Origin of the sequence: Pseudofrankia inefficax (assembly GCF_000166135.1) — a bacterium.
In the GTDB taxonomy this organism is placed as follows: Bacteria; Actinomycetota; Actinomycetes; order Frankiales; family Frankiaceae; genus Pseudofrankia; species Pseudofrankia inefficax.
Window position 1 is genome coordinate 57,445 of sequence record NC_014666.1, and the last position, 57,671, is coordinate 115,115.

General features: G+C 72.9%; 46 protein-coding genes and 1 tRNA gene (2 of these 47 only partly in view). 26 read left to right on the plus strand and 21 right to left on the minus strand.

Features of this window, described 5'->3' with window-relative positions:
* From FRAEUI1C_RS00255 to FRAEUI1C_RS00275, 5 genes are all read left to right on the plus strand, one after another.
* Positions 1-662: the 3' portion of an SDR family oxidoreductase gene (locus FRAEUI1C_RS00255; RefSeq protein WP_013421261.1), read on the plus strand. Its footprint begins 265 nt before the window's first position; only the last 662 of its 927 coding nucleotides appear in the window; its start codon lies off the left edge, out of view; it ends in the stop codon at positions 660-662.
* A 118-nt stretch (positions 663-780) separates the two neighbouring features.
* Positions 781-2,106 carry a non-hydrolyzing UDP-N-acetylglucosamine 2-epimerase gene (gene wecB, locus FRAEUI1C_RS00260; RefSeq protein WP_013421263.1) on the plus strand — a complete coding sequence of 442 codons (1,326 nt, stop codon included), beginning with the start codon at positions 781-783 and terminating at the stop codon, positions 2,104-2,106.
* 79 nt (positions 2,107-2,185) lie between these two features.
* The gene (locus FRAEUI1C_RS00265; RefSeq protein WP_041258614.1) at positions 2,186-3,028 is read left to right on the plus strand and encodes a protein phosphatase 2C domain-containing protein; all 843 of its coding nucleotides are present in this window, start codon (positions 2,186-2,188) and stop codon (positions 3,026-3,028) included.
* 154 nt (positions 3,029-3,182) lie between these two features.
* Entirely contained in the window at positions 3,183-3,989 is an 807-nt protein-coding gene (locus tag FRAEUI1C_RS35765; RefSeq protein ID WP_013421265.1) for a DUF4232 domain-containing protein, read from the plus strand.
* A 129-nt stretch (positions 3,990-4,118) separates the two neighbouring features.
* The gene (locus FRAEUI1C_RS00275; protein ID WP_013421266.1) at positions 4,119-4,733 is read left to right on the plus strand and encodes a hypothetical protein; all 615 of its coding nucleotides are present in this window, start codon (positions 4,119-4,121) and stop codon (positions 4,731-4,733) included.
* A gap of 186 nt (positions 4,734-4,919) precedes the next feature.
* Here FRAEUI1C_RS00275 and FRAEUI1C_RS00280 read toward each other — a convergent pair whose 3' ends face one another.
* Complete coding sequence (locus FRAEUI1C_RS00280) at positions 4,920-6,062, minus strand: glycerate kinase (protein ID WP_013421267.1); 1,143 nt, start codon at positions 6,060-6,062, stop codon at positions 4,920-4,922.
* Between the two features lie 66 nt (positions 6,063-6,128).
* The gene (gene add / locus FRAEUI1C_RS00285) at positions 6,129-7,118 is read right to left on the minus strand and encodes an adenosine deaminase (RefSeq protein ID WP_013421268.1); all 990 of its coding nucleotides are present in this window, start codon (positions 7,116-7,118) and stop codon (positions 6,129-6,131) included.
* 309 nt (positions 7,119-7,427) lie between these two features.
* Between add and FRAEUI1C_RS00290 the strand changes: the two genes are divergently transcribed.
* The 3 genes from FRAEUI1C_RS00290 (at position 7,428) to FRAEUI1C_RS00300 (ending at position 9,575) form a co-directional block, all read left to right on the plus strand.
* Positions 7,428-8,417 (plus strand): SPFH domain-containing protein, encoded by a 990-nt coding sequence (locus FRAEUI1C_RS00290; RefSeq protein ID WP_013421269.1) that lies wholly within the window; start codon positions 7,428-7,430, stop codon positions 8,415-8,417.
* An 8-nt stretch (positions 8,418-8,425) separates the two neighbouring features.
* Positions 8,426-8,773, plus strand: coding sequence for a type II toxin-antitoxin system antitoxin (locus tag FRAEUI1C_RS40635; RefSeq protein ID WP_013421270.1), 348 nt, complete (start codon positions 8,426-8,428; stop codon positions 8,771-8,773).
* Between the two features lie 97 nt (positions 8,774-8,870).
* On the plus strand, positions 8,871-9,575 hold the full coding sequence (locus FRAEUI1C_RS00300) for a GOLPH3/VPS74 family protein (RefSeq protein WP_013421271.1): 705 nt from the start codon (positions 8,871-8,873) through the stop codon (positions 9,573-9,575).
* Between the two features lie 33 nt (positions 9,576-9,608).
* Here FRAEUI1C_RS00300 and FRAEUI1C_RS00305 read toward each other — a convergent pair whose 3' ends face one another.
* Complete coding sequence (locus FRAEUI1C_RS00305) at positions 9,609-10,886, minus strand: MFS transporter (RefSeq protein WP_013421272.1); 1,278 nt, start codon at positions 10,884-10,886, stop codon at positions 9,609-9,611.
* A gap of 106 nt (positions 10,887-10,992) precedes the next feature.
* Here FRAEUI1C_RS00305 and FRAEUI1C_RS00310 point away from each other — a divergent pair, with 106 nt between their 5' ends.
* On the plus strand, positions 10,993-11,637 hold the full coding sequence (locus FRAEUI1C_RS00310; protein WP_041258617.1) for a LuxR C-terminal-related transcriptional regulator: 645 nt from the start codon (positions 10,993-10,995) through the stop codon (positions 11,635-11,637).
* Positions 11,638-11,659: 22 nt separating this feature from the next.
* Here the strand turns inward: FRAEUI1C_RS00310 and FRAEUI1C_RS00315 are convergent, their stop codons facing one another.
* On the minus strand, positions 11,660-12,361 hold the full coding sequence (locus FRAEUI1C_RS00315; protein WP_013421274.1) for a class I SAM-dependent methyltransferase: 702 nt from the start codon (positions 12,359-12,361) through the stop codon (positions 11,660-11,662).
* Positions 12,362-12,856: 495 nt separating this feature from the next.
* Positions 12,857-13,672: a peptidoglycan recognition protein family protein gene (locus FRAEUI1C_RS00320; RefSeq protein ID WP_013421275.1), complete on the minus strand. Its 816-nt coding sequence runs from the start codon at positions 13,670-13,672 to the stop codon at positions 12,857-12,859.
* Positions 13,673-14,114: 442 nt separating this feature from the next.
* Here FRAEUI1C_RS00320 and FRAEUI1C_RS00325 point away from each other — a divergent pair, with 442 nt between their 5' ends.
* The 3 genes from FRAEUI1C_RS00325 to ahcY all read left to right on the plus strand — a co-directional run bounded on the left by FRAEUI1C_RS00325 (position 14,115) and on the right by ahcY (position 19,713).
* A complete protein-coding gene (locus tag FRAEUI1C_RS00325) occupies positions 14,115-15,206 on the plus strand; it encodes a GNAT family N-acetyltransferase (RefSeq protein ID WP_083819307.1) in 1,092 nt (363 codons plus the stop codon).
* Between the two features lie 195 nt (positions 15,207-15,401).
* Entirely contained in the window at positions 15,402-17,939 is a 2,538-nt protein-coding gene (locus tag FRAEUI1C_RS00330; protein ID WP_013421277.1) for an efflux RND transporter permease subunit, read from the plus strand.
* A 337-nt stretch (positions 17,940-18,276) separates the two neighbouring features.
* The gene (gene ahcY, locus FRAEUI1C_RS00335) at positions 18,277-19,713 is read left to right on the plus strand and encodes an adenosylhomocysteinase (RefSeq protein ID WP_013421278.1); all 1,437 of its coding nucleotides are present in this window, start codon (positions 18,277-18,279) and stop codon (positions 19,711-19,713) included.
* 406 nt (positions 19,714-20,119) lie between these two features.
* Here ahcY and FRAEUI1C_RS00340 read toward each other — a convergent pair whose 3' ends face one another.
* Complete coding sequence (locus tag FRAEUI1C_RS00340; protein ID WP_013421279.1) at positions 20,120-20,317, minus strand: DUF1918 domain-containing protein; 198 nt, start codon at positions 20,315-20,317, stop codon at positions 20,120-20,122.
* Positions 20,318-20,606: 289 nt separating this feature from the next.
* Complete coding sequence (locus FRAEUI1C_RS00345; RefSeq protein ID WP_013421280.1) at positions 20,607-21,827, minus strand: acetyl-CoA C-acetyltransferase; 1,221 nt, start codon at positions 21,825-21,827, stop codon at positions 20,607-20,609.
* 296 nt (positions 21,828-22,123) lie between these two features.
* Between FRAEUI1C_RS00345 and FRAEUI1C_RS00350 the strand changes: the two genes are divergently transcribed.
* The gene (locus FRAEUI1C_RS00350) at positions 22,124-24,133 is read left to right on the plus strand and encodes a C2 family cysteine protease (RefSeq protein WP_013421281.1); all 2,010 of its coding nucleotides are present in this window, start codon (positions 22,124-22,126) and stop codon (positions 24,131-24,133) included.
* A gap of 240 nt (positions 24,134-24,373) precedes the next feature.
* Here the strand turns inward: FRAEUI1C_RS00350 and FRAEUI1C_RS00355 are convergent, their stop codons facing one another.
* Positions 24,374-25,159 carry an alpha-ketoglutarate-dependent dioxygenase AlkB gene (locus tag FRAEUI1C_RS00355; RefSeq protein ID WP_013421282.1) on the minus strand — a complete coding sequence of 262 codons (786 nt, stop codon included), beginning with the start codon at positions 25,157-25,159 and terminating at the stop codon, positions 24,374-24,376.
* A gap of 607 nt (positions 25,160-25,766) precedes the next feature.
* Between FRAEUI1C_RS00355 and FRAEUI1C_RS00360 the strand changes: the two genes are divergently transcribed.
* Together FRAEUI1C_RS00360 and FRAEUI1C_RS00365 are read left to right on the plus strand one after the other, a co-directional pair.
* On the plus strand, positions 25,767-27,455 hold the full coding sequence (locus FRAEUI1C_RS00360) for a hypothetical protein (RefSeq protein WP_013421283.1): 1,689 nt from the start codon (positions 25,767-25,769) through the stop codon (positions 27,453-27,455).
* Positions 27,456-27,580: 125 nt separating this feature from the next.
* Positions 27,581-29,503, plus strand: coding sequence for an FAD-dependent oxidoreductase (locus tag FRAEUI1C_RS00365; protein ID WP_013421284.1), 1,923 nt, complete (start codon positions 27,581-27,583; stop codon positions 29,501-29,503).
* Between the two features lie 93 nt (positions 29,504-29,596).
* On the opposite strand, the gene FRAEUI1C_RS35770 is transcribed toward FRAEUI1C_RS00365, so the two are convergent.
* On the minus strand, positions 29,597-30,958 hold the full coding sequence (locus tag FRAEUI1C_RS35770) for a hypothetical protein (protein ID WP_157734762.1): 1,362 nt from the start codon (positions 30,956-30,958) through the stop codon (positions 29,597-29,599).
* A gap of 531 nt (positions 30,959-31,489) precedes the next feature.
* Here FRAEUI1C_RS35770 and FRAEUI1C_RS00375 point away from each other — a divergent pair.
* Together FRAEUI1C_RS00375 and FRAEUI1C_RS37940 are read left to right on the plus strand one after the other, a co-directional pair.
* Positions 31,490-32,017 (plus strand): peptidylprolyl isomerase, encoded by a 528-nt coding sequence (locus FRAEUI1C_RS00375; protein ID WP_013421286.1) that lies wholly within the window; start codon positions 31,490-31,492, stop codon positions 32,015-32,017.
* A 243-nt stretch (positions 32,018-32,260) separates the two neighbouring features.
* Positions 32,261-33,433, plus strand: coding sequence for a rhomboid family intramembrane serine protease (locus FRAEUI1C_RS37940; RefSeq protein WP_013421287.1), 1,173 nt, complete (start codon positions 32,261-32,263; stop codon positions 33,431-33,433).
* Positions 33,434-33,539: 106 nt separating this feature from the next.
* Here the strand turns inward: FRAEUI1C_RS37940 and FRAEUI1C_RS35775 are convergent, their stop codons facing one another.
* Entirely contained in the window at positions 33,540-34,661 is a 1,122-nt protein-coding gene (locus FRAEUI1C_RS35775; RefSeq protein ID WP_013421288.1) for an SAM-dependent methyltransferase, read from the minus strand.
* A gap of 675 nt (positions 34,662-35,336) precedes the next feature.
* Here FRAEUI1C_RS35775 and FRAEUI1C_RS00390 point away from each other — a divergent pair.
* The gene (locus FRAEUI1C_RS00390) at positions 35,337-37,241 is read left to right on the plus strand and encodes a glycoside hydrolase family 15 protein (protein ID WP_013421289.1); all 1,905 of its coding nucleotides are present in this window, start codon (positions 35,337-35,339) and stop codon (positions 37,239-37,241) included.
* 59 nt (positions 37,242-37,300) lie between these two features.
* Positions 37,301-37,672, plus strand: a complete 372-nt coding sequence (locus FRAEUI1C_RS00395) for a hypothetical protein (RefSeq protein WP_013421290.1) — start codon at positions 37,301-37,303, stop codon at positions 37,670-37,672.
* A gap of 133 nt (positions 37,673-37,805) precedes the next feature.
* Here FRAEUI1C_RS00395 and FRAEUI1C_RS00400 read toward each other — a convergent pair whose 3' ends face one another.
* On the minus strand, positions 37,806-38,069 hold the full coding sequence (locus FRAEUI1C_RS00400) for a cell division protein CrgA (protein ID WP_013421291.1): 264 nt from the start codon (positions 38,067-38,069) through the stop codon (positions 37,806-37,808).
* Between the two features lie 168 nt (positions 38,070-38,237).
* Between FRAEUI1C_RS00400 and FRAEUI1C_RS00405 the strand changes: the two genes are divergently transcribed.
* Positions 38,238-39,068 carry a DUF881 domain-containing protein gene (locus tag FRAEUI1C_RS00405; RefSeq protein ID WP_198318684.1) on the plus strand — a complete coding sequence of 277 codons (831 nt, stop codon included), beginning with the start codon at positions 38,238-38,240 and terminating at the stop codon, positions 39,066-39,068.
* 33 nt (positions 39,069-39,101) lie between these two features.
* On the opposite strand, the gene FRAEUI1C_RS00410 is transcribed toward FRAEUI1C_RS00405, so the two are convergent.
* From FRAEUI1C_RS00410 to FRAEUI1C_RS35780, 8 genes are read right to left on the minus strand one after another with little or no spacing between them, the layout of a single operon-like run.
* Complete coding sequence (locus FRAEUI1C_RS00410; RefSeq protein ID WP_013421293.1) at positions 39,102-39,752, minus strand: aminodeoxychorismate/anthranilate synthase component II; 651 nt, start codon at positions 39,750-39,752, stop codon at positions 39,102-39,104.
* Between the two features lie 23 nt (positions 39,753-39,775).
* Positions 39,776-41,791, minus strand: a complete 2,016-nt coding sequence (pknB, locus tag FRAEUI1C_RS00415; RefSeq protein ID WP_269724385.1) for a Stk1 family PASTA domain-containing Ser/Thr kinase — start codon at positions 41,789-41,791, stop codon at positions 39,776-39,778.
* 1 nt (position 41,792) lies between these two features.
* A complete protein-coding gene (locus tag FRAEUI1C_RS00420; protein ID WP_013421295.1) occupies positions 41,793-43,607 on the minus strand; it encodes a serine/threonine-protein kinase in 1,815 nt (604 codons plus the stop codon).
* On the minus strand, positions 43,604-45,067 hold the full coding sequence (locus FRAEUI1C_RS00425) for a peptidoglycan D,D-transpeptidase FtsI family protein (RefSeq protein WP_013421296.1): 1,464 nt from the start codon (positions 45,065-45,067) through the stop codon (positions 43,604-43,606). The genes FRAEUI1C_RS00420 and FRAEUI1C_RS00425 overlap by 4 nt, the downstream gene beginning before the upstream one ends.
* Entirely contained in the window at positions 45,064-46,551 is a 1,488-nt protein-coding gene (locus FRAEUI1C_RS00430) for an FtsW/RodA/SpoVE family cell cycle protein (protein WP_013421297.1), read from the minus strand. Before FRAEUI1C_RS00430 ends, FRAEUI1C_RS00425 begins: the two co-directional genes overlap by 4 nt.
* Positions 46,548-47,906: a PP2C family protein-serine/threonine phosphatase gene (locus tag FRAEUI1C_RS00435; protein WP_013421298.1), complete on the minus strand. Its 1,359-nt coding sequence runs from the start codon at positions 47,904-47,906 to the stop codon at positions 46,548-46,550. Before FRAEUI1C_RS00435 ends, FRAEUI1C_RS00430 begins: the two co-directional genes overlap by 4 nt.
* Positions 47,903-48,463: an FHA domain-containing protein FhaB/FipA gene (locus FRAEUI1C_RS00440; RefSeq protein ID WP_013421299.1), complete on the minus strand. Its 561-nt coding sequence runs from the start codon at positions 48,461-48,463 to the stop codon at positions 47,903-47,905. The genes FRAEUI1C_RS00435 and FRAEUI1C_RS00440 overlap by 4 nt, the downstream gene beginning before the upstream one ends.
* A 6-nt stretch (positions 48,464-48,469) precedes the next feature.
* Positions 48,470-50,302, minus strand: a complete 1,833-nt coding sequence (locus FRAEUI1C_RS35780; protein ID WP_013421300.1) for an FhaA domain-containing protein — start codon at positions 50,300-50,302, stop codon at positions 48,470-48,472.
* Between the two features lie 427 nt (positions 50,303-50,729).
* Here FRAEUI1C_RS35780 and FRAEUI1C_RS00450 point away from each other — a divergent pair.
* Positions 50,730-50,812: transfer RNA gene (locus FRAEUI1C_RS00450), tRNA-Leu, on the plus strand.
* 178 nt (positions 50,813-50,990) lie between these two features.
* On the opposite strand, the gene FRAEUI1C_RS00455 is transcribed toward FRAEUI1C_RS00450, so the two are convergent.
* On the minus strand, positions 50,991-51,737 hold the full coding sequence (locus FRAEUI1C_RS00455; RefSeq protein WP_013421301.1) for an HNH endonuclease family protein: 747 nt from the start codon (positions 51,735-51,737) through the stop codon (positions 50,991-50,993).
* Between the two features lie 264 nt (positions 51,738-52,001).
* Here FRAEUI1C_RS00455 and FRAEUI1C_RS00460 point away from each other — a divergent pair, with 264 nt between their 5' ends.
* Positions 52,002-52,664 (plus strand): TetR/AcrR family transcriptional regulator, encoded by a 663-nt coding sequence (locus tag FRAEUI1C_RS00460; protein WP_013421302.1) that lies wholly within the window; start codon positions 52,002-52,004, stop codon positions 52,662-52,664.
* Between the two features lie 76 nt (positions 52,665-52,740).
* A complete protein-coding gene (locus FRAEUI1C_RS00465) occupies positions 52,741-53,091 on the plus strand; it encodes a rhodanese-like domain-containing protein (RefSeq protein WP_041258624.1) in 351 nt (116 codons plus the stop codon).
* Positions 53,092-53,128: 37 nt separating this feature from the next.
* Here the strand turns inward: FRAEUI1C_RS00465 and FRAEUI1C_RS00470 are convergent, their stop codons facing one another.
* The gene (locus FRAEUI1C_RS00470) at positions 53,129-54,007 is read right to left on the minus strand and encodes an Fpg/Nei family DNA glycosylase (RefSeq protein WP_013421304.1); all 879 of its coding nucleotides are present in this window, start codon (positions 54,005-54,007) and stop codon (positions 53,129-53,131) included.
* 72 nt (positions 54,008-54,079) lie between these two features.
* Between FRAEUI1C_RS00470 and FRAEUI1C_RS00475 the strand changes: the two genes are divergently transcribed.
* From FRAEUI1C_RS00475 to larE, 3 genes are all read left to right on the plus strand, one after another.
* Positions 54,080-54,283: a hypothetical protein gene (locus FRAEUI1C_RS00475; RefSeq protein ID WP_013421305.1), complete on the plus strand. Its 204-nt coding sequence runs from the start codon at positions 54,080-54,082 to the stop codon at positions 54,281-54,283.
* A gap of 209 nt (positions 54,284-54,492) precedes the next feature.
* Positions 54,493-56,262, plus strand: a complete 1,770-nt coding sequence (locus tag FRAEUI1C_RS00480; RefSeq protein ID WP_013421306.1) for a serine/threonine-protein kinase — start codon at positions 54,493-54,495, stop codon at positions 56,260-56,262.
* Between the two features lie 93 nt (positions 56,263-56,355).
* Positions 56,356-57,671, plus strand: partial view of an ATP-dependent sacrificial sulfur transferase LarE gene (larE, locus tag FRAEUI1C_RS00485; protein ID WP_013421307.1) — the 5' portion only. It continues 100 nt past the right edge of the window; only the first 1,316 of its 1,416 coding nucleotides appear in the window; it begins with the start codon at positions 56,356-56,358; its stop codon lies off the right edge, out of view.

Below are 57,671 nucleotides of genomic sequence, written 5' to 3' on the forward strand. Positions count from 1 at the left end.
CCGAGGGCAGGACGGCGCTGCCCGCTGTCGAGATCAACACCGTGTTCCCGCACCGGCTGGCCCGGCTGTGCCGGATCGCGGGAGTCCGGATGGTGCACGTCAGCTCCGACTGCGTGTTCTCCGGCCGGCGCGGCCGGTACACCGAGGACGACCAGCCGGACCCGGTCGACGTGTACGGCATGTCCAAGCTGCTCGGGGAGATCCGCGAGGCGCCGGTGGTGACCCTGCGGACGTCGATCATCGGCCTCGAGCCGGCCGGCCGAGGGTCGGGCCTGGTGGAGTGGTTCCTCGCCCAGACCGGCCAGGTCTCCGGCTACCGGAGGGCCATCTACACCGGGCTCACCACGATGGAGTTCGCCCGCGTCGTCGACCGGCTGCTGACCAAGCACGAGGACCTCACCGGGCTGTGGCACGTCGCGACGGCCGAGGCGATCACGAAGCACGAGCTGCTGACCCGGCTCGCCGACCGGCTGCGCCGCGCCGGCGGTTCCCGCGCGGTTGCCGAGGTCGTCGCCGCGGAGGGGCCGGCCTGCGACCGGAGCCTGCTGGCCGACCGGTTCGCCGAGGCGACCGGATACACCGCGCCCGGTTGGGACGCGATGCTCGACGAGCTCGTCGAGCGGATCACGCTGCGAGACGACGGAGGTCGCCGTGATGGCTGACAACGGGTTGGACGGCGCCGCGCGGGTCGGCGAGGAGCCGGGTGGGTCCGGGATGCTCACCGGCCGGCGGGCGCCGACGACCGGCGGCCACCTTGACCTGCTGCGATAAGGAGCCGGTATGCAATCGACCTACCAGTGGCCGGCGCGAGTAGCGCCTACCCGGGTCAAGGTGATGGTCATCGTCGGGACCAGACCGGAGGTCATCAAGCTCAGCCGGGTGATCGCCGCGCTGGAGCGGCACGTCGACGTCCGACTGGTCCACTCCGGGCAGAACCACGCCTACGAGCTGGGCCAGATCTTCTTCGACGAGCTGGGCATCCGCCCGCCCGACCACCACCTGGACGCGGTGCTGCCCGGCGCGACGGCGGCGGACACGATCGGCCAGGTGATCGCCAGGGTGGACCGGGTGCTGGCGGCCGAACGCCCCGACGCCGTGCTGCTCTACGGCGACACCAACACCTGCCTGGCGGTGATCCCGGCCAAGCGGCGGCACATCCCGGTGTTCCACATGGAGGCCGGAAACCGCTGCTTCGACGACCGGGTCCCGGAGGAGATCAACCGCAGGCTCGTCGACCACCTCAGTGACGTGAACCTGCCGCTCACGGAGCACGCGCGCCGCCATCTGCTGGCCGAGGGCCTGCCCGCGAACCGGGTGTTCGTGACCGGGTCGCCGATGAAAGAGGTCCTCACCCAGCACTGGGCCCAGATCGAGGGCTCCACGGTCCTTGCCGACCTGGGGCTGACGGTGGGGCGTTTCCTGGTGGTCAGCGCGCATCGCGAGGAGAACGTCGACCATCCCGACCTGCTGCGCGCGCTGCTGGCCACTCTGACGGTGCTGGCCGACCGATTCGACATGCCGGTCGTCGTCTCGACGCACCCGCGGACCCGGGCCCGGCTTGACGAGTTGGGCGCCGACGCGTTCGCGGCCCCCGGCGGCCCCTCGGCGGTCGCCGACCTTGACCCGCGGGTGCGCTTCCTACGGCCGTTCGGGCTGGCGGACTACGTCGCGCTGCAGCGGGGGGCGCACTGCGTGATCTCCGACAGCGGCACGCTCACCGAGGAGGCCGCCCTGCTCGGCTTCCCGGCCGTCATGATCCGAGAGTCGCACGAGCGGCCGGAGGGCTTCGACCACGGTGTGCTGGTGTCCAGCGTGCTGCGGCCGGACCGGGTCCTCGCCGCGGTCGCCGCGGTGACCGACCAGCCGACGGGACAGCGCGGCGGCGGGCAGACCCAGCTCGGCCCGTCCGGGCTTGCGGCTGGTAACTCGGGCCGTGGGCTGCCGCCCGACTACGACGTCGACGACGTCTCCACGCGGGTCCTGCGGATCATCCTGAGCTATGTCGACCAGGTGAACCGGACCGTCTGGCATCGCTCGCCGGCCCCGGTGGCCGTGCCGGCGCCGCGCGCCGCGCTGGAACCCGACGTGGCCCTCACCTCCGGGTGACCGCCGCCGGAGCGTCATGACGGCCCGATCGACCGCCCGACGGCCCGCTGACTCGGCCCCGAAAGGGCCCGCTGTCCGGGTGGCCGGCGATGCCGTGCGGACCGCGCTGCTGCTCGGTCCGGACCATCCGGGTCTGGGTGAGGTCGCCCTCGGCGGGCTGTCCGTCGAGGGCGACGGCGCTCCGACGATGCTCGGTGCCGCGCTGTCGGCTGGCTGGCGGCCGAAGGCGGTGCCGGCGGTCGAGCCGAACGAGGACGGGGCGCTGCTCGCCGTCGGGCCGGCCGGCGCGCTGCTGGCCGTGGCCGACGGCCACAACGGCTCGGCCGCCTCGACCGCCGCGCTGCGGGCCCTCGCGGCGCGGGCCCCGGTGCTGCTCGCGCACCGGACCGGCGACGAGGCAGAGCTCGCGGCCGCCTTCGCCGCTGCGGCGCACGGCGCCGTCGCCCGCCCACCGGCCCCTGGCGGTTCCGAGGCGGGCGCCGAGGGCGAGCCGCGGCCGGCGCGGACGGCGCTGAGCCTGGTCGTCGTGACCGCGGCGGCCTTCGCCGCGGTCGGCTACGGCGACACGACGGCGGCCGTCGTCCGGCGCGGCCGGCTGCACCTGCTGGACGAGCCGAGCGAGTTTCTCGGGCCCACCTCCCCGGCGGATCCACTCGCCGGTCACCCGGTGACCCGCCGTCGCCGCGGGCCCGGTGACCTGCTTGTCGTCGTCTCTGACGGTGTCACCGACTACCTGGGCCGCGCCTTCGGCGCCGCCATCGAGGCGGCCTCGCGGGCCGGCGCCGACGGCGGCCAGCCGGACGCTGCCCGCGCCACCGCCCGATCGCTCATCGCCAGGGCCGGCGCCGCCGGAGCCGGCGACAACCTCACCGCCGCCGTGTTGCTCGCGGCGCGGCCGCGGCGCACCTTCGGCTGGTTCTGACGCCGCGTGGGCACACTAAGTGACATCTCAATAGCGGTGTGTCGCGCTTTCCGGTTCGATGGCGGGTGGATACGGTCTTCTGCGTCATCGTGGCCTTGCGCTGCGTCGGAGGTGCGGCGCGAGGTCAGCCGAACGCCATGTCAAGGAGCCCAAGATGCGGACGGATCGGGTCTGGGCCCCGCCAGCGCACTGGCGGTCGTGCACGGCCGTGGCGCTCGCCGCGTTCGGCCTGGCCGCGGCCGCCGGGTGCGGGTCGCCGGCGACCGAAGCCGGAACGGCCACCGTCACGGCGAGCCGGTCCGACTACCGGCCCGTGGCCCCCCTTCCCGCCCGCGTCCTCCCGGCGACCCTTTCGACCGCTGCCGTCGCTTCCGACGCCGTCGCCACTGAGGCCGCCATTCCCGTCGCCGCCTCGGACGAGGCCGCCGCCGGGGCCCCCAGCGACACAGCGACCGCGGCGGCGGCCGCGTCGCCGTCCGTGGCTCAGACGACCGATCTGTCGCCCCCGGCGGCCGTCGTCGCCGCGGCGCCGGTCTGTCCGCCACGCGGTCTCACCGGCGCGCTCCGCCACACCGAGGGAACCGCCGGCCACGTCTACAACGACCTGGTCCTGCGCAACAAGGGCTCGGTCGCCTGCCGGCTGACCGGCTACCCCGACGTCCGGTTCGTCGACGCGGACGGCGCGGTCTTCGGCGCACCGGCGGACGACACAGACGACGGTCCGGCAACGGCGGTGCTGCTCCCGGCCGGGGGTACCGCGACCGCCATGCTGCGGATCACCCAGGCAGGCATCCAGCGCGGCTGTACCGCCGCGAGCCAGACGAGGCTCGCCGCGGCCCTGCGCGTCACGCCGCCGGATGGCGGAGCCGTGACGTTGTCGGTGCCCCTGTCCGGCGGGATCACGGCCTGCGTGTCGTCCAGCGTCCGCCAGCTCCTCATCGGGCCACTGACCTCGACCTGACCATCGTCCCGCCTGGTGCCTCGGCCGGGACATCGGGCGGCCTATCGAGCCGCGACACGGCCGTGACCTGAGCCAACAGTCGCCCCGTTCCGCACCGTGGCGAGACCTAGGGCCCGGTCGTCAGCGACCATGGTGGATGTGGGGCCGCCCAGTCGCGAAGAGCCGGACCCGACCGGTTCCGAGCCGGCCGGGCCTGGCATCCAGTCCGCCATGGTCGCGCTCATCCAGGACACCCGTGGCGACGGGTCGGCGGTGGTCCGGTACATCCAGTGCGACAACTGCGAGGGGCCGACTCCCCACCACGCCGAGGTGCAGATCTTCTCGGCCACCTCGCGGAACCCGACGTTCGTGGCCTCCCCGCCCGAGGTCGTCTGTGGCGTCTGCGGTTCGGTCCATCCCCGGGTCGTGGGCGACGAGCCGGCCTGTGACACCAGGATCACCTGCGTCGCCCGCCGCGTGCCCCGCCTCCCGTTGGACCGCCTCGGGCTGGACCGCCTCCGGCTGGACCGCTTGCCGCTGGGCCGGCTACGCGACCGCGCCGGCCTGGACCGGCTGCCATTCGGCCGCGTCCTGCCCGACGCGGTCCGCCAGCTCCGGTGGCCTGGCGCCTGCGCCCACCGCTTCCTGGTACCGGCGGCGGCGCCCACCGTCATCTGCCCCCGCTGCTCGAGCACCCAGGCCGGCCCCCCGTACCGCCTCCGCGCCCCCTACCCCGACCAGGAACCCGACCCCAGGAACGCCTGAAGGCGCCCAGCCCCTTGGCAGGCAGCCTCGGCCCCCGTGTCGCCGGAGCCTCCCGCCGCCTTGATCGCCGTTTTCGCCCTCCGGTGGCTATGAAACAGACCCGGCGGCGACCACCAGAGGGCCGAAACGGCGATCAAGGGGACTATGGGAACCGTCGCGTGATGAGTTCGCGGCGGGCCTTTGGCTCTACGGGCGGTCGCCGAGCTGGTTGGTGGTGGCGGTGGCGAGGCGGGTGGCGGCCCTGGTGAGCCAATGTTCGGGTTCGGCTACCGCCGGGGCGACGCCGCCCGCGAGGGTAGCCAGGGCCAGCGCGGTGCGGACCCCGGAGGGGGCGGGTGCGCCTAGCTGGCCGGCGACCAGGAGGACCGGTACGGGGCCGGACGCGCCGGGCCGGGCGGCGGCCAGGCCCAGGACACCGCCGACCACCTTCCCGGTCAGGGAGGTCGCGTCGAAGCGGCCCTCGCCGGTGATGACGAGGTCTGCCTCGGCCAGCGCGTCCGGCAGGCCGGCGTGCTCGGCGACCGTGGCCGCGCCCGGAACCAGCCGAGCGCCCCAGGCGGCGGCCAGACCATAGCCCGTGCCACCCGCCGCTCCCGCTCCCGGCGCGTCGGGAGCGCCGCCGAGCAGGGCGGCCAGCCGGCGCAGGCCCTCGTCGAGTGCCGGGACGTCGGCCTCGGTGGCGCCCTTCTGCGGGCCGAAGACGGCCGCGGCGCCGCGCGGCCCGCACAGCGGCGCGTCGACGTCGGTCAGGCAGAGCACTCCGTCGGGCGGCGGCTTGCGCAGGCCGCCCAGGTCGACGCCCGCCAGGCGGACGAGGGAGCCTCCGCCGGGTGGCAGCGCGGCGCCGGTGGCGTCGAGGAACCGGGCACCCAGCGCCGCGAGCGCGCCGGTGCCGCCGTCGGTCGAGGCGGAGCCGCCGAGGGTGACGATGATCTGGCGGATCCCGGGGTCGTCGAGGGCGGCGGCGAGGAGCTGGCCGAGGCCGACGGTGTGCGCGGCGCGCGCGTCCCGCCGGTCTCCCATCAGCGGCAGCCCGCTGCCCCGGGCCAGCTCGACCACGGCGGTCCCGTCCGGCAGGGCCAGCCATTCGGCGTCGACCAGCTGGCCGCGCGGGCCCGTCACGGTGGCCGGTCGGCGGCGCGCTCCTGGTACGGCGGCGGCGAAGACGTCGAGCGTGCCCTCGCCGCCGTCCGCGATCGGCAGCCGCACGACCTCGTCCGTCGGCCGGACCGAGAGCCAGCCCTCGGCCAGGGCCGCCGCGACCCGGTCGGCCGCCAGCGATCCCTTGAACGAGTCCGGCGCGATGACGACCTTCAGCCTGTCCGCCACCCCGCCATCATGGCGTGGCCCGGCCGGCCAGAGTCGATCGGCGTCAGGGTTGATCGGCTCCCGCGGTCACCCGGCCGGAGCCGCGAGCCAGGCGTCGATGCCGGCCAGGGCCGTTGCCTGGACCTCGGCCGGAGCGGCTCCGCCGGTGACGGAGCTGCGGGCGCACGTGGCGAGCAGCTCGTCGTCGAGGCCGAAGGCGTCTCGGCACAGCTCGTACTCCCGCAGGATGCTCGGCCCGAACAGCAGCGGGTCGTCCGCGTTGATCGAGCAGCGCACGCCGGCGGCCAGCAGCTCCGGCAGCGGGTGTTCGGCCAGCGACGGGACCACGGAGAGCTGCAGGTTCGAGGTCGGGCAGACGTCCAGCACCGTGCCGCGGGCGGCGAGCACCTCGACCAGCGCCGGGTCCTCGACGGCACGGATGCCGTGCTGCAGCCGGTCGGCGAGCAGCACGTCGATCGCGCCGCGGACCGAGGCCGGGCCGTCGAGCTCGCCGGCGTGCGGGGTGGAGAGCAGGCCGGCGTCCTTGGCGTAACGGAACGCGTCGGCGAACGGCTCAGGCGGGTAGCCGTTCTCGTCGTTGTGCAGGCCGAGCGCGACGACGCCCGCGTCCCGGTTGCGGACGGCGAGCTTCGCGACCTCCACGGCCTGTGCCGGCGTGTCGAAGACCCGGTCGACGGCGGCCATCCAGCGGACGGTGACGCCGTGGCGCTCGGCGGCCAGCGCGGAGCGGGCCAGCACGGTTTCCCAGGCGGCCTCGGCGGTCCCGAAGACGTCCAGGTACGGGTACGGGTAGAAGCTCGGCTCCAGGTAGACGACGCCCTCCTGCGCGGCGTCCTCGACGACCTCGTCGACCAGTCGCTCGAAGTCGGCGACCTCGCGGAACATCGGCAGGATTCCGCCGATCACGACGCCGAAGCCGCCGAACTCGGTGAACCCGGTTGTGGGCGGCGTCGGTACGCCGTTGCGCGCGGCGAGGTCCGCCAGCGTCGACGGGCGCATCCCGAGCTCGAAGTGCAGGTGCAGGTGCCCCTTGGGCAGCGCACGCAGGTCACGCATCGCAGTTCACTCCTCACTGGGCCCGCCGCCCTCACTGGGCCCGCCGCGCCGGCCGGGACGCCGCTCCCGGGGTCGCCAGTTCGGGCGGCGCCCGTTCGGCGCCGCCGCGCGGCGGTCTGCCTGCGACGACGGTACGGACGAACCCGACGTCCAGGAAGATCGTCCGTCGGGATTTACCGCCGTGACACACGAGCGGCCGGACCGGCGGTTGGCTCGGGCCCGAAAAAGTGATATCACTTTGATAGTGGCGCGGCCGGACTTGCCGGCGGGGCGGTCCCCGCGCCAGCGAGATCGAAGGAGATGGCCGCTATGAGCAGCGGTGACGCGCCGCGGGAGCCTGAAGGCCCGGTCGGCGCGCAGGTCCGTCCCGAGCTGGATCCCCGAGAGACGATCGACATGCCGGCCCCGCGGGTGGGTGAGCGGGTGATCACCGGGATCTCCGGCGCCGTGGGGTTCTTCGGAACCCTCGGCGCGCTGCTGGTGGCCGCCGGGCTGATCGTGCTGGCCGGCGTGCTGTTCGCGCACGGCGTGGGAGTCGGCGGCACCGTGGCGCTCGTGGTCGGGATCCTGCTCTTCCTCGCGAGCCTGATCTGTTTCGGCGGGCTGACGGCCGTCGCCCCGGGCCAGGCGCGGGTCGTGACCTTCTACGGCCGCTACGTGGGGACGATCCGCCACACCGGCCTGCGCTGGGTGAACCCGCTGACGAGTCGGCGGCGGGTCTCGACCCGGATCCGGAACCACGAGACCGGCGTCGCGAAGGTCAACGACGCCGACGGCAACCCGATCGAGATCTCCGCGGTGGTGGTCTGGCAGGTCGCGGACACCGCGCAGGCGGTCTTCGAGGTGGACGACTTCATCGAGTTCGTCGCGATCCAGACCGAGACCGCCGTGCGGCACGTCGCGACGCGTTACCCGTACGACGCGCACGAGACGGGGCAGATGTCCCTGCGCGAGAACGCCGACGAGATCACGGCCATGCTCTCGGTGGAGATCGCCGCGCGGGTCGCCTCGGCCGGGGTCCACGTCATCGAGTCGAGGATCACCCGGCTGGCGTATGCCCCAGAGATCGCCCAGGCCATGCTGCGCCGCCAGCAGGCGAACGCGGTCGTCGCGGCCCGGGCCCGGATCGTCGAGGGCGCCGTCGGCATGGTGGAGGCGGCGCTGGCTCGACTGGAAAGCCGGGACGTCGTCGAGCTGGACGAGGAGCGGAAGGCGACGATGGTCAGCAACCTGCTGGTGGTCCTGTGTAGCGAGCAGTCGACCCAGCCGGTCGTGAACGCCGGGTCGCTCTACCACTAGTCCGGCCCATGACGGAACGTAAGAAGATCCTGCTGCGGCTTGATCCGGCGGTGCACGACGCACTGGCCCGGTGGGCCGGCGACGAGCTGCGCAGCACGAACGCCCAGATCGAGTTCCTGCTGCGCGGCGCGCTGGCCTCCGCCGGCCGGCTCCCGTCCGCCGTCGGACGGATGCCGCGGCGCGGCCGCCCGCCCGCCGCCGAGGCCGACGGCGCACGGGAACCCGACCCAGTCCTCGCACCCGACCCAGTCCTCGGAGCTGACGACACCGAGGCGCCGGACGAGATCACGGACGAGGCGCCCGACGACGGCGCCGGCGAGACCCCGCCCGGCCGCGAGCCCACGCCGGATGCCTGAGGGTGGCCCGTCGCGTCCGTGGCGCACATCCGAACCCGAACCCCTGAACGGCCGGACCATCCCGTGGCCCGGACCTCGTGTCCGAGAGGAGCAGGCCGTGGAGCTGCCCGACTCACTGCCGGCCCAGCTGTACCTGCTGACCTACAACCCCGAGAGCGAACGGATGGCCGGCCGGCACAGGTCCGGCTACCTGGGCCCCGGCCTGCGCGCGGCCGCCGTGCTGGAGCTGGAACGGCGCGGGCGGGTCGCCGTGGCCGACGGAAAGGTCGTGCCGGTCGCCCCTGAGCGGCGCCCGGCGGTGGCGGCCGGGCCCGGCGTGGCCATGCTTCCCGACGATCCGATCCTGACGCGGGTGCTCGACCAGATCGAGGGCTCGGGGCGCCATCGGTCCCTGCGGCACTGGATCGCGAAGGACAACCGGGTCACGACCCGGTGCGCCCGCGACTACCTGGAGGCGGGTCGCTGGCTACGCGTCGACCGGTACCGGGTGATCGGGCTGATCCCGCGCACGAGCGTGACCGTGCGCGACACCAGGCTGGTCCGGAAGCTGATCGGCGACGTGCGTCAGACGTTGGTAGGCGCGGCGCCGGCCGCCCGGGTCGCCGACCGCGACCGCCAGCTCGCCGCCCTCGGCGTGCTCGCCGAGATGGGCGTCCTGTTCTCCAGGCGGGAGCGGCGCGCCCACCGGGACCGGGCGCGCGAGCTCGTGGCGGACCTCGGGCCGGTCGGCGAGGCGCTGCGCAAGGTCGTCCGTGACCAGAAGGCCGACGCGGCCGCCGCTGCCGCCACCAGCGGAGGCTGAGACGAGCCTTCGTCTGACGGGTCGACGCGCACGTCAGACGGCCTCGCCGACGGCGGCGGCAGCGGCAGCGGCGGGCGAGGCGTCGCCGCCGGGCGGGGCGTCGAGCCAGCGGGTCCGCAGCACCGGGACCCCGGCCAGCAGGACGACGGCGAGCAGGGCGAAGGCGGCGGCCGGATGGTGCAGCAGGCCCTGGACCGCGAGCGACACCACGACGCCGCCCGCGTTGCCGGCGAGCCAGACCAGGGCGGCGAGGGTCGCCACGTCGCCACCCGGGCGGTTCTCGGCGACCTCCAGCAGGATCGGCAGGTCGGCGAGCAGCAGCAGCCCCATCAGGCAGACCGCGACCGCGGCCGTCGTCACGCCGGGAGCGACGGCCAGCACGGCGCAGCCGACCACCGTCACCCCGACCGACAGCCGGATCACCTCCGTGCGCCGACCGCGCCGGGCGGCCCAGGCCGGCAGTACGGCGGAGCCGGCCGTGCCGGCGGCCACCATCCCGATCAGGAGCGCCCCGGCCACGCCGGTGGAGACTCCGGCCGGCTTGAGCAGGGCCTGCAGCCAGGTCGTCAGCGCGATGAACACGCCGAAGCCAAGCGTGACGATCGTGACCAGCCGGCGGACGACCTCGTCGGCCCACAGCCGCCGGACCGCGCCGCGCGCGGCCGCCTCGCCGGGGACGAGCTCGCCGTCCCCGGCAACGGCGCCGGCGCCGGCGGCGGCGGCGAACGGTCCCGGGCGGCGCAACGCGAACAGCACGGCCACCGTCGCGACCACGGTGAGCGCGGCCTGGACGGCGAGCAGCGCCGTCATCCGGCTGGCGCCGACCGCGGCACCGAGCACGAACGCGGCGATCATGCCGACGAACAGGGAGGCCGAGCCGAGCGCGATCCCCGCGGCCCGGTGCCGGTGGGCGAGGTAGCCGCCGGCCAGCGCCGTGACCGCGTTCAGCACCAGCGGCTGGGCGACGGCGACCAGCAACTGGCCGGCGATCGCGACGCCGAACCCGCCGCCGGCCAGCCGGACGAGGCCACCGGCCGCGGTGAGCACAGCGCCGACAGCCAGCCATGTCCGCATCGACCGGTCGAGCAGCCGGCCGGCGGGAATCCCCAGCACGACGTACAGCAGCGGGAACACGTTCGCCAGCCAGCCGATCGCGCCCTCGGAGACGCCGTAGTGCTGGGCCGCGTCGGTGGTGATCGGCGCGAACGTCAGCCAGAGCAGCTGGGTGCAGGCGGCGATCGCCGCGTAGCTCGCCAGCGCTCCCCACCGGCTTGCCGACCCGTCGCCGCCCGTGGCCTGCTGGTTCGTCAACGCGCCTCCCGCACCGCCGTCGTGGCTGCCAGGATGGCTGGCTCGGTCGAAAGCGGTCAATCTGGCCTGATCGACGGCCGGATGGGCGGGGTGACAGGCTAGGCGGGTGCGTGTGGTGCTTGCTGAGGATCTGGCTCTGCTGCGGGATGGACTGATCAGGCTGCTGACGGCCTTCGACTTCGAGGTGGTCGAGTCCGTCGACAACGGGCCGGCGCTGCTGCGCGCGCTGGTCACCCACCGGCCGGACGTCGCCGTCGTGGACGTCCGGCTGCCGCCGACGTTCACCGACGAGGGCCTGCTGGCCGCGATCGAGGCCCGCGGCCAGGTCCCGGGGCTGCCGGTACTGGTCCTGTCCCAGGACGTCCAGCCGGTCTATGCCCGCGAGCTGCTCTCGAGCCCCGGCGGCGGGGTCGGCTACCTGCTCAAGGACCGGGTCGGCGACGTCGGCCAGTTCGTGGACTCGGTGCGCCGGGTCGCGGCTGGCGGATCCGCGATGGACCCGGAGGTCGTGGCCGAGCTACTGACCAGGCGATCCCGGGACCAGCCGCTGCAGGCGCTGACGGCCCGCGAGCGCGAGGTGCTCGGGCTGATGGCCGAGGGACGGTCGAACGCGGCCATCGCCGGCCGGCTGTTCATCACCGAGAAGGCGGTCGGCAAGCACACGAACAACATCTTCGCGAAGCTGAGCCTGCCGCCTTCCGCGGACGACAACCGCCGGGTTCTCGCGGTCTTGGCCTACCTGAACTCCTAGGCCTGGTCAGGCGTAGGCCTGGTCAGGCGCCCTCCGCCAGGACCAGCAGGGAGGAGCCGCCGAGCACCCGGGCCGCCAGGTCGGGGTTCAGCCGGTGGGCGACCTGGCGGGGCACCCGGGCGACCCGGCGCCGGCCCGAGACGGCGAGCTCGACGCCACCGCGGGTGTAGGCCTCGTCGATCACCCGGTAGCCGGCGTCCGCCAGCGTGGCGAGCGCGGTCTCGCGGCTGAAGTAGTGCAGGTGGCCGACGCCGCGGCGCGCGCCCAGCAGTGGCTTCGCCCGCAGCACCGTCTGCACCGACATGTCCAGCGGTATGTGGAAGACGAAGACACCCGCGCGGTCGCGGAAGCTTCGCAGGAATCCGAGATAGTCCTCGACGTGCTCAAAGACGTCGACCATCATCAGCAGGTCGAAATACTCGTCCGACGCACGTGCGTCGCCAGTGACGAGCTCGACACCCTCGCCGGTGTCCTCATTGAGCCCTAGCGGCGCCGCCGCGATGTCGAAACCGACCATCCGGGGTGTTCCAGGAAGATGGTGCGACAACTCGCGCAGCACCCTTCCGGTGCCGCAGCCGACATCGCAGACGGAGTTTGGGCGCAGGTTGTTCCGCTCCAGTATCCGGGCAATCTGGAGTGCTTTCCAGGCACCGTCGCCGTCGTGCCGGCCCGGGTTCAGGCCCAGATATTCCCCCGACGTGTAGAGGTCCTTCGTACCAGTCACGTGATGCTCCATCCACGATCGGGGCCGGTCACGGCCCGACGGCGAGATCGGGAGTCGGCCGCTCGCCCGTGATTGCTCCACCGGCGTCGGCCCAGAATTTAGTGTCCCTTCTGCCCGCTGTCACCGACCGTGGCCCGAGGTCGCCATGGTTGTGCAGATCAATGCCGCCAGCCGGCCCGGGCAGAACGAGGCGCGCGCCCCGCTGGCAAATGGAAAACGAACTCTGGTGAGGACTTACCGGTGGAAAAAAGAAGGCGGACAGTCCGATTGGTGACCCATGGGCCGACCCGCCGGGAAATCAACGTCACCGGTGCCCGCGGAACGGCGTTCAAAATGCTGGCCCGTGATCACGTCGAGCGCGGCCTGACCGGGTATCGGTCAGAAGGACTCGAATTTCACCGGCCGCCGCGGCGCGCCGGGCGCACGGCAGCCCGCCGAGTGCGCCGCGTCCGGTTCGGCGTCGGAGGTGCCGTGTGCCCGCCAGGCGTCGATGCCTCAGACCGAGCGGTTCATGCCGGTGAGGATGTAGCCGATCTTCAGCCAGGTCTGCCGGCCGACGACGCCGTCGACCCCGATCGGGCCGTAGTACGGCGAGTTCAGCCGCTGCAGCGAACCGACCCGGGCGAGGGTCGCCGGGCCGAAGCTGCCGTCCGGGACGAGCCGGTTCGGGTCGCCGGTCGGAGCCTCGTGGCCGAAGATGATGTTCAGCGCGTTCTGCAGCGTGACGACGGCCGAGCCCTTGCTGCCGCTGCGCAGCGTCGGCATGTTGACGTAGCGCTGCTGGGCCTGGGACGGGTTGGGCGTGGGCGGCGGGGTGCCGTTCAGCGCCAGCGCGGCCGAGAGGACGTCCTGGCGCCGGTTGGCGCGGATGTCGCCGGGGCAGGAATGGCCGCCCCAGGCTGTGCCGCCCATCCGGTGCGTCCCGATGCCGTACCCGTCGACGCTGTCGGTGATCTCGGCTTTCCAGCCGAACTCGGTCATGCCCCAGGCGTAGAACTCGGCGAGCCGCTGGACCTGGATCGGCGAGTAGTCCTCGGTGTCGAAGCCCTCGCACTCCACCGAGATCCAGTACGGGTTGCCGGCCGCCTCGGCCCAGGCCTTGTCGGCGAGGTCGACGTACTGTTCCCAGCCGCCGCCCTTGGACAGCCACAGATGGCTGGAGACCTGGGTGCTCGGGGTGTTGAACATGCCGTAGAGCGAGCCGTTGCCCTGCTGGACGTGCGGGATGAGGCCCCGCGTTGGCTCGATCATGGTGCCGGACGTGTTGACGACGGGGCGCCAGGTGGCCGACGGATAACGGGTGGCGGCCATGTCACCGCCCCCGACGGCCGGTCCGGGCCGTCAACCCGAGGCTGCCGGCGCCCGCGTCGTGCGCGCGGAAGTTGCCCATTATGTCCATTTCTGACCCCTGTTTTGCCGGAGAGCCTCCGCCATTCACGCGGTCCCAGGTGACCTCGGGCCGCGTCCGGGGTGGCGGCGGGAGAGGCTCATTTCTGCCGCCTTGCCGGGCCGGTCAGGAGACGATGCTGTCGCCGGCCTTGCCAGAAAAGCGCGTCTTGCGACTCTCATTCTCTGTGTCCTCTGTCACGCCGGGTCATCGGGCCCGGATGAACCGCGTGTCGGGGCCGTCGGTGAGGCGGCCCTGAAGTGCCGGTCCGGCAGGGTTGGGGCGGCCGGAGCGCGGCGGGCGCGGGGCACGGCAGGCCGGTCAGGCGCCGTCCCGACCGGCCGTCCGCTTTCTAGACTCCGGCCCATGGTTGTGTCGGCTCGTCCAGGTCCGCGTACCGAGAGCGGCGGGGGCGACGACGGCGGAGCGCCGCGCGTCGTCGTGCTGCCCGGCCCGCCCCCAGCGGCGGCGCGGGCGCTGCGGACGGCCGTCTTCGTCGAGGAGCAGGGCGTCCCGGCCGAGCTTGAGCACGACGCGGCGGACCTCGCCGCCGACCACGCCGTCGTCTGGGATGAGGCCGGCGAGGCGCTCGCGACCGCCCGCCTGCTGGACCCGGCCGCCATTCCCGATCTCGACCTGGGTCCGGCGCCGGTCGGGCCGGTGCCGGACGGTCCGGTCGCCAACCGCTTCGGCGAGTCCGTCGGGGTCATCGGGCGGGTCGCGGTCCGGCCGGACGCGCGTGGTCGTGGGCTGGCCAGGGCGGTGACGATCGCGCTGGAGCGCCGCGCGGCCGAGCGTGGCCTCACCGGCATCCGCCTGCACGCGCAGGCGGCCGTGGCCGGGCTCTACCTCGGCCTCGGCTACGAGACCTTCGGGCCGCCCGACCGGACCGCCGGCATCGATCACGTCTGGATGCGCCGGTCGATCCTGCCGGGGCTGCGGCCGGTCCGGGACGACGACGGGCCGGCGGTGCAGCGGCTGATCGGCGCGGTCTGGGCCGAGTACCCGGGCTGCGTCCTCGATGTCGACGGCGAGGAGCCGTGGATGCGTGCCCCGGCGACGGCGTACACCGGAGACCTGGATCCCGCCCGCTACCGCGGCCGCATGTGGGTCGTCGAGGACAGGGCCGTCGAGGACGAGGACGCCGGGCGGCCTGGCGTGCTCGCCGCCAGCGTCGCGGTGCGCGAGACCGCGCCCGGCCGGGTCGAGCTGAAGTCGCTCTACGTCGCGGCGAGCGCCCGGCGGCGCGGGCTCGGTCAGGCCCTCGTCTTCCTGGTGGAGCGGGAGGCTCGGCGCCGGGACGCCCAGGTGGTCGAGCTGTGGTCCGACACCCGCTTCTCGGACGCGCACCGGCTCTACGAGCGGTTGGGTTACCGCGGCGCCGGGCGGACCCGCGACCTCCATGATCTCTCCAACACGACCGAGATCCACTTCACCAAGGATCTACTGAGCGAGTAAGAGTGATTGCCGAGCGTGACGTTTCTCGCGCCTTGAAGATTTGTTGCGGCCGCTGTCCCGGGAGGACTGCGCATCTGCGTGAGACTTGGGCTATACAGCTTGGGACCTGTTACCTAACTCACCAGTAACCAGCCGGGCAGCCACCGCCGCCCCACCGAACCCCGCTGCCCACCGAACCCCGCCGGGAGTCTGCTCGTGTCCACACCCCCAGGTCCCTCCGAGTCGCGTGATCCCACGCCCGGCGGTCGGTCCGGAGCCTTCTGGACGTCGGCCGCCCGGCTGGCGGGTCAGCGCGGTGGCATCGTCGCGGTCATCGCGCTCGTGCTGACGGTGGGGCTGGGCTTCGGCATCTCCCAGCTGAAGTTCAGTACGGACCAGAGCAACTACCTGAACTCGAACTCGCAGGTGGCGAAGGACAACCACGCCTACCAGTCGCTGTTCGGCGGCGAGTCGATGATCACGGACTTCACGGTCGACCCGGGCAAGAACCTCACCGACCTGTTCACCCCGAACAACCTCAAGGCGTTCGCGGCGGTCACCAAGGAGCTTGAGGCCGACAAGCGGATCGTTGCCGTCGTCACCCCGGTCACCGCGCTGCAGTTCACCCACAACCTGGTCAGCAGCCCGGACGGCAACCCGATCAACAGCCCGGCCGCCAAGATGCTGCTGTCCGCGCAGCAGCGCGACACGGACCCGACGTCGCAGGCGACCCGACTCCAGGACGCGATCAAGACCCTGGGCCGGGTCAACGCGATCCCGCCAGCGCAGCAGACGATCGGCTCCCCGGCCTGGGACAACTTCCTGCTCTACGACAACAGCGGCAAGGTCCGCGAGGCGTTGGTGCCGTTCTTCCCGAACCGCACCAACGCGCAGATGGTGGTCCGCCTGGAGGGCAACGCCTCGATCAAGGACGAGGGCGCGGCGGCGAGCCTGGTCCAGGAGGCGATGGCCAAGCAGCACTTCGAGAACGCGCACGTCGTCACGACCGGTGCGTCGGTGTTGCTCAAGGACATCAACGACTACCTGCGCGGCGGCTTCCTGACCCTCGGCGCCATCGCCCTGGCTCTCATGGTCGGCCTGCTGCTGGTCGCGTTCGCGGTGCGCTGGCGGCTGCTGCCGCTCGGGGTCGTCGTGGTCGGCCTGATCTGGGCATTCGGCCTCGCCGGCTACCTCGGCATCCATCTGAACGTCGTCACGATCGCCGGCCTACCGGTGCTGCTCGGCGTCGGCATCGACTTCGCGGTCCAGCTACACAGCCGGGTCGAGGAGGAGGCACAGCTCGATCGGGCCGACAATCCGGTCGCGGCGACGCTGCGCAACCTGATGCCCGCGCTGCTGCTGGCCACCGTGGCGGCCGTGGTCGCGTTCCTCGCGCTGGAGTTCAACGCCACGCCGATGATCCGTGACTTCGGCGTGCTGCTGGCCATCGGCCTGCCGGTCATCGTGCTCGCGACCGTGCTGCTGACGTCCGCGACGCTGGCGTGGCGGGAGGACAAGCGGCCCACCCAGCCGAAGGACTACACCCGCGGACCGCTCGGGCGGGCGACCGTCACGCTCGGGTCGCTGCCGCGCGTCGCCGCGCTCCCGCTGGTCGTGATCGCGATCGCGGTCTTCGTCGGCGGGGCGTTCGTCGAGGGCGGTCAGAAGATCCAGACCGACCCGCAGAAGTGGGTCAACCAGAACAGCCAGGTCATCAAGGATCTCGACTACCTGGGCGACCACGCCGGCACCACCAGCGAGCTGGGCGTCTACATCCAGGCGGACAACCTCTTCGACGACAAGACCGCCGCGTTCGTGAACACCGTCGCTCGTGATCAGATCGCGAAGCACCCCGACGTCCTGACCAACGCCTCCAGCCTCGTCACGACCGTCGGCTACCTGCTCGACGTTCCGGGCGCGAAGATGGTGCCGCCGACCGGCGACGACGTGCGGGCCGCCTACGCGGTCGCTCCGGCCGCGATCCGCAGCAGCACGGTCAACCTCAGTTCGCCGGGCGGGACCGCCGGCGCGATGAACCTGATCTTCCAGACCGGCCCGAGCTCGCTGGTGCAGCGCGCCGTGGTCGTGAAGGACATCCGCGCGACCGTGCAGCCGCCGGCCGGGGTGCGGGCCACGCCGTCGGGCCTCGCCGTCGTCGGCACCAGCCTGCTGGACAACATCGGGCACAACCGGGCGCTGCTCACCTACTACGCGCTGATCGGCGTCTTCCTGGTCCTGCTGCTGCGGTACCTGAGCCTCGCGAAGGCGCTGCTGTCGGTGGTTCCGGTACTGATCGCGGTCGGGCTGACGTCGCTGATCGCGCGGGGGTCGGGCCTGGAGCTGTCCCCGCTGACGGCCGTGAGCGGTCCGCTGGTCATCGCGCTGTGCACCGAGTTCACCACCCTGATCGTCCAGCGGCATCTGGAGGAACGGGCGCTCGGCCTGGCGCCGCGGGCCGCCGTCGACGAGGCGGCGGCGCGTACCGGTCGGGCCTTCCTCGTGTCGGCCGCTGCGGCCGTCGTCGGCATCCTGGTGCTGGCGTTCAGTCCGCTGCCGCTGCTGCGCGACTTCGGCCTGATCGTCGCGCTCAACGTCGCGGTCGCGCTGCTCTCGGCGCTGGTCGTGCTTCCGCCGCTGCTGGTGTGGGCGGACGAGCGCGGCTGGGTGTACCGCCCGCAGGGCGGGGCCGGTGACGCGGCAGCCGGCCGGTCCGCCTCCCCGGCGGACACGCCGACCGGCAGCAGCGTGGCGTAGCGACGCCCGCGCCCGAAGGCGGGTCGGTGGCCGCGGTGAAGGCGCGGACCGGGCGCCGACCGGGCGTCGGCTCCACCGGTTCCTGACCAGTTCGCGTCAAGTTTCACCGCGGCCTCAGACACGGAAGGCCCTGCTAGAGCGGGGAAAATCGCGGCCGGCGGCCGGTCCCGACTATGGGGCCGGTCGCCGCCGCGCGCTGCCGAGTGCCGTACCGTGACGCCATACGGCACGGGCTATGAATCCCTCGCTCGGGCCTCGGGCTGTGGTCACAAAGGTCTTCATTCGGACCAGGGTCAAAAAGGTCTCAGGAGCGCGCGCGGAGCGCCGAAGGAGAGAGATGAGCTTCGACTTCAAGGTCGCTGACCTTGCGCTGGCCGAGTTCGGTCGCAAGGAGATCCGGCTGGCCGAGCACGAGATGCCGGGCCTGATGGCGACCCGTGCCGAGTATGCCGCGAGCCAGCCGCTGAAGGGCGCGCGGATCATGGGCTCGCTGCACATGACGATCCAGACCGCCGTGCTGATCGAGACCCTCGTCGCGCTCGGCGCCGACGTCCGCTGGGTCTCCTGCAACATCTTCTCGACGCAGGACCACGCCGCCGCCGCGGTGGTCGTCGGCCCGAACGGCACCAAGGACGACCCGCAGGGCGTCCCGGTCTTCGCCTGGAAGGGCGAGACGCTGGAGGAGTACTGGTGGTGCACGGACCAGGCGCTGGCCTGGCCGGACGGCGGCGCGCCGAACATGATCCTCGACGACGGTGGTGACGCGACCCTCCTCGTCCACAAGGGCGCCGAGTTCGAGAAGGCGGGCGCCGTCCCGGCGACCGACGCGTCGGACTCCGAGGAGTACGCGATCGTCCTGGAGACCCTGCGCACCACGATCGCGGCGAAGCCGGGCCGGTGGACCGCGGCCGCCGAGTCGATCAAGGGTGTCACCGAGGAGACCACCACCGGTGTGCACCGGCTGTACGAGATGCACAAGGGCGGCAACCTGCTCTTCCCGGCGATCAACGTCAACGACTCGGTCACCAAGAGCAAGTTCGACAACAAGTACGGCTGCCGCCACTCGGTGATCGACGGTCTGAACCGGGCCACCGACGTGCTGATCGGCGGCAAGGTCGCGGTCGTCTGCGGCTACGGCGACGTCGGCAAGGGCTGCGCGGACGCGCTGCGCGGCCAGGGCGCCCGCGTCATCGTCACCGAGATCGACCCGATCTGCGCCCTGCAGGCGGCGATGGACGGTTTCCAGGTCACCACGCTGGAGGACGTCGTCGGGATCGCCGACATCTTCGTGACGACCACCGGCAACTTCAACATCATCACGGCCGACCACATGGGCGCGATGAAGCACCAGGCGATCGTCTCGAACATCGGCCACTTCGACAACGAGATCGACATGGCCGGCCTCGCTCGCGTCTCCGGCATCGAGAAGATCAACATCAAGCCGCAGGTCGACGAGTGGGTCTTCCCGGACGGCCACTCGATCCTGGTGCTGGCCGAGGGCCGCCTGATGAACCTCGGCTGCGCCACCGGCCACCCGAGCTTCGTCATGTCGAACAGCTTCACCAACCAGGTGATCGCCCAGATCGAGCTGTTCACCAAGACCGACGAGTACCCGACCGGCGTCTACACGCTGCCGAAGCACCTCGACGAGAAGGTCGCCCGCCTGCACCTCGACGCGCTCGGGGTCAAGCTCACCACCCTCTCCAAGGCGCAGGCCGAGTACATCGGCGTCGCCGTCGAGGGCCCGTACAAGGCGGACCACTACCGCTACTGAGTCGACCAGACGCCGGTCGGTGTCGCTCACGCAGAACGGGTAACGACGAGGGCCGCTCCCGCGGGAGCGGCCCTCGCCGTTTTCGCCTACCCCCGGCCACGGCCACCGCTTCACCTGATCGTCGAGGCCAGGCGCACTCGCCGCGCACCAGATCCCCTGCGCATCCGATGATCAATGAGGCCTTGATCGCTAGATGCGCAGGCAGGGTGGCGTCGGCTGCCCCGATTTGCTGTCTTTATTCCTGCGCAGTTATCGATCAAGGTGCGGCGGCTTGGCTAGCTAGCCGGCTGATCGGCGTCTGCGCAGGGGAAGCGATGCCTGATCTTGGTGCGGTGGATCCCCGCGTTCCGCCGGTGCGGTGGATCTTCGCGTCCGCGGTGCGGTCCGGCGGTTCTTGCTGGGCGGGTTAGGTGTGCTGCTTGGCGAATATCTCGAGGACGGAGTCGGCGCTCGGGAAGCAGAGGCCTTCGTGGCCGTCGTCCCAGCGGATCAGGTAGGGCGGTCCGTCCGGCTTGCCGCGTACCTCCAGCACCACACCGTGTCGCTCTGCCTGGCCTACCGTCCGGCTGCGGACGCAGACCCGGTCTCCTGCGGTCGCATGCATCGCTGCCCCCTCAGCTGATCACCCATCGTCGATAGCTGGTCGTCCCTGGGTAACCTGTCCCCTCCTCCTGCCCGCTAACCCCAGTCCACGGGCGGCGATCCGCGTGCGGGGAGGGCCCGCCGCCAGGGCAGGGCCGGCGCCTAGCGCCGCATCTGACGGGGCGGCCAGGTCCGAGACCAGCAAGATCGGGGTTTTCGCCCTCGCGCGGCCGCAACCGTCGCGATTTTGTGACCATTTGAGGGCGAAAACGGCGATCATGCGGGAGGGGTGACCTCGCCGGGGCCGGCGGCTAGCTGAGGCGCTCGACCAGCATGGCCATGCCCTGGCCGCCCCCGACGCACATGGTCTCCAGGCCGATGGTCTTGTCCCTGGTGCGCAGGCCGTTGAGCAGGGTGGTCAGGATGCGGGCTCCGGTCGAGCCGAACGGGTGGCCGAGCGCGATCCCGCCGCCGTGCACGTTCAGCTTGTCGAAGTCGATGTTCAGCTCGCGGGCCGACGGGACCACCTGGGCCGCGAACGCCTCGTTGATCTCGACCAGGTCGACGTCGTCGATCGTCATGCCGGCCCGGCCGAGCACCTGGCGGACCGCGCCGATCGGGCCGAGGCCCATGATCTCGGGGGACAGGCCGGTGACGCCCGTGGCGATGATCCGGGCGAGCGGGGTCAGGCCCAGCTCGCGGGCCCGGGTGTCACTCATGACCACGACCGCGGCGGCGCCGTCGTTCAGGGGGCAGGCGTTGCCGGCGGTCACCGAACCGTCGGGCCGGAAGACCGGCTTGAGCGCGGCCAGCGCCTCCAGCGTGGTACTCGGCCGCGGGCCGTCGTCGGTCGACACGACCGTGCCGTCCGGCAGGGTGACCGGGGTGATCTCGCGCTCGAAGAAGCCGTCGGCGATCGCCTTGGCGGCGTTCTGCTGCGAGCGCAGCGCGAACTCGTCCTGATCGGCCCTGGTCAGGCCGGTGTACTGGACGACGTTCTCGGCGGTCTGGCCCATGGCGATGTAGATGTCGGGCAGCAGGCCGGCCTCGTGCGGGTCAGTCCAGACCGGAGCGCCGGCCTCGGCCCGGGCCTTGGTGCGCGCCTCGGCGTCGGCGTAGCGCGGGTTGTGCGTGTCGGGCAGGTTGTCGGCGCTGCCCTTGCCGAAGCGGCTGACCATCTCGACCCCGGCGGAGATGAACGTGTCGCCCTCGCCAGCCTTGATCGCGTGGAAGGCCATCCGCGTGGTCTGCAGCGACGAGGAGCAGTAGCGGTTCACCGTCGTGCCGGGCAGGAAGTCGAACCCGAGCTGGACGGCGACCGCCCGGGCCATGTTGAAGCCCTGCTCGCCGGCCGGCTGGGCGCAGCCGAGCATCAGGTCGTCGATGGTCGTCGGGTCGAGCGCCGGGACCTTGTCGAGGACGGCCCGCACGATGGTGGCCGCGAGGTCGTCGGGGTGCAGGTCCTTCAGCGATCCCTTGAACGCGCGGCCGATCGGGGACCGGGCGGTGGCGACGATGACAGCCTCGGGCACGGGGGGCTCCTTCGACGGGTGGTACGCGGGCGGTCGTTCCCGCCGCGGTTGTCGGTCAGGTGCACGTGTCGTTGGAGCGCACCTGCGGGCACGCCGCCCGCGCGTTGCCCGGGCGCCGACTCTGACAGTCAAGGCGGGTGACGGTCAGGGCGGGCGACAGCTACCCCGCCCAAGCTAACGCAACTCGCCCACCCGGGCCTCCCTTGTGGACCGTTCCCGATCAAGGTCCCGGGTGACGGTGGCCTCCGGCGGCCCTACCTTGATCCACGCGGGAAGAAACGGCTGCGGGGAGTCCGATGGCGCGGGACCGGGACCATGCCGACGACCAGGCCGCGCGGCTGCCGGCCGTGGTCGGCTCCGCCGCCGCGCGGCTGCGAGACGCGTCGCTGGCGCTGCGCCGCCTGGCCGTGACGACGTCCACCCTGCTGGAGCCGGTGGCGGAGCTCAACACGACCGACACCTGGTCCTCCCCGTGGCAACGGCGTTCGACCGCCCGGGTCGATGCCTGGCAGCAGGCGCTGACGGCTGGTGCCGGCGTGCTGGTGATCCGGTCGGGCTGGTACTCCCGGGTCGCGGACGTCCTCGACGCCGCGACCAGGGCCGTCACCGCAGGCTCGACCGGCGGCCGGGTCGGCGGTCCCGGCGTCGTCGGGGATCCCAACTCGGCTGAGGGGTCCGTCGTGGCGCCCACCGTGGTGGTGCCCGCGATGCCGCGTGGCTGGGATGACCCCGACCTGGCGCTGGTCCGCGCCCTCGGCGCCGGGCTCAGTGACCGTGCCGACCCGGCGGACCCGCCCGGCGGGGACGTGGGCGGCGACGGCCCGGTCTGGTTCGACGCGGGCCAGCTGGGCGCCCTCGCGGGGAGCCTGCGCGCCGCCGGCACCGCCGCGGCCCGGCTCGCCGGCGCCGTCGACGCGACCGAGGACCAGGCCCTGCGTGCCGCCGCCCTCGCCCTGACCGAGCTCGTCGCCAGCACCGGCGACGGCCTCGGCGGCGCCGTCGGGGCCGCCGCCGCGGTCCGGCCGCCGGAGACGTTCCGGGTCGCCGGGCTGGCGGCGACCACCGACGTGCTCAGGCTCGGCGCGCACGTCATCGCCGTCGACGGTCCCCGGCTGGCCGCGTCGCTCGACCGGCGGATGGCGCACTTCGCCGCGGCCGAGGACGCCGTGCGTGCCGGCGGGGTGCTCATCGACCAGCGGGCCTGGTTCGACGACGCCCCGCCACCGAGCCTCGGCCAGATCAGGTCCGTGGCCGCCGGTCTGGTGGCCCTGATCGGGACGGAGCCGAAGGCGTTGTCGGCCGGCGAGGTGCGCGAGGTGGGCCGGCGGCTGGCCGCGCTGTCGCCGGCGGCCCGCGAGGCGGTGATCAGCCGGTTGCGCGGCGCGCCGCTGGCGGTGTTCGCGGCCGCGGTGACCCGGCTGAGGAAGCGGCTGGTGGCGCGGACCCGGGCCGAGCTGACCGCGCTGACGGCGGTGCCGGACCTGCTGCTGGCCAGTGCGCCGGCGGCGATGCTCGACGAGCTCGTCCGGCTGCTGCCGGACCTCGAGCCCGCCGCGCCGGGCGCCGGCGGCCAGCGCGGCGGCGCCCCCGGCAGGGACGGGGCCGACGCCGACCGGACCGACGCGGTGGTCCGCGACGGGATCTCCTCCTCCGACGTCGGCCAGGGCGGCGTCGACGACTGCTACCTCGCGGCCGCGCTCGTCGGCCTGGCCCGCCAACGCCCGGCTCTGCTGGCCGACGGCATCCGGGAGAACGCCAACGGCACGTTCACCGTCACGCTGTACCGCGACGGCCGGGCCTTCCCCGTCACCGTCACCCGCGACCTGCCCGGCCTTGCCTCCGCTGACGGCTCGGGGGACGCGGGAGGCCGACCGGCGCGGACCGGGATGGCGGCCTACGACGTCAACGGCCGGCCCGAGCTGTGGGCGGCCGTTTACGAGAAGGCCTACGCCCGGGCGCACGGCGGCTACGACTCGATCAACGGTGGCGATCCAGGCGTCGCGACCAGCGACCTGACCGGCCGGCCGCACCGGACGCTCCGGCCTGGCGAGGTGTCGACCGGCGAGTTGGCGGCGCGGCTGGCCGCCGGAGACGTCGTGATCGTCTCGACCGGCGGCGAGGCGCCCCGGGTGGACAGTGGCCTGGTCCGCCGGCACGCGTACACGGTGCTGGCGGTCGACGTGACCGGCGGAAGGGTGCTGCTGCGCAACCCGTGGGAGCACGTCGGAGGAGAGCTGACCGCCTGGTATCGCTGGGACGACCTGCGTCCTGGCCTGGTGGCCGTCAGCCTGACGCCACCGCGCTGACCAGAAACCGAGCGTCCGTTGTTTTGTGATGTCGGTCACACAAGTCGAGCTCCTGGGGGTGGTGGCGACCGGTCGTCACCGCACCGGCCCGAACGTTAGTTCGATTCGTGTTCGATGTCGACGGGTCCGGCGAGGGGTCGCGCGCGCTCGCGCGGTCCGTCACCTTGGTTCCGGCGCCCGCCGACGGCACCGCGGGACGCACCCGTCCGGCCGGCTCGGTCGGCCGGCCGTTGTTCTCGGCTAGCGGCCGAAGTGGCGGGACGCCATGTAGCCGGGGCCCTGCTCCGGCTGGCCGGTGCGGCTCGTCCAGCGCCACTGGACCGAGATCCGGCCGCCGACGTGGCCGGTCACCTTGGGTACTCCGTGTAGCCAGTCGCGCTGCGCCCGGCCGCCGAGGACAAGCAGGTCGCCTGGGCCGGGCGCGAGGTCGAGCAGGCCGGTCGTGTCGGTCGCGTCGTTCAGGATGCGGCGGCCGGAGGGCAGCCGGGCCGGCTTGACGGTCCAGGGCCGGCGGGCGCCGAGCGTCAGGATCGCGATCACGGTGTCGTCCAGCCAGCGCAGCTCCTTGTCCCGGTGCATCGCCACCGAGTCGGCGCCGTCGCGGTAGTAGGACAGGCCGTAGCCGTCGAAGGAGATGCCGTAGCGGCGGCGCAGCGCGAGGTGGGCGGCCGACAGCTGCGGGTACGGCGGCGGTTTGCCCGGTGGGTACCAGGCGGAAAGCCGCGGCGGGACGACGTACTTCTCGTAGCGCCACATGGCGCCCTCGTGCCACGGCGCGGTGTCGCGGACGTGCTGGTAGAGCTCCTCGGCGCCCGGCAGCCAGCCGCGGCCGACGTCGACCCAGGACGTCTGGTCGAGCCAGTGCCGCTGGACCGGTGCCGCCGCGAGCGCCTGGACGAGCCCGCGTACGGCGGCCGCGGGGTCCTCCTCGGTGCGGGCCTCGGCCGCCGGGTCCCGTGGCGTGTCGACGGCTGGAAGCGGCTCGGCCCGGGGCGGATCGACTCGTTGCGCCTCGTCGGCGGACATGACCCAACGTTACCGACGGGCTCCGTCACCTTCGAGTGGAGGCGCCGTTGGCGATCATCATCCTCTGTGGTCCCGCCGCCCGGCCGGACGGTTTTCGGGAGTGCTGGCGCGGCCTGACGTAGGTGTCAGATTGCGGCCGGGTGGGCTGCGAGAGGGTCGGCGTTTCGCGACGTCGATGCACGTCGATCCGGCACTGGCTCGGACGACTGCTGGAACTCGCATCACTCGACCGAAGAGAGGCATAAGTGCTGGTAAGGAGCTTGTTGTGCGCGCGCACAGGCATGTTGCCGTGGTGTGTGCCCCTTGGCCGCGAGCCCCTTACCCCTTCGCCGGCAGGGGGTAACGTGCCTGAACCGGCATAGCGAAGGCCGGCCTCGCCATACCCGGCGACGGCCTGCCGAGAACCATCCGCGACGAGCGCACCACCCTTGACCGGCCGACCGCCCGAGCACGAACGGCCCGCGGCGGGCCAGCACCCGAGACCGACGGCCCAGACCGTCCACCCGCTTCGTGACCCGCGACGCGACGCCGAGCCCGACCCACCGTCGGCCGCCGGCGAGCGACCACGCGGAGCACGAGCAGACCCGCAGGAAGGAGGCGACGCACCGTGGAGACCGGCCAGACCGTCAGGACCGACGAGACGATGCGCCAGCTGTCCCTTCCAGGGGTCCTGGTGCTGGTCTCGACGCCCTCCGCCGACCACCTCGTCGCCGACAACGTCGGCTGGCATCGCACCGTGGCCCAGGCCGGGCTGCCCCGCGCGACCAAGCTGGTCGCCCTTGTCCTGTCCAGCCACGTGCAGCCGGCGGACGGCACCGACCCCGACCTGCCGGCTGGCGCGGCCTTCTGCGCGCCCGGGCTGCCCGTCCTCGTGGAGCAGACCGGGTACAGCCGCACGCATGTCCAGCGTCAGCTCGCCAAGCTGCGCGAGCTCGGCTGGCTCAGCACGGTCGGCCGGCCCGCCGCCGGCCGACCGGCCCGCTTCGTGCTGACCCTGCCGGCGGAGGTCGCCCGCCTGGCCGGAGTCGGCCTGGCCGTGCCCAGCCAGGCGCCGGTGGCCGGGCAGGCACCCGCGCCCGGCCCGGTACCCGCGAGTCACCGGCCGGCCAGGCCTGAACCGCTGGCCGCGACGGCCCGCGTCGCGATGCAGGGTTGGCGGCCGCTCGACGACGTCCCGGCGCGCGCCGGCTTCGCGATGCCCGAGCGCAACGCCCCGACGCGGGCGCCCGACGAGGTCGTGGCCTCCGCCGTGGCCGGCCGGCCGAAGTCCCGACGGGCGGCCGGGCACAGGGTCGAGGGTGCCACCGAGACGGCCGTCGTCGAGTGGGAAGAGGACGAGGAGCAGGTCACCGAGGAGGACGGCCCGCTGACGGCCACCGGCGACCGGCCGCGCGTGATCGTCGGTAGGCACGTCTTCCGGCGCCGCGGCGGGCGGCCCTTGGACAACTCGAAGGCGGCGGTGCGGCGGCGGGCCCAGGTCGTCGGCGCCTTCCTGGGCAGCCGGCCGACCACGGACGGTCGGGACGACACCCCGCTCGGCCGGCTCGCCGATCAGCTGCTGCCGCCGACTCGGATCATCACCGACGAGTCGGTGACGCCGACTCGCATCATCATCGAGGACCGGAACTTCGCGCCTGGGACGGAGCCCTTCGAGCCGGCCAGGCCGACGCCGGCCGAGCCCGCGGTTGGGGCTGAGGGCGCGCAGCCCGTCGACCCCGCCGCCACGGGCGCGCCCCCGGTCGACACGGCCGTCGCGAGCGGTCCACCGGTTGACTCCACCGTCGCGGGCGGGCCGACACCGCCTGAGCGGGAGGTGTCGTCCGTCGGGGAGGCTGCGCCTGGTGAGGGGCCCCCGCCCGTCGAGGAGGCGCCTGACCCGGTGGTCGTCGCGGCGCGCCAGGTGGTCACGACGCTGGCCCAGGCGATGCGCTGCGAGCCGGAGATGTTCGACGACTCGGTCGACGGGCTGACGGACATCCTGCGCGAGGGCGGCTGGACCGCGCCGACGCTCGCGACCCACCTCGTGCACATGGTCGTCGGCGGGGTGAAGGTCGGATCCGACAGCCCGGGGGACAACCTGGCCTGGCGGCTCAAGCACCTGCCGCGCGCCAGCGACCAGTGTCCCTGCGCGGCCTGCCGGAGCTGGCGCAACGCGGTCGCCCAGACCCCGGCCCAGACCAGGTCCGACCGGGCGGGCGAGGACAGCCCCGCGCTGCCGGACGTGGCCGAGATCGAACGCGCCGCCGCTCTCGGCGCCGAGCAGGCCGCGTTACTGGCCCGCGCCCGCGCCTCCTGACCCCGCGCCTCCTGACCCCTCGCTCCTGATCGCCGCCGCTGACGGTCGCGCGGCGGGGCCGGCACCCGCCAGCCTCCTGACACCGCTTTCGATGGCCAGGGCGGCGGCGGGGGAATGATGGGGTCATGGAAACCGGGGGAGCGGGACCGGCCCGGGACGACGACGGCCAGTTCGACGTCGACGTTCTGGTGGTGGGTAGCGGGTTCGGCGGAAGCGTGACGGCGCTGCGCCTCGCCGAGAAGGGCTACCGGGTGACGGTCGTCGAGGCCGGACGCCGGTTCACTCCGTCACCCGCGGCTACCGGTAGCACGGCCGCCGATGCCGGCCGCCCGGCCGAGGCGGGCTCGGGTGACCGCCGGGGCGGCGGAGCGTCGCCGTTGCCGCGCAACAGCCTGGACCTGCGGCGATACCTGTGGCTGCCCTGGCTGGGCTGCCACGGAATCCAGAAGATCACGCTGCTGGGCCGGGTGCTGGTGCTCTCCGGTGCCGGCGTCGGTGGCGGCTCGATGGTCTACGCGAACACGCTCTACCGCCCGCTGGAGGCGTTCTACGCCGACCCGCAATGGGCGGCCCTCGCCGACTGGCGGGCCGAACTGGCGCCCTACTACGACCAGGCCGAGCGAATGCTCGGGGTGGTCCCCAACCCGACGACGACCTACGCCGACGAGGTCTTCCGTTCCGTGGCCGAGGAGATGGGCGTCGGCGACACCTTCCGACTGGCCGATGTCGGCGTCTACTTCGGCCCACCCGGCCGGCCCGCCCCGGGGGAGACGGCCGACGACCCGTTCTTCGGCGGTGCCGGGCCGCGGCGCACCGGCTGCCTGGAGTGCGGCGAGTGCATGAGCGGCTGCCGCCACGACGCCAAGAACACCCTCGACCGCAACTACCTCTACCTGGCGGAACGGCTCGGCGTCACGGTCGTGCCCGACACCACGATCCAGTCGGTCACCCCGCTGCCCGGCGGCGGTTACCAGGTCCTCGGCGCACCGGCCGGTGCCTGGCCCGCGGTGACCCCGAGGGGCCGCGCGCGGGCGCGGCGGCGCGGGCGCGCCTGGCGGGCCGAGCAGGTCGTGTTCGCCGCCGGGGCGCTCGGCACCCAACGGCTGCTGCTCGCGATGCGCGACGCCGGCCGGCTGCCCGACCTCTCGCCCCGGCTCGGCTACCTGACCAGGACGAACTCGGAGGCCATCCTCGGCGCGACGACGGTCCGCCCGGACCGGCGGATCACCCACGGGGTGGCGATCACGTCCAGCTTCTATCCGAACGAGCACACCCACGTCGAGCCGGTCCGCTACGGCATCGGCAGCAACGCGCTGGCGCCGTTGGCGTCGGTGATGACGGACGGGGGCGGGCGGATACCCCGGTGGCTGAAGTTCGTCGGCGCCTGCCTGCGCCGGCCGCACCTGGCGCTGCTCGCCGGGCTGCCGTGGCGGTGGTCCGAGCGGACGATGATCTCCCTCGTCATGCAGTCCCACGACAACTCGCTGATCGTGCGCCGCCGTCGCGGGCCGGGGGGCCTGTCCTGGCTGACCAGCCGTCAGGGCCACGGCGGACCGAACCCGACCTGGATCCCCGAGGGCAACGACGCGACACGCCGGGTCGCCGCCAGACTCGGCGGCCATCCCGCGGGTTCGATCACGGAGCTGGCGAACATCCCGATCACGGCGCACATCCTGGGCGGCGCCACGATCGGGGAGTCCGCGGAGCACGGGGTGGTCGACGCCTACCAGCGCGTCTACGGGCACCCGGGCCTGCATGTCGCCGACGGGGCCGCCGTCACCGCGAACCTGGGCGTCAACCCGTCATTGACGATCACGGCGCAGGCGGAGCGGGCGATGGCGTTCTGGCCGAACAGGGGCGAGGCAGACCCGCGTCCGCCGCTTGGCGCGCCCTACCGGCGAATCGAGCCGGTGGCGCCGCGCAACCCGGCCGTTCCGGCCGCCGCCCCCGCCGCCTACCGCCCGGCGGGGCTTCCGGTCGTGCCCGTCGGCGATCTGTTCAGGTCGGCTCGGACGACCGGGGCAGCCGAAGGACCCGCACGGGCCTAGGCCCGTGCGGGTCGGTGCTCGTCCGCTCGGCTTGTCGGTCGGACGGGCCGATCGGTCAGGGCCAGCCGCCTCGACCGTCGGCCCGCGCCGGTGTCAGAAGCGGCGCGAGGTCGAGTCGCTCATCGAGTCGGTCCCGGCGCGGTGGCCGGCGGTGACGTCGTCCCGCAGGCCGTCGGACAGCCGCTCGTCGGTCGGGTACCGGGTGGTGGTCGTGGTCACCCGGGTCGTCGACGCGCCGGTCTGGTCCAGGCCACCCGCGGCCGGCTGGCCGCCCCCGGGCTGGCTGAGCATCCGGCGGGCGGCGATGGCGATCCCGGCGCCGGCGCCGGCCAGCATCACCAGGCCGACGCCGCGGCGGCGGCGCCGCTGTGCCGAGGCCATCCGGTGCTGGGCCCGGGCCAGGTGCTGGTCGAGCAGTCGCTGGGCACGGTCGGCCTGCGCCACCGCCTTGCGCTCGTCCTTCATGGCCCGGCGGGAGTGGCTGTGCCGCATGGCTCGCTCGCTGGCCTCGAAGGCGCGGCGGGCCGAGTCGTCAGCGGCGTCGTGGGCCTTCTCGATCCGCTTGGTGTGCCGCTTGGGCAGGCCGTGGCCGCCGAGGAGCTCCTCCCGCGACCTGAGGTCCGGGCGCTCCCACCGCTGCGCCGGCCGGCGACCGGCCTGGTCGGTCCAGTCGCCCAGCTGCTCGTGGCCGCGCTGGCCGCGGCGGCGGCCACGGCCGCGCTGCTCCCGGCCCTGCGGACCGAGCTGCCCGCCGTGCTGCTCCCAGTCGCGGCCAGGCCGGTCGTCGCCGGTCCGGAGGTCGCCACGGGTCGACCCGCGCAGGCCCAGCGCGCCGCCCAGGCCCTCGCCCTCGTCGGCGCGGCCCATCCGGGCGCTCACGCCGTGGCTGGCGTTGCCGTTGCGGCGCGCCTCGTCCCAGCCGTAGCCGGCGTCGTCCCGCTGGCCCCACCGCTGCTGGCGGGCGGGCTCGTCCCAGCCACCGCGGCTCCTGGGCTGGTCCCACGCCCGCCCGCCGCGCTGCTCGCGCGAGGACTGGCCCGCGTCGTCCCACTGCCGGCCCGGACCGCGACCACCCAGCCGGGCGCCCTGGCGGCCCGACCAGCCCGGGTCCTCGGCGTGCTCGCTCATCCGGCCGGAGACGTCCGACATCCGGCCGGCCAGCGCGCTGCCGGCCGACTGGCCGGCACGGGCCGCGATCCCGGCGGCACCGGCCATCGCCGTGCCGGCCCGGCCGGCCGCGCCCCAGGCGGCCTGCTGGAAGCCGGGGCCGTCCTGGTGCCGGCTCTGCTGGCCGATCTGGCCACGCAGGGCGGACATCGGGCCGCCGTCCCGGTCATGGCTGTGCTGGTCGGCCGCGCCGCCGCGCAGCAGGCCACCGAGGCCGCCGCGCCGAGCGCTCTGAACCGGCGCATCGGTGACGCGCGAGAGCCGGTCCCGCATATTGCTGGTACCCATCGGTCTCCCTCTTCTGCTGCCGCATTCCCACAGGCGGCGGAGGTTCTGGACGCCCCGCCCGATGTGCGCCGCGACGCGCTTGCCGGTCGACGGCCGCCTCGGTTCTCCCCCGACGTCGGACGTCCGGGAGCCCCCGCTCTCGCCCGGAACCCGCTTGCCGCCGGACATCGACAATCACTCTGTGTAGTGCTGACAGCACTCTCGCCTCTCGAGCCGCTCCTGTCGCGCGCACAGGGCGGAGTGCCACGTTCGCCCCACCGCGTCGGCCCGACCGGCTCGACGCGGTCCTTGCGCCGGCGGGACGCATGTGGTCCGGGGCCACCGCGCGCTGCTCCGTGTTCGGCTGGCGCGTCGGCGTGACCGGCCGGCACATACGATCGTCAGCAGGTCGGCCCCTGCGGGCGCGGCGGACGCGGATCGACGGCGGAACCCCGCACGGCGCGCGGACGTCCTCCTGATGGGGATCGGTGGGCCGGTGACGCGAATCCTGCGCGGGTCAGGCGACCCGCGACACGAAGAGAAGAGAGGCACATGGCCGAGGAGCTGTACGCGACGCTGCGGACGACTCAGGGCGACATCGAGGTCCGGCTGTTCCCGGACCATGCCCCCAAGACGGTTCGCAACTTCGTCGGTCTCGCGACCGGCGACCAGGAGTGGACCGACCCGAGCACCGGTGCCAAGAAGACCGGCACTCCGCTCTACAGCGGCACGATCTTTCACCGGGTCATCCCGGGCTTCATGATCCAGGGTGGCGACCCGCTGGGCAGCGGCCGCGGCGGCCCGGGCTACAAGTTCGCCGACGAGTTCCACCCGGACCTGACGTTCAGCAAGCCCTACCTGCTGGCCATGGCGAACGCCGGGCCGGGCACGAACGGCTCGCAGTTCTTCATCACGGTCGGGCCGACCGACTGGCTGAACCGCAAGCACACGATCTTCGGTGAGGTCACGCGCGGCACGGAGATCGTCGACGCGATCGCCAAGGCCCCGACCGGCGCGCAGGACCGCCCGAAGACCGACGTGGTGATCCAGGAGATCGCCATCGAGACCCGCCCGGCTTAAGGCGATCGTCCAGAACGGGCGCGGAGCGCCCGCTGGACGCTCGCCGGCTCGGGCGCTGGGCGCCCTCCCCAACGTGGGACGGGGCGGGTGGTGAGTTCCGAGGCCGGCCCTGTCCAGGGCCGGGCCCTTGGGTCAGTTTCGCGCCGAGCCTCGAGGTCCGCTGGGATCGGGGGCTTGGCGGGTTTCGTTGGTAGGCACGGATGTGCAGGTTAAGGGCCGGATGGCCCGCGGAGGGTGGCGGCGGTGAGCGTCGAGGAGCCGGGCGGACCGGTGTCCGGTTCGAGCGAGGCCGAGCCGGCGCCCTCCGCCGCGCCGTCGCCCTGGGACCGCCCAACCGGCGCGGGGACGCCGCCCACGATGCCGAAGCAGAGCGAGCCGGGCGACAGCGCGCCCGGACAGGGCCACCAGCAGGGCTGGGGAGCCCCCCAGCAGGGAGGCTCCCCGGGCCAGTGGGCCCGCGACGCCTCCGGGATGCCCGTCTGGGAGGGTCCCCGGGCGGACGAGCCGTCCGGCCGTTCGACGCCCGGCCCGGGTCAGCCCGCGCCTGGCCTCCCGGCGGCGGGGGGCCAGGCGGGCCAGTCGAACCGGTGCTACCGGCACCCGGACCGCGACGCGTTCGTCTCCTGCCAGCGCTGCGGCCGGCCGATCTGCCCGGACTGCATGCGCCCGGCCGCCGTCGGCTTCCACTGCCCGGAGGAGGCGGCGGCGGCCCGCACGCCGGCGTCGCCAACCCAGTTCGGCGGCCGGGCGGACCGGGACTCCTCGGGCCTGATCACGAAGATCCTGATCGGGATCTGCCTGGTCGCCTACGTGCTCGAGGGCGTGCCCGGGCTGACCGGCACCTCGCACATCAACCAGTTCACGCTCGACTACTCGCTGATCGGCGTGGACATCGCCCAGAAGCACGAGTACTGGCGGCTGGTCACGGCGGCGTTCCTGCACGGCAGCGTGCTGCACATCGCGTTCAACATGTACGCGCTGTTCCTGCTCGGGACGCAGCTGGAGGCGATCCTCGGCCGAGTGCGCTATCTGGCGCTGTTCTTCGCCTGCGCGATCGGCGGTAACACTCTCAGCTACGTGATCCACGACGAGAAGGCCTTCTCCTACGGGGCCTCGACCGCGATCTTCGGCTTCTTCGCCGCGTACTACCTCATCGCGCGTCGCCTACGGGTGAACACGAACCAGATCCTGATCGTCGTCGGGATCAACCTGTTGATCACGTTCAGCATCTCGGGCATCGACAAATGGGGCCACATCGGCGGCCTGGCGACGGGCGTCGTGCTGGGCCTGCTCTACGCGTACGTGCCGGCGAGGCGGGTCGCCATCCAGGCGCTCGGGACCGTCGCCGTCCTCGCGATCCTCGTCGTCGCCGCGGTCCTGAACACCCAGAGCCTGACGGCGCTGCACACGTTCTGACGCCCGCCGGCGCCCGTCCCGCGCGGGACGCCGGTCCTGGTCGCGGGGCCGGTCCCACAGCGGGGCCAGGCCCATCGCGGGCCCGGGCCCGGCCGGGTGGCTGGGGTCAGTGCCAGCCGACGGAGGCGTACACCGGGAGCCGGCCGAAGTGCGGGTGCCCGCGCTCGTCCGGCGCGTTCCACTCCTCGGCGGGCACCAGGCCCGGCTCGATCGGCTCCCAGGTGCTGACCAACTCGACGGTCTGCTCGTGCGGCCGGGGGGCACCCGGCTGGCCGGCCCGTTCGAACAGCGCCCGCAGGCCGCGCGCGCTGCCCTCGTCGCACAGCTGGCTGAACAGCAGCAGGCTGCCGCGCGCGGTGACCTCCCGATAGCCCCGCAGCACCTCGCGCGGATCCTCGTGGTCGGCGATCTCCGGCAGGCCGGGCACCATCACGATGGCGATCGGCTGGGTGACGTCGAGGTGGGCGAGCACGCCCGGATGCCGCAGCACCTCGGCCGGCCTGGAGACGTCCGCCTGCACCAGCGCGACCTGGCGATCCCGGATGTCCGGCAGCGACCGGGCAATCACCAGCGGGTCCGGCTCGACGTACACCGTCTGGCTCTCCGGGGCGACGGCGCAGGCCACCTCGTGCACGGGGTCGACGGTCCCGGCCCCGCCGCCCAGCGCGAGGAACTGGTTCACGCCGTTGCGGGCCGCGAACCTGACCGCCCTGACCAGGAAGTCCTTCATCGCCCGGGCGGCGGCCGGCGCGTCCGGCCAGGCCAGCAGGATGGCCAGCGCGGACCTGCGGTCCACCCGCCGGTGCGCGGTGCCGCCGAGCAGCGCGTCGTACACCCCGGCCGGCGACGGGCGTTCGTTCAGGTCGCCCGCGGGGCGGAATCCACCGGGCCCGATCGGGGCGAGGCCGCCGCCGGGACCGCCCAACTCGACCGGGTGCACCGGCCCGACCGGGGCGAACGGGCCGTCGGAGTGGAACTGGCTGTCGACCGAGGTGAGGTTCGCGATGCTGAACGGGCTGGTGGCCTCGCGGGACTCCTCGGGTCTGGCCACCTCGCCGGGTCTGTGTGGCCCGGCCGGCTGACCTGACCGGGCGGACGGGGCGCTGGTCGGTGGCCCGTCGCCGCTGGTCCTGGCCCGGCCGGCGCCGCGGAGCGGCCCGGGCGCCGCGGAAGCCTGCATGATGCTGCCGCCGTGCCTTCTGGCGAGCATCGGTCCGGTGGAGGTCATGTCGTTGCCTTTCGGTTCTGCTCGGCGGCGCCGGCGCTCTGCGAGGCGGTGGGCGTCGCGGTCGGGTCCGGTCCAGCCGTCGGGACGCGGCGCTCTCACCCGGCAGGTGCCGCGGGCGCGGCGGAACCGAGCGGTCGCTGGAGCGACGGAGCTGGAGGGATGGGCACCAGCGGCGTTCGGGGCACGGGAGTCCGAACGTCGCCAGGGCTGGTGGCCGGCTGTTGCCGACAGTGGGTGCGGTCGGCCGCGCGCGCCTGGGGTGCGTCGGATGGCGTCGCCGCAAGGCCTGGGTACGTCAGCGCACCGGGCCGTCGTCCGCGCGCGGGGGGCGCGGGGCCCCCGACCTCGCCCGCACCGACCTCGTCGAGCGGTCTGCGCAACCGTTGTTGCCAGGCATGCGGTCCCCCTACCGTGTGGCGTGGCGAGATCAGATTATCGGTGCTTCAGCCCGCCGTATCAGTGCTTACGTATTTCTGAGCTGAGCCTTTTTCCGGTTGCTGCCCGGAATCGCCCGCTCAGTCGGTGCCTCCGGTCCCCGGTCAAGATGATTACTATCCGTTTCTGCTTCCGATACAATGAGTGGGAGGAGTGTACGGGCTCCGCTCGTCGGTACCGGGGGCAATTCGGGACAACGTCTGACCAGGTACCCGGCGGCGCAGCGAAACGGGGGCAGCGGTGGCACACTCACCGACACGTCGGCTCGGTGGCAGCCCTTTCCCGCCGATCGCCGAGTACGCGTTCCTCTCGGACTGCGAGACCACCTGCCTGGTCGCACCGAGTGGCAACGTCGAATGGATGTGCGTGCCTCGCCCGGATGCGCCCAGCGTGTTCGGCTCGATCCTAGACCGGTCCGCCGGCGGCTTTCGGTTCGGTCCCGAGCGCATCATGATTCCTGCTGGACGCCGTTACCTCCCAGGAACCAACGTCGTGGAGACGACCTGGCAGACGCCCAACGGCTGGCTCATCGTCACCGACTGTCTGGTCGTCGGCCGCTGGCACCGCACCGCCGCCCGTTCCAAGACGCACCGGCGCACGCCGATGGACTGGGACGCCGAGCACGTGCTGCTGCGCACCGCCCGCTGCGAGCACGGCACCGTCGATCTCAGCCTGGTGTGCGAGCCGAACTTCGACTACGGCCGCAAGCCCGAGTCGTGGGAGTACGAGGGCGACGGCTACGCGTCCGGGATCATCCGGAACGCCGACACCGACGTCACACTGCGGCTGCGCACCGACCTGCGCCTCGGCTTCGACGGCCGGCGGGCGCTGGTCCGGACCACCCTCAAGGAGGGCGACACCGCATTTGTCGCCCTTACCTGGCGGGCGCACGAACCCATGCTGCCCACGACGTACGCGCAGGCCATGGCCGCCGTTGACTCGACGACCGAGTTCTGGCGGCAGTGGTTGTCGCGCGGCATGTTCCCCGACCACCCCTGGCGCCGGCAGCTCCAGCGCAGCGCCCTCGCGCTCAAGGGCCTCACCTACGCTCCCACCGGCGCGCTGCTCGCCGCGGCGACCACCTCGCTGCCGGAGACCCCGCAGGGCCAACGCAACTGGGACTACCGGTTCAGCTGGATCCGGGACTCGACCTTCGCGTTGTGGGGGCTCTACACGCTGGGGCTGGACTACGAGGCGAACGACTTCTTCTCGTTTATCGCCGATGTCTGCGAGGAAGCCGACGACATCCAGGTTATGTACCGGGTAGGTGGTGAATCAGACCTGCAGGAACAGGTGCTGGGCCACCTGTCCGGCTACGACGGGGCGACCCCGGTACGGATCGGCAACGACGCCTACAAGCAGCGCCAGCACGACGTGTGGGGGACCGTGCTCGACTCGGTCTACCTGCACACGAAATCACGTGACTATCTGTCCGAACGGCTGTGGCCGGTGCTGGTCCAGCTCGCCGAGTCGGCCGCGACCCATTGGCGCGACGCCGACCGGGGCATCTGGGAGGTGCGCGGCGAGCCGCGGCATTTCACCACGTCGAAGATGATGTGCTGGGTGGCGCTCGACCGGGGCCGTCGGCTCGCCCAGATGCGCGGTGACCTGAAGACCGCCGCGCGCTGGAAGACTGTCGCGGAGGAGATCCACGCCGACGTCTGCGCCAGGGGCGTCGACGAACGCGGCGTGTTCACGCAGTACTACGGCTCGACCTCGCTGGACGCGTCGGCCCTGCTGCTTCCGCTGCTCGGCTTCCTGCCCGCGTCCGACGACCGGGTGAAGGCGACCGTGCTGGCGATCGCCGACGAGCTGACCGTCGACGGGCTGGTGCTGCGCTACCGGACCGAGGAGACGGACGACGGCATCGGCGGCGAGGAGGGCGCCTTCCTGATCTGCTCGTTCTGGCTGGTCTCGGCGCTGGTGGAGATCGGGGAGCTGCACCGCGCCCGGCAGTTGTGCGAGCGGCTGCTGTCGATGGCGAGCCCGCTGGACCTCTTCGCTGAGGAGGTCGACCCGCCGACCGGTCGGCACCTGGGCAACTTCCCGCAGGCCTTCACCCACCTGGCGCTGATCACCGCCGTGATGTACGTGATCCGAGCCGAGGACGCCGAGGCCTACGCCCGCCCCTCACCCAGCACCTGACCGAACGTCCAGCCGACCGAACGCGCGCCCCCGGGATCCCGAGGTCCTAATGTTGGGGTGTGGCGAAGCTGGTGGTCGGGGGCGGACGGGTCGAGGTCGTGCTGAGCCAGGCCGAACGTCTTGCGGCCTTGCGTGGGGACGTGTCGGCGGCGCTGGACGAGATAGCCGACGTCCAGGTCTCGCCGCACCCGTTCGGCGAGCTGCGCGGCATCCGGGCTCCGGGGACCGGTGTTCCCGGGGTGATCGCCCTGGGCACCTGGCGCCACCGCGGCGGCAAGGACTTCGTCGCCATCTACCGGCGCCGGCCGGCCGTGGTCGTGCTGCTCGCGGCCGGCTGTGAGTTCGAACGCCTCATCGTCGGCGTCGAGGACCCGGACCAGACGGTCGCCGCCATCCGCGCGGCGACCGGCCTGGTCATTGGGGGAGCGTAGGGGAGTGGTCGGGGCTGTCCACATATGTGGACAACGGTTGTGGATAAATCTCAGCCGTGCAACTTGCCACGCCGGGCGGCTGACCTGCCGGATCGGTCCACCCGCGTTCCAGGTGGACCGTCGCCCGGGTCCGTCAGTGCCACTGGGTCGCCACGCCCAGGCCAATCACCACAAAACCAAAGCCGATGAGGATGTTCCAGCCGCCCAGCGCCTCCATACCCAGGACGCCGCCGTTGGAGAAGTAGTACGTCAGCAGGTAGGCGATTCCGATCAGGAAGAACGCCATGATCATCCCGCCGAACCACCGGGGCGACGGTGACCGCCGCTTCGCGGTGACCGTCGAGGCGGGGCGGGCCGCAGTGGCCTTTTTCGGCTTGCGCCGTCGCGATTCGGGCACGGGACGGTCTCCTCGTCGGGGCTAGACAAACATTGCGTGCAGGCTATTACGGGTCCACGCCGTGGTGGGCGCCCGATCCCCATCGGCGCGGCCGTAAGTGGGCGACCGGCGAGACACACCGAAGACCCAGAGTCGACAAGACCGCCCGCCAGACACGATGGTTTCCCTGTGCATACCGGCCCGGGACGGCGAACCGGCCAGGCGCGTCGGGTCGGTATCCCGGTGGCGGCGGCCCTCGCCGGCCTGCTGCTCGTGCTCGGCTGGGGGTCCGCCGGTGGCGCCCGGCCGCCCGCCGGCAGCGCCCTGGCCGGCGAACATCGCGCGCTCGCGGGCGTGGTGGCGGCCGACCAGGCCGGCGTCGACCGGTCCCGCGACCGGCTGGCCCAGGTGCGGGCCGCCCTCGCGTCACCCGGCCCGCTGGCGGCGCCGGATCCGGCCGGGGCATCCCGGGTGCCGCTCGCGGCCGGCTGTACGAGCGCCGACGGCTCGGCCGGGCCGCCTGACTGCGCCGGACAGGCGGCGCTGCTGGCTCAGGTGGGCCTCACGCCCGTACGCGGCACCGCGGTCGTCGTGTCGCTGGATGACACCCCGCGTGGCAGGCGCGCCGGCCCGTGGCCGTCCGGGGTCCGCGCCCCCGTCGCCGACGACCTGGTCGTGCACCAGCAGGACGTCCAGGCCGTGGTGAACGCCCTGTGGACCGGCGGGGCGCGGGCGATGACGCTGATGGGCCGGCGGGTCACCGCGCGGACCGCGGTCCGCTGCGTCGGCAACACGCTGCTGCTGGAGGGGAACGTCTACTCCCCGCCGTTCGTGGTCGCGGCGATCGGCGACCCGGCCCGGCTGACGGCCGCCCTGGACGCCGACCCCGGCGTCGTCCTCTACCGGGAGTACGTCGACGCCTACGACCTCGGCTACCACGTGGAGACGAAGGCGAACATGACCTTCCCCGCCGCGACGGAACCGCCGACCGCCGTCTACGCCACGCCGCTGCGCGACTGAGGGCGCCGGCCAGGACGCCCCCAGGCTGCAGGGTCAGGCGAACGCGGCCTGGCGCAGGGTCTCGACCTCGTTGGACAGCGCCGGAGCGAGCGCACGGCTGGCGCCGCCGTCGCCACAGGCGTCCAACCAGCGCGCGAGCATCAGGTGCCCGCCCTGGGTGAGGACCGACTCGGGGTGGAACTGCACCCCTTCGATCGGCAGCGTGCGGTGTCGCATCGCCATCACCACGCCGCTGTCGGTCCGGGCGGTGATCTCGATCTCCGGCGGCAGCGTCGCGGCCTCGACGGCGAGCGAGTGGTACCGCGTCGCGACGAACGGGTTCGGCAGGTCGGCGAGCACCCCCGCGCCGTTGTGGTGCACGACAGACGTCTTGCCGTGCAGCAGTTCGGGCGCCCGGTCGACGGTCGCGCCGAACGCGACGCCGATCGCCTGGTGACCGAGGCACACCCCGAAGACCGGCAGCCCGGCGGCCGACGCCGCGGTCACCATCGGGATGGTCATGCCGGCCGCCTCGGGCGTCCCGGGGCCGGGGGAGAGCAGGACGCCGTCGACACCGAGCTCGCCGACCCGCTCCGGGTCGACCTCGTCGTTGCGCCGCACGACGCACTCCGCGTCCAGCTGGCCCAGGTACTGGACCAGGTTGAACACGAACGAGTCGTAGTTGTCGACGACCAGGATGCGCATCCTGCTCCCGCTTCCTGAGTGGATCAGCCGGTCGGGCTGGGGGTGGCGGTCCCGCCGCCGTGGCCGGGGCCGCCGGTGTTACCCGAGGTCGGCAGGCCAGGCAGCGTCGGCGTCACACCGGTGGACGGCGTGCCTGTCGGGCTGCTGGTGGCCTGCGCGGCCACGACCAGGGTGATCGTGTCCCCACGGTTCACGGTGGCGTTCTTCGGATTCTGGTCGATGACGGTGCCCGGCGCCTGGTCACTCGGCTGCTGCTGGACCGTGTTGTTCAGCCCCAGCTGCGTCAGGGCGGCCTGGGCCGACGAGACCGACTGGCCGATGTAGCTGCCGACGTTCACCTGCGAGCTGACCACGAAGATCGTGACCGTGGTTCCCACGCCCCATGGCTGACCAGCCGCGGGGTCGGTCTTCTCCACCCGGCCCGGCTTCTGCTTGGGCGGGTTGGTGCTGTCGCTGTAGGGCTGCTGCTGCACTTCGAACCCGGCCGCCGTAAGCGCGGCCTGGGCCGCTGACGCCGTCTGGCCGACGACGTCCGGGACGGGCTTCTGGTCCGGCGCCGCCGCGACCGTCAGGCTGATGGCCGTCGACAGCGGGACCTTGGAGCCCTCGTTCGGCGCGATCTTGATGACCGTGTCGGGTGCGGTCCCGTCGGTCACCTTCTGTGACGTGCTGGTGATATTGGTGAAGCCGAGGTCCGTCAGCTGGTTCTTGACGGCGGTCAGGGGCTGGCCTTTCAGGCCCGTCGGGATCGTCGCGTCGGTCGAGGAGCCGCCGCCCGACCCGCCGCCCTTGTTGGACAGCAACGACGTCGCGACCAAGGAGACGACGACGAAGGTGAGCACGACCGCGAGGCCAGCCAGCACCCACTTCCAGGCGTTCGAGCCGCGCTGCGGTGGCGGCGCCGCGCCGCCGGAACCGCCGTACCGGTCGTCGTCCGGCGGGAACCGCTCGAACTGGTCGGTGTAGCCGCCGACGGGGGCGTAGCCACCACGGGTGCGGGTCTCCCCGCTCTGCCGGTAGGCCCCGGCCTCGTAGCCCGAGTCCTGGTAGCCGGTGTCGCCGTAGCGGTCGTAGGTGTCGTAGCCGCCGGTCCGGGGGTCGTCGCGGTAGCCGCCGCGCGCGATCTGGGTCGCGGCGGCCGAGGCGCCACCGGTCGGGCGGCCGGACTGCTGGGCGACCACCCGGCGGCCCGCGAGGGCCCGCTCCAGATCGTCGCGCATCTCGCCGGCGCTCGCGTACCGGTCGTCCGGCTCCTTCTCCAGCGCGTGCAGCGTGACCGCGTCCGCGGCCGCCGACAGCTGCGGGTTGTGCCGCGACGGCGGGTCGGGGATCTCCCGGACGTGCTGGTAGGCGACGGCCACCGGGTTGTCGCCCCGGAACGGCGGCTCGCCCGTGAGCAGCTCGTAGAACAGCACCCCGGTCGAGTAGACGTCGCTGCGCGCGTCCACCTTCTTGCCCTGGGCCTGCTCGGGCGAGAGGTACTGGGCGGTGCCGATGACGGCCTGCGTGGCGGTCATCGTCGACGAGGTCGCGTTGTTGGCCTTGGCGATGCCGAAGTCCATCACCTTGACCGAGCCGTCCGGGGACAGCATCACGTTCGCCGGCTTGACGTCCCGGTGGATGATGCCCAGCCGGTGGCTGTAGTCCAGCGCCGCGCAGATGTCGGAGGTGATCTCCATCGCCCGGCGTTCCGGGAACGGGCCCTCCTGCTGCAGCACCTCGCGCAGGGTCCGGCCCTCGACGAACTCCATCACGATGTACGGCAGCCGGGTGCCGTTGATGATGTCTTCGCCGGTGTCGTAGACCGACACGATCGCCGGATGGTTGAGGCCCGCGGCCGACTGCGCCTCACGCTGGAAGCGCTTGAGGAAGTTGGGGTCGCGGGCGAGGTCCGAGCGCAGCACCTTGATGGCCACGTCGCGGCCCAGCCGGATGTCCCGCCCTCGGTACACCTCGGCCATGCCGCCGTAGCCGATGCCGGCGCCCAGCTCGTACCGGTCGCCGACGAGACGTGGTTCCGTCCCGTACAAGTCCGTCACGTCAGTCACCCGCGTTCGCCTCCACGACCACGATCCCACCACCGCGGGTACCGGTCGTCACCGCCTGTGTGACGGAGGACGCCGCATGGTTCGAACCACCCGAACCGGCGAGTGACCGGGTGATCAAGGCGCAGACGACCACTGTGATGGCCAGGAGCACCAGCAGGACAGGCAGGCTAAGCCGCCGTCTGCGGCCCGCGGCCGCTCCCGCGCGGGTGGATCCGGCTCGGCGGGCGGCGCGGGTGCCGGGCTGCCAGCCGGCCGGCTCGTCCAGATCGCCGGCCGGCGCGAGGTGCGCGGCGGCCAGGCTGGTCTCGTCGCCCTGCTCGTCGGCCCACCCGCCGCCGGCCGGCTGGTAGGAGGTCGGCGTGGGCTGGTAGGCCGTGGGCGCCGGCTGGTAGCCGGCCTGCTCGGGCTGGTACCCGGTGGCGCCCGGCTGGTAGCCGGTCGCGCCGGGCTGGTAGCCGTTCGCTCCCTGCTGGTAGCCCGTGCCTCCGGCCTGGTAGCCCGTGGCTCCGGGCTGGTAGCCGGTGGCTCCGTCGGCGCGGTTGGCGAAGCCGCCGCCCGCCTGGTAGCCGGTCTGGCCGGCCGGCGACTGGTACCCGGTGCCGCCGGGCTGGGCCGGCGGGTAGCCCGTCGCGCCCTGCTGGTAGCTGGTCGCCGGCCCGCCACGGCCACCGGGGTTCTGACCGGGGTAGTTGGCGCCCGGCGCGGCCGAGGCTCCCGCGCTGCCGGGGTAGCCGCCACGCGCGGCGGCGCTGCCTGGCGTGCTCGTGCCGCCGGCCGCGGGAACGCCGGCCGGGCCGTCGGCGAGCCAGGACGCCGCTCGGGTGCGCCCGCGCGGCGGCGGGCCGGCCGGGCCGGGATGGCGGGCCGTCATGTCGGGGCTGACGCCGCCGGCTCCGGCCGCCCAGCGTGGTTCCGGCGAGAACAGCTCGCGCTGGATGGCAGCGGCGCTGCGCGCGAACCCACCGGCCGACGGCGGCCGCCGGTTTGGGTTCTTCGCCATCGCCTGCTCGACGAGCTGCCGGACCTGATGGGGCACATCGCCCGGCAGCGGCGGAGGGTTGTCCTGCTGGTGCGCCATGACGACGACGATGGGGTTGCGGTCGTCGAACGGCCGGCGGCCGGCCAGGCATTCGTAGGCGACGACGCCCAGCGAGTAGACGTCGCTCGCCGGGGTGACCGGGCGGCCCGAGGCCTGCTCCGGCGACACGTAGTAGGCAGTGCCCATCATGATTCCGGTGGCGGTCAGCGGGGCCGCGTCGACGGCCCGCGCGATGCCGAAGTCGGTGACCTTGACGACGCCGTCGTGGCGGATCAGCAGGTTGCCCGGCTTGATGTCCCGGTGCACGATGTTCAGGGCGTGGGCGGCCTGCAGCGCGTCCGCCGCCTGGCCGAGGATGTCGAGCATCCGCTCGGGCGACAGCCGCTTCTCCCGGTGCAGGACGGCCGACAGCGGCTCGCCCTCGACCAGCTCCATCACCAGGTAGGCGGTCGGGTGGTCGTCGACGGTGGCGACCTCGCCGTAGTCGTAGACCGAGGCGATGCCCGGGTGCGAGAGGCGGGCGGCGTGCCGTGCCTCGCCACGGAAGCGCACCAGGAACGACTCGTCGCTGGCGTACTCCGGGCGCAGCAGCTTGACGGCGACCGGTCGGCCCAGCGTCTGGTCGACGCCGCGCCAGACCTCGCCCATGCCGCCGGTGGCTATCCGGCCGTCGAGGCGGTAGCGGTTGTCGAGAACGGTGTTCGCCGGAACAGCACCGGCGAACGGCTGGGCTGGCTGGTGGGCTGGCTGCCCGGACGGGTTGTTCATCCTTGAACGTCCAATGCGATCTGCATGACCTTCTGCGCGATCGGGGCCGCGACGGAACCGCCGGTCCCGGATTCTCCGCCGCCGTCCTCGACCACGACCGCGACGGCGATGCTTGGGTTTTCGGCTGGGGCGAACCCGACGAACCAGGCGTGCGGCGGCTCGTTCGTCCCATGTTCGGCGGTGCCTGTCTTGCCGGCCACCGACACGCCGCTGATTCGTGCCTTGGTACCGGTGCCGGACGTGACGACGGATTTCATCATGGTCGTCAGCTCATCGGCTACCGAGGACGAGATGGGCTGTCCAAGCTCCTTCGGCTGGGTCTTGGAGATCTGCTTGAGGTCCGGTCCTTCGAGCTCGTCGACGAGGTACGGCTTCATCATCCGCCCGTGGTTGGCGATGGCCGACACCACCTGTGCCATCTGCAGCGGAGTGACCCGGTCGTCGAACTGGCCGATCGCCGACTGCGCGGTCTGCGCCTGGTCGAGCGACGAGGGGAAGACGCTCTTCGCCTCGGGCAGCTCGAAGCCGTCGATCGTCGTGTTGAACCCGAACGCCTGCGCCTGCGCGCGCAGCTTGTCCCCGCCGACCTGCATGCCGAGCGAGGCGAACGCGGTGTTACAGGAGATCGTCAGTGCGTGGATCATCGTGTCGGTCTGCCCGTTGCCACAGCGTTCACCACCGAAGTTCGGCAGCTCGGTGTTGCTCTGCGGGAGCTTGAGCCGGTCCGGCGCCGGGAGCACCGAATTGATGTCGTACTGCCCGGTCGACAGCGCGGCGGCGGCGGTGATCAGCTTGAAGGTGGAGCCGGGCGGATAGGTCTGCTGGGTGGCCCGGTTCAGCAGCGGCTGGTTGGTGTCCGCGTTCAGCGCGTCGTAGTTCTTCTGCACCTGGTCCGGGTTGTGGCCGGCCAGGTCGTTCGGGTCGTACGTCGGAGCGGTCACCATCGCGAGGATCGCGCCGGTGCGCGGGTCCATCGCGACGACGGCGCCCTTGCGCCCGTTGAGAGCGGCCGAGGCGGCCTGCTGGATCTTCGGGTCGATCGTGGTCAGCACGTAGCCGCCCTTGCGGCCAGAGCCGGACAGCAGCGCGCTGACCCGGCTGGCCAGCAGCCGGTCGTCGTCGCCGTTGAGGAACAGGTTCTCGGTGTGCTCCAGCCCGGTGGCGCTGTACAGCGTGAAATACCCGGTGATCGGCTCGTACAGCCGGCCGTCCGAGTACTGGCGCAGGTACTTGAACTCGTCGTCGACGGGCGTCGAGGACGCCATCGTCACCCGGTCGTTGGCCGGGCCGGCGAGCAGGCCGCCGCGCTGCCGGTCCAGCCGGGCCGCGATCTCCCTGGTGTTCGTCGGTTCCTGCTTGAGCGAGTGCTGGTCGCCGACCTGCACCCAGTTCGCGTTGACCAGCAGCGCCGCGAACAGCACGGCGCACACGATCGTGACCTTCCGGATCGGCCGGTTCACGGGCTCTTCACCACGACCTGTGTCCGCGCCCCGGCGACCGCGTCCGGGTCGTAGAGCGGCGCCGGCGCGGCCTCCTCCCGCGGGCTGCGGATGGTGCTGTCGCTGATCCGCAGCAGCAGCGCGATGATCGCCGCGTTGGCGACGATCGAGGAACCGCCATAGGAGACGAACGGCAAGGTGATGCCGGTCAGCGGGATCAGCCGCATCACACCACCGACCTGCACGAAGACCTGGAAGGCCAGCGACGCCGACAGGCCGGTCGCCAGCAGCTTGCCGAACGGGTCACGGGCGCCGATGGCCGCCCGCAGCCCACGCATCACGATCAGCGCGTACATGACCAGGATCGCCATGACGCCGGTCAGGCCGAGCTCCTCGCCGAGGCTGGCCATGATGAAGTCCGTGTTCGAGAACGGCACCTTGCGCGGGTTGCCCTGGCCCAGTCCCGTCCCGGTGATCCCGCCGGCGGCGAAGCCGTACAGGCCCTGGACGAGCTGGTAGGACTTGCCGCTCGGGTTGGAGCCGTCGAACGCGTGCAGCCAGCCGTCGACCCGGACCTGGACGTGCGAGAACAGGTGGTCCGCGAGCAGCGCGCCGCAGCAGAACAGCGCCAGGCCGATCGCGACCCAGGAGACCTGCTCGGTGGCCGTGTAGAGAATCACCAGGAAGATCGCGAACAGCAGCAGCGACGAGCCCAGGTCGTTCTCGATGACGAGGACGCCGAGGCTCGCCGCCCAGGCGACCAGTACGGGCCCCAGGTCCCGTGGCCGCGGCAGCTTCAGGCCCAGGAACGTCGGCGAGGCGACGGAGATGACGTCGCGCATCCGGCTCAGGTAGCCCGCGAAGAAGATCATGAGCAGGATCTTCGAGACCTCGCTCGGCTGGAACGAGAACGGCCCGACCCGTAGCCACAGCCGGGCTCCGTTGATGGACGCGCCGATGCCGGGGACCGCCGGCAGGATCAGGAACAGGATGCCGGCGAGGCCCGCGGTGTAGGTGTAGCGGGTGAGCGTGGTGTGGTCGCGGACGATCGCGAGGACCAGCACGAACACGATGATCGCGAGAAGGGTCCAGACCAGCTGGGTCTGGGCGGCCCCGGCGGTGACCGTCTTGTGCGCGGCGCGCTGTGCGTCCGCCCTGGCCAGGTCGATCCGATAGATCATCACGAGGCCGATGCCGTTGAGCGCCGCGACCAGCGGCAGCAGCATCGGATCGGCCGCCGGGGCGAACCAGCGGACGGCCAGGTGCCCCAGGCCCCACAGCGCGAAGAACCCAAGCCCGTAGGTAGCGACCTGGAAGGTCAACGTGCCGTTGTGCGCCAGCATCAGCGCGGCCAGCGCACCGGTCGCCAGAACTCCCGCGAACACCAGCAGGCCGAGCTCGCGCCGACGGTACGGCGGGATCTCGAGCCCTGGTGGCAGTGGGAATCCGGCGAAGGTGGCCGTGAGGTCCGCGGGGCGTGGCCGGCGCAGCGGCGGCAGGGTCATGGGGACGGGGACGTCAGGCTCACGCAGTTGAGGGCTGCCGCCGGGTCGGACGTCGCACAGGCGGCGATCGAGGCCGCTGTGCCGGGCAGCGTGCTCTTGTTGGTCGGGGTCGCCGTCGGAGTCGTGGTCGGCTTCGAGGTGGACCCGCTGGCCGGGACGGTCCGCAGGTTGCTCACCTTCTTCTGCGCGTCGGCGAGGTCATCGGCGTGCAGACCGGACCGGACCGCGCTCTGGTCCGGCTCGGCCACCTCGGAGATCGGCATGAAGGTCGCGTGCACGCTCGACAGTGCGTCGAGGCTCTGCACCCCCTGGAAGATCGCGACCTTGTTGTCGTGGACGCCGACGTAGTACTGGCTGCGCACCCACGCCCAGCTGGCGATCGCGGTGACGACGATCAGCACCGCGACGGTCGCGCCGACGAAGACGAACCGGCGGCGGCCCCGGCCAGGGGTCGCGCCGTCGGCGAAGTCCTCGGGTGAGAGCCCACCCCGGGAGGCCCGGCCGATCCGGGCGGCTCGGGCGGCGGCCGAGTCGCTGTCCGGGTTGCGCGGGTTGGGGCCGACCCGGGCCGGCGTGGCGCCCGGAACGCTCTCCTTCTCGGCGGCCGCACCGGCCACCATGGCGGACTGCGCCGACTCCTCGTCGTCGACGACGTCCGCGACGACGACCGTGATGTTGTCCGGACCGCCGCCCTTGAGCGCCAGCTCGATCAGACGGTCGACGGCGTCCTGCGGGCTCGTTCCCAGCAGCGCCTCAAGGATCGTCTCCCCGCTGACGACGCCGGACAGGCCGTCGCTGCACAACAGGTAGCGGTCGCCGACCCTGGCCTGGCGCAGCGAGAGGTCAGGGTCGACCTCCCGGCCGTCGAGGGCCCGCATCAGCAGCGAGCGCTGAGGATGCGAGTTCGCCTGCTCCGGGGTGATCCGTCCCTGGTCGACCAGGTCCTGCACGAGGGTGTGATCGTGCGTGATCTGGCTCAGGACCTCGTCGCGCAACAGGTAGCAGCGGGAGTCGCCGACATGCAGCACTCCGAACTGGTCACCCGAGGCCAGCACGGCGGTGACAGTGGTGCCCATCCCGTCGAGTGACCCGTCGCGGGCCGACATCGCCCGCAGGTTCGCGTTGGCGTCGTGCATGGCGGAGACGAGCGCCTCCACCAGTTCGTCGGCGTCGATCTCGGTGTCCAGGTCGGCCAGCGCGGCGATGACCGTCGAGCTTGCCACCTCACCCGCCGCGTGACCACCCATACCGTCGGCGACGGCTAGCAGGTAGGGACCGGCATACGCCGAGTCCTCGTTTCCTTCTCGGACGTGGCCAACGTCCGAGCGGATCGCATAGTGAAGCCGCAGGCTCACCGGCGGAGCTCCAGGACCGTCTTGCCGATCCTGACCGGCGCGCCGAGGGATACCGGCATGGGCGTGGTCACTTTCGTGTGTTCGAGAAAGGTTCCGTTGGTCGAGTTGAGATCTTCGACGAACCAGCGCCCGTCGTGAGGGACGAGTCTCGCATGCCGGCCGGACGCGAAGTCATCGTCAAGAACCAACGTCGAGTCCGGAGCCCGTCCGATGGTGATCGGTTCGCCGGTTAGTGGGATGACAGTGCCCGCTAGCGGACCCTTTGTGACCACGACCTTGCTTGGCGGGTATGCATTGGGTGCGTTCGGTGGCGCCGGTGCCGGTAGGCCCGCCGGTGGTTGAGCCGGCTGCTGATGACCGCGAGGCCGCGCCACGGCGTCCCCACCGCCGCCGCCCGCCCGGACCGGAGTGCCCCGCCGCTGCACCCGTCGCCGGGCGGGTTCGAGCAGATCCGCGCGGATCGCGCGGACGACCAGCAGCACGAACGTCCAGAGCAACGCCAGGTAGCCGATTTTCACCAGCAACAGGACGAGCTCGTTCGGCTGGGACGGGTCCATCAGGCTTTACCAGCTCCGGTCGCTCGGCGGGGGCGGGCCCGGCCGGCGGCGAGGGTCGTCGGACCGAGGACGACCAGGCGCCCGGCTGGGCAGGACTGTCTCGGCATCGTAGATCTCTTCCGGCGGGCGGCCATCGCGGCCGCCAGCGTCGCGGCCACCGGCACGGCGGGCCCCGGCCGGGTGCGGCCCACTCCCGTCGCCACGGCGACCATAGCCGCGACCTTGGCCAGCGTACTCATCGCTGTCGCCATCCTGACGGGGCCGGGCATCCCGGGCATCCCGCCCGTCCCGCGGGAGCCGGGCCGGGCCGTCCCGGTTTGGCTCGTTCCGAGCACTCGACGGGCCGCCGTAGGCCTCGTCACGCGGGCGGGCGCCGCGGGGGCCCGACCGGTCGTCCGCCGGCGCCGGGCGCCGGGCGCCCAGGGGACGAGGGCCCTCGGGCTGAGCGGGCTCGCGCGGCGGCCCAGGGCGGGGTGAGTCCTTGCGCTGTGGGTCGTGGCGCGGTCGCTCGTCGCGCTGCGGCTCCGGGCGTGGTGGGCCCGGGCGGGCGGGCCGGCCGTTGGGTCCGTCCCGGTACGGCTCGCCCCGGGCTCCGGAGCGGTCCCGGAAGACCTCGCCGCGCGGCCCCGAGCGGTCGTCGAACGGCTCGTCTGCCCGGGGCCGGTCGGCCCGAGCCGGCCCCGCCTGGCGGTCGCGGTACGGCTCCCCGCGGGCTCCGGAGCGGTCGTTGAACGGCTCGTCCGGGCGGGCGCCGAGCCGGTCCGGCCGGTCAGCTCGGGCCGGGCCGGGCGGCCGGTCGCGGTAGGGCTCACCGCGGGCGCCGGAGCGGTCGTTGAACGGCTCGTCCGGGCGGTTGCCGGCTGGCCGGTCGGGCCTGACCGGGCCATCCGGCCTGTCCCGGTACTGGTCGCCGCGCGGCCCTGGGCGGTCGCGCGGTTCCAGGCGGTCGCGCGGTTCCAGGCGGTCACGGGGGTCGAGACGGCCGTCCCGGTCCACGCCGCGCCCGCCGCGGAAGGCGTCCGGACCACCGCCGGGCTCACGGTCGTTCGGACGGCCGAACGGCTCCGGCGGCTCGACCCCGAGCCGGCCCGGTTCGCGGCTGTCTCGACCGCCTCGGCCGTCGTCGCGCTGGAAGGTGACCAGGGCGGCGCCAAGCTCGATCAGGTCCCCGTTGACGAGCTTGACCTGCGTCGCCGGCCGCCCGTTCACGATGCTGCCGTTCGTCGAGCCCGCGTCCACGTAGAGCCAGTTGCCATCCGGCATCCGACGGATCTCGCCGTGGCGGCGGGAGACCCCGGTGTCCGTCAGCCGGATGTCGCACTCCACGCTGCGGCCGATCAGGGTCGACTCGGCGGTGAGCTCGTACTCCCGCTCCCGGCCGGGCGGGGCCTCCTTGTTCGTGATCAGCAGTCGGGGCACACCCGGCGCGGCTCGCGACCCACGCCGCTGCGGCGTCGCCACCATCCCCTCCGCCGACGCCACGCTGCTGCGAATCCGGAACACGCCGACGTCCAGGTCCGGCGCCTCGGACAGCCGGATGCTCACCGGCCCGACGAACGTGTACCGCTGCTCGGCCGCATGCTCGCGGACCATCTCGGCCAGCTCGTCACACAGGGCCCGGCTGTAGGGCGACAGGCGGTTGTAGTCCGGGCTGGCCAGCTCCACGGCGAACTCGTTCGGCACCAGCACCCGGTTGGAGCTGATCGCCCGCCTGTCGTCGGCCTCCCGGGCGAGCGCCCCCGCGATCTCCACCGGCTCGACGCCGCCCTTGAAGACCTTCGCGAACGCGCCCTCGACGAGGCCGCCCAGGCGGCGTTCGAATCGCTGCAGCACACCCATGGCCGACCTCCCTCCTCCCGCTACGTGAGATCGTATGACGGCCGCCCTCGTCGCCCCCGACCACCGGGCGTGACCAGGCTCGTCACCTCACGGACAAGCCGCGCCGCGCAACCTTCGAGGCGGGGCGCGCATCCCACCGGCCTCCTCTCGCCGGTGCCCGCGTCCTGTCCCCTCAGGGGCGCCACGGCACCCGTCAGACCCGACCTACCCCGGCGCCATCCACCCATGCGGACGTGGTACCGTGGCTGCGCACCAGACAAAGGCCGCGCCACCCGAACTTGGCGTGAACCTAAGTTCATGTGGTAGTTGGCCCGTCGTGCTGATGAGATGTGGGCTGGGAAGTATTGAGGCGCAGGCCACGCTGTCGGTGGCTGGCTGGTGTGACAGTGATTGGCAAGAAAGCGTAACGTAGCGGGCAAGACCACTCGGGCGAGTGGCGGAATGGCAGACGCGCACGGTTCAGGTCCGTGTGTCCGAAAGGACGTGGGGGTTCAACTCCCCCCTCGCCCACTCGTAAGCGAATATCTGGCTGGGAGCCTTGAATCGTCGGCTCCCAGCTTTTTCTTTTGTGCGGCCATTGGTCCGCCGGTCGCCTCAGGGCATGGCGGCTCGGTCCACTCATACGCCGTGGCCGCGGTTACCCCCGTTCGGCGGCCACGGCGTATGAGTGCGCGTTTGGCGTGGCCCGTCAGCCGCCGAGTTCGGGCTGGGAGGCGCAGGACGAGAGCACGGTGCGCATGGCGTCGGCCTCGGCCTGGGTCACCCAGAGGTGATAGCGGGCCTTGATGCCGATCTGCCGCGCGACGTAGGTGCACCGGTAACCCACGGCCGGCGGGAGCCATTCACTGGCGTCGCTGTCGCTCTTCTTGACGTTCGTCGGTCCGTCGACGGCGAGGAGGTTCTCGGGGTCGTTGGCTATCGCCTCGCGCTCGGACTCGGGGAAGGCGTAGGCACCGGTGCGCCAGGCGTCGCCCAGTGGGACGACGTGGTCGATCTGCACCGCCGCGGAGTCCTTGCCGCGGTTGAACCGGATGATCCTGTTCGTGTACGGGTCGTTCAGCTCGCCGGTCAGGACGATGCAGTTGTCGGTCGTGCGAACCGTCACCGAGTGCAGGTCCCGGTGCAGGACGTCGTTGCGGGTGTCGCAGCCGTTGTGGTCGACGTCCTTCCAGGCTGTGCCGAACGCGTCACGGTCGTACTTCGGCGACGTGGCGAGCGGCGCGATCTTCAGCGTGCCCAGCGCCGCGAGCGCGGAGCCGTCGGCGCCGACGTCCGAACCGTTCGCCGCGAACCCGCTCGGCAGCGCACCCGACGGACTGGCCGTCGAGGTGTCGCTGAGCGCCGTCGAAACCCCGTTGCACCCCGATGCCAGCACCGCCACTGTCGCTGCCGCTGCCACGACTGCGGCGAGCCGCCCCGCGACCCACGTGCCCATGTCCCCCACCTGTCCCACGTCCGTTCGTTAGCGGCGAGTCTGCCGGAGCCCAGGCCGATACGAGCGGTTTTGTCGCTCGGTGATGGCGGCCCGGCGCCCGATCGTGCCACAGATGGGCGCATATCGGGTTTTCGACCGGCCGGTACGTGCGCCGGCCGCGTTGACTCGCAAGGACCATCGAGCGAATGGCGCGCCGACAGCTCATCGGGGGCGGTGCTATCAGAACGGATGATTGGGCTTATAGGGGCCCTTTACAGTTGCCGCATGAGTTCGGGGGGTCCCCAGGTCGTCGGCGTCGCCGCGTCGGTACCGCGACCGTTGCGGCGCGACGCGGAACGCAATCGTGAACGCATCCTGTGCGCGGCCCGAGAGCTGTTCGTCGCGCATGGCCTCGCTGTAGGCGTCGACGAGATCGCCCGCCGCGCCGGCGTCGGGATGGGGACGCTCTACCGCCGTTTCCCGAACAAGGACGCGCTCGTCGAGGAGACACTGGCCGCGGCGGTCGGGCGGGTCCGCGAGCTCGCGGTCATCGCCCGCGAGACCTCCCCGCCGGGTCGAGCGCTGCGCGAGTTCCTGATGACGTCGATCTCGGACGACGCCTGCCGGTGGGCCTTCGTCTCCCGGCGGCTGTGGACGGGCCGGACCTCCGCGCTCGTGTTCGACGACGTCGTCCCGTTGCTGGGGCTGATGTTCACCGACGCGCAGGAGGCCGGGCTGATCCGCGCGGACGCGGTGCTGGCCGACCTGATCGTGCTGCTGCGCGCGGTGCGGGTCGTGCTGGAGCTGACCGACGCGCCCGTGGGGCAGACCTGGCGCCGGTACATCGACCTGTTGCTGGACTCGCTGCGGCCCAGCGAGCACAACACCTCGCTCGACGGCCCGCCGATGACGCTGCGCGCCCTGGCGAGCTCGGCGATCGAACCCTGACAGCCCGGTGGTGGCCTGGGCGGAAACCCGGGTGCCGAGAGGTGCGGCGGGCCGCGGAGGTGGCACGATGGCTGGCATGGGTCCCGATCAGGTGCCGACCGTTACGGTGGCGGACATTCCCGCCGAACCTACGGGCGACGACAAGCTGTTCCTGCTCGACGTCCGGGAGCCGGACGAGTGGGCCGCCGGTCACATCGACGGCGCCACACACATCCCGATGGGCGACCTGGTCAGCCGCCTCGACGAGGTCCCGCGATCGGCCCGCGTCATCGCGGTCTGCCGGTCCGGCAACCGGTCGGGCATGGTAACCGGCTATCTGACCAAGGGCGGCTGGGACGCGTACAACCTGGCCGGAGGCATGATGGCCTGGGCTGCCGGCGGCCGTCCGATGACCGCCGACAGCGCGGGCGCCCCGTTCGTCCTCTGACGCCCGCGGCCGGCCCGGTCGAACGCTGAGTCGAGCCCTACTTCAGCAGGCGGGACAGGCGGCGGTCGGCGAGTAGCCGGCCGCCGGTCTGGCAGGTAGGGCAGTACTGCAGGCTGCGGTCCGCGAACGAGACCTGGCGGACGGTGTCGCCGCAGCGCGGACAGGCCTCGCCGGTCCGCGCGTGCACGGCCAGGTTGGCCTTCTTCTCCGCCTTCAGGTCGGCGGCGCCCAGCCCGCCGGCCGCCTCGACGGCCGCTCGCAGCGTTCCCACCAGGGCTTCGTGCAGGGCGGCGACCTGATCGCCGGACAGGCCGCTGGACGGGGCGAACGGGGACAGCCTGGCCGCCCACAGCACCTCGTCCGAGTAGGCGTTGCCGACCCCGGCGAGGACCGACTGGTCGGTCAGTACGCCCTTGACCTGGCTGCGCCCGGCGGCGGTGAGCAAGGCGGCCAGCGCCTCGACGGTGAAGGCGGGGTCCAGCGGGTCGATGCCCAGCCGGGCCACACCGGGCACCTCGGCCGGGTCGCGCACCAGGTAGACGGCCAGCCGCTTCTGGGTGCCGGCCTCGGTGAGGTCGAAGCCGGACCCGTCGTCGAACACCAGCCGCCAGGCGAGGCCACCGCGCCCGCCGCGGCCGGGCGTCGTCGGCTGGCTGTCCTTCCAGCGCAGCCAGCCGGCCCTGGACAGGTGCGCGACGAGGTCGAGCCGCTCGCCGCCGGTGCCGGCGAAGACGAGGTCGAGGAACTTGCCGTGCCGCGTGGCGTCGACCAGGGTCGCGCCGACCAGGTCGGCCGGGCCAGGCGAGACGGTGCGCAGTGCGTTGATGGCGACCGGCTCGGCCCTCGTGACGACCTTGCCGACCGCGCGGTCGCGCAGCACGCTCGCGAGCGCCTCCATCTCGGGCAGCTCCGGCATGCCCTCAGTCTTGCCGGTCCGGGCCGCCGTGGCCATCCCCGACCTGGGAAGCCGGCATGTCATCGTGAATCCATGACAAATGGCGGCGCCGTCGACGGGCCGTGGATCAGTTGCCCCTGGTGTACCGGCACGGTGCCGCTGACATATTTCGCCGAATCCGACGAGGAGCCGGGTGCCCAGGAGGCGGTCTGCGAGGCCTGCGGCCGCCGGGTCTCCTTCCTGCCGCCCCGGCCACCCGATGAACCGGGGGACCAGGCGCCCTCGGCCGCGGCCTGACCGTCGTGCCCCGCCAGCCGCCGCGACCGGTCTGATGGCCGACAAAGGGGATGATTGCCCCGCATTCGGCGCCAGGCTGCGGGGTAAGTGCTGGCATGTGGCGGAATGGGGCCTCGGCGAGCCGAACGCGGGCAGCGCGGCGCCCCGGTGTTGGGGGAGACTGCGGCTACGAGTGACCGGGGCATCGGACGGGGGACCAGGGGGCGCGGGTGACGGAGGACGTGGCGGGCGCGGAGCGGCGCCCGGCCTCCGGGCTGTCGGGTGACCCGCTCGCGGCGCACGACCCCCGCCGGGTCGGGCCCTACCCGTTGCTGAGCCGCCTGGGCACCGGAGGCATGGGGACGGTCTACCTGGGCCGGGGCGAGCGCGGCCGGTTGGTGGCGGTGAAGGTCATCCGGCCGGACCTGGCCGCGGACGAGGAGTTCCGCCGCCGGTTCCGGCAGGAGGTGGCGGCCGCGCGCCGCGTGGCGCCGTTCTGCACGGCCGAGGTGCTCGACGCCGATCCGGACGCGGCCGCGCCCTACCTGGTGACCGAGTTCATCGACGGCCTGCGCCTGGACCAGGCGATCGCCCGGGGCGGCCCGCTCACGCCGTCGACCCTGACCGGGCTCGCGGTCGGCGTCGCGACCGCGCTCACCGCGATCCACCGCGCCGGGCTGGTGCATCGCGACCTCAAGCCGAGCAACGTGCTGCTGTCGCTGTCCGGGCCGCGGGTGATCGACTTCGGGATCGCCCAGGCGGTGGCCCACGGCTCCACGGCCAAGCCGACGTCCTGGGGGTTCGGCTCCGCCGGCTGGATGGCGCCCGAGCAGATCAACGGGCAGCCGATCGGGCCGGCGGCGGACATCTTCACGTGGGGCATCCTCATGGCCTACGCCGGGACCGGGCAGCACCCGTTCGGCGAGGGCAAGGACATCGACCTCGCCTACCGGACGGTCTCGGCCGCGCCGGACCTGACCGGCCTGGTTCCTCCGCTGCGAGACCTGATCGACGCCGCGCTGGCCAAGGACCCAGCCGCCCGGCCGACCGCCCGCGACCTGCTCCTGGCCCTCATCGAACGCGGTCACACCGGCGAGCCGGGAGTGCCTCCCGGCGAGGAGTTGCTCGGGCTGGCCGCCGACCGGGCCGAGGTGATGGCGAGCCCGGCGGTGGTCGCCCTGACCGGGCCGGATCCCTCCAGCGGGTTGCCGCGCACGCGGGTGGCACCTCCCGGCTACGGCGCCGCGACCGCGCAGGTCGAGGGCGCGGGGCAGCCCGGCGGCCCCGGCTACGACCCCCGGCAGGCGTCGGCGCGGTACCAGCGGCCCGGCGAGGCGCCCGGCGGCATCGTGCCACCCCGGCGGCCGTCGACCCCGGCGGCCGGAGTGCGCCCCGGCGGTGCGGGCTACCCGGGCCAGGCCCGGTCCGGTATGCCACTGCGCGCGGGCGGCCGCAGGCCCGGCGGCAGCAGGCTCGGGCTGTGGCTGACGATCATTTTGATCATTCTGGGCGCACTGGCGATCACCCTGATCGCGCTCAACCCGGGCGACTCGTCCGAGCCGGGCAGCTCCGTCCCGCCGTCGAGGACCCCGACGCCGACGGCGACCGGGCCGAACAGCCGCGTCTACACCGACGGCTCGCTCCAGTTCCAGATCCAGAGCCTGCGCTGCGGTGTGCAGAAGATCGGCATCATCCCGCGCAAACCGGACGGCCAGTACTGCCTCGTCAAGATCAACGTTCGGAACGTCGGAAGCTCGTCGCGGACGCTGGTCGCCAACCAGCAGTTCATGTACGACCAGAACGGCGGCCGGCACGAGGCCTACTCGGCGCTGGAAACCCGGCTGTACTACCCGTTCGACTCGCTGTGGAACAAGATCCAGCCGAATGCCCAGGTCAGTGGAACGCTGATCTTCGACATTCCGGTCGACACCGGCCCGACGCGCCTGGAACTGCACGACGGCCTGATCGGCCAGGGTGCCCAGATCCCGGTCGAGGGCTGACGTCGGCCCGCTCGCCGTGACGCCGACCGCGCCGGCGCCGTCCGATGGCCAGCGCGGAAACCCGGTCGTTACGCTCGGGTCGTGTCAGCTCGGATGAGTTCCGCTCCGCTTGTCGTCGGCTTCGACCTGGATCTCACGCTGTTGGATGCGCGACGGGGCATCGTCGCGACCTACGCGGAGATCGCCGCCCGCACCGGCGTCCCGATCGACGGCGAGCTGGCCGCGAGCCGGCTGGGCCCGCCGCTGGAGCAGGAGCTCGCGAACTGGTTCCCGGCCGACGAGGTAGCCGGCGCCGCGACGCTCTACCGCGAGCTGTACGTCGACCACGCCGTGCCGGTGTCGGAGGCGATGCCGGGGGCGGCGCGGGCCGTCGAGGCGGTCCGGCGGGAAGGCGGCCGGGTGGTCGTGGTGACGGCGAAGGCCGAATGGCTCGCCCGCGCCAGCCTGGCGGCGATCGGGATCGAGCCGGACGTCGTCGTCGGCTGGCTCTGGGCCGCGGCCAAGGGGGACGCGATCCGCGAGCACGGCGTGCACATCTACGTCGGCGACCACGAGGGCGACATGCGCGGCGCGCGGGCCGGCGGGGCGCTGTCCGTCGGGCTGACCACCGGGTCGCACGACGCGGACGCCCTGTCGGCCGCCGGCGCGGACGTCGTGCTCGGCGGGCTCGCGGACTTCCCCGACTGGCTCGCGGGCGCGGTCCTCGACCGGCGGCTGGCGGCGCTGAGCACCCGGCTGACCGAGCTGGGCTCGGTGCTCGTCGCCTTCTCCGGCGGCGCCGACTCGGCCTTCCTGCTCGCCTGGGCGGCCAGGACGCTCGGGCCCGGCGCGGTCGTCGCCGCGACCGCGGTCTCCCCGTCCCTGCCGGCCGCCGAGCTCGACGCCGCCCGCGCGTTCGTCGCGGCGCTCGGCGTGCGCCACGTGCTGCCCAGCACCGACGAGCAGTCCCGGCCGGGCTACCTCGCCAACGGCGCGGACCGCTGCTACTTCTGCAAGGCGGAGCTGACCGAGACGCTCGGCCCGCTGGCCGCCGACCTGGGCCTGGCCCACGTCGTCACCGGGACGAACGCGGACGACGCCGTCGCCGGGTTCCGTCCCGGCATCCGGGCCGCCGCCGAGCGGGGCGCGGCCACCCCCCTGCTCGACGCCGGGCTGACCAAGCGGCAGGTCCGGGCGGCCTCCCGCCGGCTTGGCCTGGTCACCGCCGACAAGCCGGCCGCCGCCTGTCTGGCCAGCCGGATCGCCTACGGCATCGAGGTGACGCCCAGTCGGCTCGCCCGGGTCGAGCACGCCGAGCAGGCACTGCGGCTGGCGTTGGCCGACGCGGAGCTGCCCTGCCGGGACCTGCGCGTGCGTGACCTGGGTGACCGGGCCCGGATCGAGGTCGACGCCGAGCTCGTGCCGACGCT

Bases quoted from the DNA above. Each gene is read 5' to 3' on its own strand.
- wecB (WP_013421263.1), top strand. From the start codon at position 781: ATGCAATCGACCTACCAGTGGCCGGCGCGAGTAGCGCCTACCCGGGTC.
- FRAEUI1C_RS35765 (WP_013421265.1), top strand. From the start codon at position 3,183: ATGCGGACGGATCGGGTCTGGGCCCCGCCAGCGCACTGGCGGTCGTGC.
- FRAEUI1C_RS00275 (WP_013421266.1), top strand. From the start codon at position 4,119: ATGGTGGATGTGGGGCCGCCCAGTCGCGAAGAGCCGGACCCGACCGGT.
- add (WP_013421268.1), bottom strand. From the start codon at position 7,118: ATGCGTGACCTGCGTGCGCTGCCCAAGGGGCACCTGCACCTGCACTTC.
- FRAEUI1C_RS00290 (WP_013421269.1), top strand. From the start codon at position 7,428: ATGAGCAGCGGTGACGCGCCGCGGGAGCCTGAAGGCCCGGTCGGCGCG.
- FRAEUI1C_RS40635 (WP_013421270.1), top strand. From the start codon at position 8,426: ATGACGGAACGTAAGAAGATCCTGCTGCGGCTTGATCCGGCGGTGCAC.
- FRAEUI1C_RS00320 (WP_013421275.1), bottom strand. From the start codon at position 13,672: ATGGCCGCCACCCGTTATCCGTCGGCCACCTGGCGCCCCGTCGTCAAC.
- FRAEUI1C_RS00325 (WP_083819307.1), top strand. From the start codon at position 14,115: ATGGTTGTGTCGGCTCGTCCAGGTCCGCGTACCGAGAGCGGCGGGGGC.
- ahcY (WP_013421278.1), top strand. From the start codon at position 18,277: ATGAGCTTCGACTTCAAGGTCGCTGACCTTGCGCTGGCCGAGTTCGGT.
- FRAEUI1C_RS00340 (WP_013421279.1), bottom strand. From the start codon at position 20,317: ATGCATGCGACCGCAGGAGACCGGGTCTGCGTCCGCAGCCGGACGGTA.
- FRAEUI1C_RS00350 (WP_013421281.1), top strand. From the start codon at position 22,124: ATGGCGCGGGACCGGGACCATGCCGACGACCAGGCCGCGCGGCTGCCG.
- FRAEUI1C_RS00355 (WP_013421282.1), bottom strand. From the start codon at position 25,159: ATGTCCGCCGACGAGGCGCAACGAGTCGATCCGCCCCGGGCCGAGCCG.
- FRAEUI1C_RS00365 (WP_013421284.1), top strand. From the start codon at position 27,581: ATGGAAACCGGGGGAGCGGGACCGGCCCGGGACGACGACGGCCAGTTC.
- FRAEUI1C_RS35770 (WP_157734762.1), bottom strand. From the start codon at position 30,958: ATGGGTACCAGCAATATGCGGGACCGGCTCTCGCGCGTCACCGATGCG.
- FRAEUI1C_RS00375 (WP_013421286.1), top strand. From the start codon at position 31,490: ATGGCCGAGGAGCTGTACGCGACGCTGCGGACGACTCAGGGCGACATC.
- FRAEUI1C_RS35775 (WP_013421288.1), bottom strand. From the start codon at position 34,661: ATGACCTCCACCGGACCGATGCTCGCCAGAAGGCACGGCGGCAGCATC.
- FRAEUI1C_RS00410 (WP_013421293.1), bottom strand. From the start codon at position 39,752: ATGCGCATCCTGGTCGTCGACAACTACGACTCGTTCGTGTTCAACCTG.
- FRAEUI1C_RS00420 (WP_013421295.1), bottom strand. From the start codon at position 43,607: ATGAACAACCCGTCCGGGCAGCCAGCCCACCAGCCAGCCCAGCCGTTC.
- FRAEUI1C_RS00430 (WP_013421297.1), bottom strand. From the start codon at position 46,551: ATGACCCTGCCGCCGCTGCGCCGGCCACGCCCCGCGGACCTCACGGCC.
- FRAEUI1C_RS00440 (WP_013421299.1), bottom strand. From the start codon at position 48,463: ATGGACCCGTCCCAGCCGAACGAGCTCGTCCTGTTGCTGGTGAAAATC.
- FRAEUI1C_RS35780 (WP_013421300.1), bottom strand. From the start codon at position 50,302: ATGGGTGTGCTGCAGCGATTCGAACGCCGCCTGGGCGGCCTCGTCGAG.
- FRAEUI1C_RS00455 (WP_013421301.1), bottom strand. From the start codon at position 51,737: ATGGGCACGTGGGTCGCGGGGCGGCTCGCCGCAGTCGTGGCAGCGGCA.
- FRAEUI1C_RS00460 (WP_013421302.1), top strand. From the start codon at position 52,002: ATGAGTTCGGGGGGTCCCCAGGTCGTCGGCGTCGCCGCGTCGGTACCG.
- FRAEUI1C_RS00465 (WP_041258624.1), top strand. From the start codon at position 52,741: ATGGGTCCCGATCAGGTGCCGACCGTTACGGTGGCGGACATTCCCGCC.
- FRAEUI1C_RS00470 (WP_013421304.1), bottom strand. From the start codon at position 54,007: ATGCCGGAGCTGCCCGAGATGGAGGCGCTCGCGAGCGTGCTGCGCGAC.
- FRAEUI1C_RS00475 (WP_013421305.1), top strand. From the start codon at position 54,080: ATGACAAATGGCGGCGCCGTCGACGGGCCGTGGATCAGTTGCCCCTGG.